53 protein-coding genes and 1 pseudogene are annotated in these 56,657 nt (G+C 73.1%); 31 read left to right on the forward strand and 23 right to left on the reverse strand.

The annotated features are described in order from the left end of the window. The first annotated feature begins 79 nt into the window (after positions 1–79). The 4 genes from KBY47_RS29475 (at position 80) to gcl (ending at position 7,748) form a co-directional block, all read left to right on the forward strand. Positions 80–2,284 (forward strand): glycoside hydrolase family 3 N-terminal domain-containing protein, encoded by a 2,205-nt coding sequence (locus KBY47_RS29475; protein WP_210926355.1) that lies wholly within the window; start codon positions 80–82, stop codon positions 2,282–2,284. A gap of 39 nt (positions 2,285–2,323) precedes the next feature. Continuing rightward, positions 2,324–4,543: a glycoside hydrolase family 6 protein gene (locus tag KBY47_RS29480; protein ID WP_210926357.1), complete on the forward strand. Its 2,220-nt coding sequence runs from the start codon at positions 2,324–2,326 to the stop codon at positions 4,541–4,543. A 125-nt stretch (positions 4,544–4,668) separates the two neighbouring features. Then, entirely contained in the window at positions 4,669–5,754 is a 1,086-nt protein-coding gene (locus KBY47_RS29485; RefSeq protein ID WP_210926360.1) for a lytic polysaccharide monooxygenase, read from the forward strand. Positions 5,755–5,963: 209 nt separating this feature from the next. Continuing rightward, on the forward strand, positions 5,964–7,748 hold the full coding sequence (gene gcl, locus KBY47_RS29490; protein WP_210926362.1) for a glyoxylate carboligase: 1,785 nt from the start codon (positions 5,964–5,966) through the stop codon (positions 7,746–7,748). 61 nt (positions 7,749–7,809) lie between these two features. Here the strand turns inward: gcl and KBY47_RS29495 are convergent, their stop codons facing one another. The 4 genes from KBY47_RS29495 to KBY47_RS29510 form a co-directional block, all read right to left on the reverse strand. Next, positions 7,810–8,415, reverse strand: a complete 606-nt coding sequence (locus KBY47_RS29495) for a TIGR04222 domain-containing membrane protein (RefSeq protein ID WP_210926364.1) — start codon at positions 8,413–8,415, stop codon at positions 7,810–7,812. A gap of 161 nt (positions 8,416–8,576) precedes the next feature. Further along, positions 8,577–8,813: a hypothetical protein gene (locus KBY47_RS29500; protein WP_210926365.1), complete on the reverse strand. Its 237-nt coding sequence runs from the start codon at positions 8,811–8,813 to the stop codon at positions 8,577–8,579. Between the two features lie 291 nt (positions 8,814–9,104). Further along, positions 9,105–9,998 (reverse strand): 2-hydroxy-3-oxopropionate reductase, encoded by an 894-nt coding sequence (locus tag KBY47_RS29505; protein WP_210926372.1) that lies wholly within the window; start codon positions 9,996–9,998, stop codon positions 9,105–9,107. 24 nt (positions 9,999–10,022) lie between these two features. Beyond that, positions 10,023–10,844, reverse strand: a complete 822-nt coding sequence (locus KBY47_RS29510) for a TIM barrel protein (protein ID WP_210926374.1) — start codon at positions 10,842–10,844, stop codon at positions 10,023–10,025. Positions 10,845–10,978: 134 nt separating this feature from the next. On the opposite strand from KBY47_RS29510, the gene KBY47_RS29515 reads away from it, so the two are divergent. The 7 genes from KBY47_RS29515 (at position 10,979) to KBY47_RS29545 (ending at position 16,655) form a co-directional block, all read left to right on the forward strand. Continuing rightward, positions 10,979–11,230, forward strand: coding sequence for a hypothetical protein (locus tag KBY47_RS29515; protein ID WP_210926376.1), 252 nt, complete (start codon positions 10,979–10,981; stop codon positions 11,228–11,230). Between the two features lie 47 nt (positions 11,231–11,277). Further along, on the forward strand, positions 11,278–11,589 hold the full coding sequence (locus KBY47_RS29520; RefSeq protein WP_210926473.1) for a helix-turn-helix domain-containing protein: 312 nt from the start codon (positions 11,278–11,280) through the stop codon (positions 11,587–11,589). A 120-nt stretch (positions 11,590–11,709) separates the two neighbouring features. Beyond that, entirely contained in the window at positions 11,710–12,228 is a 519-nt protein-coding gene (gene uraD, locus KBY47_RS29525) for a 2-oxo-4-hydroxy-4-carboxy-5-ureidoimidazoline decarboxylase (RefSeq protein WP_210926378.1), read from the forward strand. Between the two features lie 7 nt (positions 12,229–12,235). Then, positions 12,236–12,640, forward strand: a complete 405-nt coding sequence (gene uraH / locus KBY47_RS29530) for a hydroxyisourate hydrolase (RefSeq protein ID WP_210926380.1) — start codon at positions 12,236–12,238, stop codon at positions 12,638–12,640. 4 nt (positions 12,641–12,644) lie between these two features. Beyond that, positions 12,645–13,553, forward strand: coding sequence for a factor-independent urate hydroxylase (gene pucL / locus KBY47_RS29535; protein ID WP_210926382.1), 909 nt, complete (start codon positions 12,645–12,647; stop codon positions 13,551–13,553). Positions 13,554–13,673: 120 nt separating this feature from the next. After that, on the forward strand, positions 13,674–15,053 hold the full coding sequence (locus tag KBY47_RS29540) for an 8-oxoguanine deaminase (RefSeq protein ID WP_210926384.1): 1,380 nt from the start codon (positions 13,674–13,676) through the stop codon (positions 15,051–15,053). Positions 15,054–15,266: 213 nt separating this feature from the next. Beyond that, a complete protein-coding gene (locus tag KBY47_RS29545; RefSeq protein WP_210926386.1) occupies positions 15,267–16,655 on the forward strand; it encodes a nucleobase:cation symporter-2 family protein in 1,389 nt (462 codons plus the stop codon). 18 nt (positions 16,656–16,673) lie between these two features. Here KBY47_RS29545 and KBY47_RS29550 read toward each other — a convergent pair whose 3' ends face one another. The 5 genes from KBY47_RS29550 to KBY47_RS29570 form a co-directional block, all read right to left on the reverse strand. Then, the gene (locus tag KBY47_RS29550) at positions 16,674–16,895 is read right to left on the reverse strand and encodes a hypothetical protein (protein ID WP_210926388.1); all 222 of its coding nucleotides are present in this window, start codon (positions 16,893–16,895) and stop codon (positions 16,674–16,676) included. 173 nt (positions 16,896–17,068) lie between these two features. Continuing rightward, positions 17,069–17,491 (reverse strand): thioesterase family protein, encoded by a 423-nt coding sequence (locus KBY47_RS29555; RefSeq protein WP_210926390.1) that lies wholly within the window; start codon positions 17,489–17,491, stop codon positions 17,069–17,071. A gap of 59 nt (positions 17,492–17,550) precedes the next feature. Further along, positions 17,551–18,177, reverse strand: a complete 627-nt coding sequence (locus tag KBY47_RS29560) for a hypothetical protein (RefSeq protein ID WP_210926392.1) — start codon at positions 18,175–18,177, stop codon at positions 17,551–17,553. Between the two features lie 44 nt (positions 18,178–18,221). Next, positions 18,222–18,821: a histidine phosphatase family protein gene (locus KBY47_RS29565; RefSeq protein ID WP_210926394.1), complete on the reverse strand. Its 600-nt coding sequence runs from the start codon at positions 18,819–18,821 to the stop codon at positions 18,222–18,224. 21 nt (positions 18,822–18,842) lie between these two features. Continuing rightward, the gene (locus tag KBY47_RS29570; protein ID WP_210926396.1) at positions 18,843–20,051 is read right to left on the reverse strand and encodes a pyridoxal phosphate-dependent aminotransferase; all 1,209 of its coding nucleotides are present in this window, start codon (positions 20,049–20,051) and stop codon (positions 18,843–18,845) included. Between the two features lie 87 nt (positions 20,052–20,138). On the opposite strand from KBY47_RS29570, the gene KBY47_RS29575 reads away from it, so the two are divergent. Next, positions 20,139–20,771 carry a helix-turn-helix domain-containing protein gene (locus KBY47_RS29575; protein ID WP_210926398.1) on the forward strand — a complete coding sequence of 211 codons (633 nt, stop codon included), beginning with the start codon at positions 20,139–20,141 and terminating at the stop codon, positions 20,769–20,771. A gap of 42 nt (positions 20,772–20,813) precedes the next feature. Here KBY47_RS29575 and KBY47_RS29580 read toward each other — a convergent pair whose 3' ends face one another. The 3 genes from KBY47_RS29580 to KBY47_RS29590 are packed head-to-tail and all read right to left on the reverse strand — an operon-like array spanning position 20,814 to position 24,434. Beyond that, positions 20,814–21,614 carry a hypothetical protein gene (locus KBY47_RS29580; RefSeq protein WP_210926400.1) on the reverse strand — a complete coding sequence of 267 codons (801 nt, stop codon included), beginning with the start codon at positions 21,612–21,614 and terminating at the stop codon, positions 20,814–20,816. Beyond that, the gene (locus KBY47_RS29585; RefSeq protein ID WP_210926403.1) at positions 21,614–22,876 is read right to left on the reverse strand and encodes a VWA domain-containing protein; all 1,263 of its coding nucleotides are present in this window, start codon (positions 22,874–22,876) and stop codon (positions 21,614–21,616) included. Before KBY47_RS29585 ends, KBY47_RS29580 begins: the two co-directional genes overlap by 1 nt. Positions 22,877–22,925: 49 nt before the next feature. Further along, positions 22,926–24,434 (reverse strand): IucA/IucC family siderophore biosynthesis protein, encoded by a 1,509-nt coding sequence (locus KBY47_RS29590; protein ID WP_210926406.1) that lies wholly within the window; start codon positions 24,432–24,434, stop codon positions 22,926–22,928. Positions 24,435–24,537: 103 nt separating this feature from the next. On the opposite strand from KBY47_RS29590, the gene KBY47_RS29595 reads away from it, so the two are divergent. Next, the gene (locus KBY47_RS29595) at positions 24,538–26,085 is read left to right on the forward strand and encodes an IucA/IucC family siderophore biosynthesis protein (protein ID WP_374103127.1); all 1,548 of its coding nucleotides are present in this window, start codon (positions 24,538–24,540) and stop codon (positions 26,083–26,085) included. Here the strand turns inward: KBY47_RS29595 and KBY47_RS29600 are convergent. From KBY47_RS29600 to KBY47_RS29620, 5 genes are read right to left on the reverse strand one after another with little or no spacing between them, the layout of a single operon-like run. Next, complete coding sequence (locus tag KBY47_RS29600; protein WP_210926408.1) at positions 26,082–27,326, reverse strand: extracellular solute-binding protein; 1,245 nt, start codon at positions 27,324–27,326, stop codon at positions 26,082–26,084. The two genes, KBY47_RS29595 and KBY47_RS29600, sit on opposite strands and share 4 nt — an antisense overlap. Beyond that, positions 27,323–28,327 carry a hypothetical protein gene (locus tag KBY47_RS29605; RefSeq protein ID WP_308405334.1) on the reverse strand — a complete coding sequence of 335 codons (1,005 nt, stop codon included), beginning with the start codon at positions 28,325–28,327 and terminating at the stop codon, positions 27,323–27,325. The genes KBY47_RS29600 and KBY47_RS29605 overlap by 4 nt, the downstream gene beginning before the upstream one ends. After that, positions 28,324–29,733: a hypothetical protein gene (locus tag KBY47_RS29610; RefSeq protein WP_210926410.1), complete on the reverse strand. Its 1,410-nt coding sequence runs from the start codon at positions 29,731–29,733 to the stop codon at positions 28,324–28,326. The genes KBY47_RS29605 and KBY47_RS29610 overlap by 4 nt, the downstream gene beginning before the upstream one ends. Before the next feature lie 46 nt (positions 29,734–29,779). Then, positions 29,780–32,116, reverse strand: a complete 2,337-nt coding sequence (locus KBY47_RS29615; RefSeq protein ID WP_247695421.1) for a tetratricopeptide repeat protein — start codon at positions 32,114–32,116, stop codon at positions 29,780–29,782. Then, positions 32,113–33,441 (reverse strand): serine protease, encoded by a 1,329-nt coding sequence (locus tag KBY47_RS29620; protein ID WP_210926412.1) that lies wholly within the window; start codon positions 33,439–33,441, stop codon positions 32,113–32,115. The genes KBY47_RS29615 and KBY47_RS29620 overlap by 4 nt, the downstream gene beginning before the upstream one ends. Before the next feature lie 91 nt (positions 33,442–33,532). Here KBY47_RS29620 and KBY47_RS29625 point away from each other — a divergent pair, with 91 nt between their 5' ends. The 4 genes from KBY47_RS29625 to KBY47_RS29640 are packed head-to-tail and all read left to right on the forward strand — an operon-like array spanning position 33,533 to position 35,639. Next, a complete protein-coding gene (locus tag KBY47_RS29625; protein ID WP_210926414.1) occupies positions 33,533–33,835 on the forward strand; it encodes a trypco2 family protein in 303 nt (100 codons plus the stop codon). Between the two features lie 11 nt (positions 33,836–33,846). After that, entirely contained in the window at positions 33,847–34,389 is a 543-nt protein-coding gene (locus KBY47_RS29630; RefSeq protein ID WP_210926417.1) for a hypothetical protein, read from the forward strand. A 42-nt stretch (positions 34,390–34,431) separates the two neighbouring features. After that, on the forward strand, positions 34,432–35,346 hold the full coding sequence (locus KBY47_RS29635) for a HipA family kinase (protein WP_210926419.1): 915 nt from the start codon (positions 34,432–34,434) through the stop codon (positions 35,344–35,346). Beyond that, entirely contained in the window at positions 35,343–35,639 is a 297-nt protein-coding gene (locus tag KBY47_RS29640; protein ID WP_210926421.1) for a SelT/SelW/SelH family protein, read from the forward strand. The genes KBY47_RS29635 and KBY47_RS29640 overlap by 4 nt, the downstream gene beginning before the upstream one ends. 49 nt (positions 35,640–35,688) lie before the next feature. Here KBY47_RS29640 and aceB read toward each other — a convergent pair whose 3' ends face one another. Further along, entirely contained in the window at positions 35,689–37,311 is a 1,623-nt protein-coding gene (gene aceB / locus KBY47_RS29645) for a malate synthase A (protein ID WP_210926423.1), read from the reverse strand. Positions 37,312–37,499: 188 nt separating this feature from the next. Beyond that, on the reverse strand, positions 37,500–38,141 hold the full coding sequence (locus KBY47_RS29650) for an NTP transferase domain-containing protein (protein WP_374103128.1): 642 nt from the start codon (positions 38,139–38,141) through the stop codon (positions 37,500–37,502). A gap of 180 nt (positions 38,142–38,321) precedes the next feature. Here KBY47_RS29650 and KBY47_RS29655 point away from each other — a divergent pair, with 180 nt between their 5' ends. Beyond that, complete coding sequence (locus KBY47_RS29655; protein ID WP_210926425.1) at positions 38,322–38,636, forward strand: DUF5955 family protein; 315 nt, start codon at positions 38,322–38,324, stop codon at positions 38,634–38,636. Positions 38,637–38,650: 14 nt separating this feature from the next. Here KBY47_RS29655 and KBY47_RS29660 read toward each other — a convergent pair whose 3' ends face one another. After that, entirely contained in the window at positions 38,651–39,451 is an 801-nt protein-coding gene (locus KBY47_RS29660; RefSeq protein WP_210926427.1) for an IclR family transcriptional regulator, read from the reverse strand. Positions 39,452–39,649: 198 nt separating this feature from the next. Between KBY47_RS29660 and allB the strand changes: the two genes are divergently transcribed. Both allB and alc read left to right on the forward strand, forming a co-directional pair. Further along, positions 39,650–40,990: an allantoinase AllB gene (allB, locus tag KBY47_RS29665; protein ID WP_210926429.1), complete on the forward strand. Its 1,341-nt coding sequence runs from the start codon at positions 39,650–39,652 to the stop codon at positions 40,988–40,990. Positions 40,991–41,045: 55 nt separating this feature from the next. Continuing rightward, the gene (gene alc, locus KBY47_RS29670) at positions 41,046–42,167 is read left to right on the forward strand and encodes an allantoicase (RefSeq protein ID WP_210926437.1); all 1,122 of its coding nucleotides are present in this window, start codon (positions 41,046–41,048) and stop codon (positions 42,165–42,167) included. 381 nt (positions 42,168–42,548) lie between these two features. Here alc and KBY47_RS29675 read toward each other — a convergent pair whose 3' ends face one another. Next, positions 42,549–43,292 carry an SDR family oxidoreductase gene (locus KBY47_RS29675; protein WP_210926439.1) on the reverse strand — a complete coding sequence of 248 codons (744 nt, stop codon included), beginning with the start codon at positions 43,290–43,292 and terminating at the stop codon, positions 42,549–42,551. Positions 43,293–43,490: 198 nt separating this feature from the next. On the opposite strand from KBY47_RS29675, the gene KBY47_RS29680 reads away from it, so the two are divergent. Next, the gene (locus KBY47_RS29680; RefSeq protein WP_210926442.1) at positions 43,491–44,117 is read left to right on the forward strand and encodes a dihydrofolate reductase family protein; all 627 of its coding nucleotides are present in this window, start codon (positions 43,491–43,493) and stop codon (positions 44,115–44,117) included. A 29-nt stretch (positions 44,118–44,146) separates the two neighbouring features. Here KBY47_RS29680 and KBY47_RS29685 read toward each other — a convergent pair whose 3' ends face one another. Continuing rightward, complete coding sequence (locus KBY47_RS29685) at positions 44,147–44,347, reverse strand: hypothetical protein (RefSeq protein ID WP_210926444.1); 201 nt, start codon at positions 44,345–44,347, stop codon at positions 44,147–44,149. A 147-nt stretch (positions 44,348–44,494) separates the two neighbouring features. Here KBY47_RS29685 and KBY47_RS29690 point away from each other — a divergent pair, with 147 nt between their 5' ends. Both KBY47_RS29690 and KBY47_RS29695 read left to right on the forward strand, forming a co-directional pair. Next, entirely contained in the window at positions 44,495–45,784 is a 1,290-nt protein-coding gene (locus KBY47_RS29690) for a histidine kinase (protein ID WP_210926446.1), read from the forward strand. A gap of 70 nt (positions 45,785–45,854) precedes the next feature. After that, positions 45,855–46,544, forward strand: coding sequence for a response regulator transcription factor (locus KBY47_RS29695; RefSeq protein ID WP_210926448.1), 690 nt, complete (start codon positions 45,855–45,857; stop codon positions 46,542–46,544). Between the two features lie 48 nt (positions 46,545–46,592). Here KBY47_RS29695 and KBY47_RS29700 read toward each other — a convergent pair whose 3' ends face one another. Continuing rightward, positions 46,593–47,615, reverse strand: a complete 1,023-nt coding sequence (locus KBY47_RS29700; RefSeq protein WP_210926450.1) for a Gfo/Idh/MocA family oxidoreductase — start codon at positions 47,613–47,615, stop codon at positions 46,593–46,595. 129 nt (positions 47,616–47,744) lie between these two features. Between KBY47_RS29700 and KBY47_RS29705 the strand changes: the two genes are divergently transcribed. The 8 genes and pseudogenes from KBY47_RS29705 to KBY47_RS29740 form a co-directional block, all read left to right on the forward strand. Beyond that, the gene (locus tag KBY47_RS29705; RefSeq protein ID WP_210926483.1) at positions 47,745–48,482 is read left to right on the forward strand and encodes a GntR family transcriptional regulator; all 738 of its coding nucleotides are present in this window, start codon (positions 47,745–47,747) and stop codon (positions 48,480–48,482) included. Positions 48,483–48,646: 164 nt separating this feature from the next. Further along, the gene (locus KBY47_RS29710) at positions 48,647–49,654 is read left to right on the forward strand and encodes a sugar ABC transporter substrate-binding protein (RefSeq protein ID WP_210926453.1); all 1,008 of its coding nucleotides are present in this window, start codon (positions 48,647–48,649) and stop codon (positions 49,652–49,654) included. Continuing rightward, entirely contained in the window at positions 49,651–50,682 is a 1,032-nt protein-coding gene (locus KBY47_RS29715; RefSeq protein ID WP_210926455.1) for an ABC transporter permease, read from the forward strand. Before KBY47_RS29710 ends, KBY47_RS29715 begins: the two co-directional genes overlap by 4 nt. After that, positions 50,679–51,449, forward strand: a complete 771-nt coding sequence (locus tag KBY47_RS29720) for an ATP-binding cassette domain-containing protein (protein ID WP_210926457.1) — start codon at positions 50,679–50,681, stop codon at positions 51,447–51,449. Before KBY47_RS29715 ends, KBY47_RS29720 begins: the two co-directional genes overlap by 4 nt. Before the next feature lie 130 nt (positions 51,450–51,579). Beyond that, positions 51,580–52,728, forward strand: coding sequence for an ROK family glucokinase (locus KBY47_RS29725; RefSeq protein ID WP_210926466.1), 1,149 nt, complete (start codon positions 51,580–51,582; stop codon positions 52,726–52,728). Then, a complete protein-coding gene (locus KBY47_RS29730; protein WP_210926469.1) occupies positions 52,725–53,318 on the forward strand; it encodes a sugar kinase in 594 nt (197 codons plus the stop codon). The genes KBY47_RS29725 and KBY47_RS29730 overlap by 4 nt, the downstream gene beginning before the upstream one ends. A 94-nt stretch (positions 53,319–53,412) precedes the next feature. Beyond that, positions 53,413–56,253, forward strand: a complete 2,841-nt coding sequence (locus tag KBY47_RS29735) for a DEAD/DEAH box helicase (RefSeq protein ID WP_210926471.1) — start codon at positions 53,413–53,415, stop codon at positions 56,251–56,253. Then, positions 56,250–56,657 (forward strand): annotated as a pseudogene (locus tag KBY47_RS29740) (hypothetical protein); the annotation flags it as partial. The gene KBY47_RS29735 and the pseudogene KBY47_RS29740, both read left to right, overlap by 4 nt.

Here is a 56,657-nt window from a genome sequence, read left to right on the forward strand (position 1 = left end):
CCCCCCAACGCACCCCCCCCACGCAGCCCTCGCACCGCACTCGCCCGCCTCCGGCCCGCACCCGGAAAGGCCCCCGCCCATGCGTCCGAGCCCCTTGCCGTCCCGCCGCCCGGCACTCGTCGCCGCGCTCTGCGCCGCCGCCCTCGCCGTCACCGGCCTGACCGGCGCGGCCCCGCCCCCCGAACCCGCCGTGGCCACCGCCGCGCTGCCCTACCAGGACCCGTCGCTCCCGGTGCCGCAGCGGGTCGACGACCTGCTGGCCCGGATGACGCTGGACGACAAGCTCGGCCAGATGACGCAGATCGAGAAGGAGGCCCTGGTCCCGCAGTCGGACCTGGCCACGTACCGCATCGGCTCGGTGCTCTCCGGCGGGGACTCCACGGTCAGCCCCAACAACGCCCAGACCTGGGCCGACACCTACGACTCCCTCCAGCGCACCGCGCTGACCACCCCGCTCGGCATCCCGGTGATCTACGGCATCGACGCGGTGCACGGCCACAACGCGGTACGCGGCGCCACGCTCTTCCCGCACAACATCGGCCTGGGCGCCACCCGCGACCCCGAACTGGTGGAGCGCGTCGGGCGGGCGGTGGCCGAGGAGGTGGCGGGCACCGGCATCGACTGGTCGTTCGCCCCGTGCCTGTGCGTGGTGCGCAACGACCGGTGGGGGCGCACCTACGAGTCCTTCGGTGAGAAGCCCGAACTGCCCACCGCCATGACCTCGTTCATCACCGGGATGCAGGGGCCGACGCTGGGCGCCGACCCGGCCTCCGTGCTCACCACCGCCAAGCACTACCTCGGCGACGGCGGCACCACCGGGGGAGTGGACCAGGGCAACACCGAACTGTCCGAGGCGGAGCTGCGGGCGGTGCACCTGCCGCCGTTCACCGAGGCGGTACGGCGGGGCGTCGGCTCGGTGATGCTGTCGTACAGCAGCTGGAACGGGGTGCGGTCGCACGCCCACCGGTACCTGGTCACCGATGTCCTCAAGGGCGAGCTGGGCTTCACCGGGTTCGTCGTCTCCGACTGGGCCGCCGTCGACCAGCTCGACGGGCAGAGCGGCTTCACCGGCGCGGAGATCGCCACCGCCGTCAACGCGGGCGTCGACATGGTGATGGTCCCGCACGACTACACCCGCTTTCTCAGCCTCCTGCGGGGTGAGGTGAACGCCGGGCGTGTCCCCATGGCCCGGGTCGACGACGCCAACCGGCGCATCCTCACCAAGAAGTTCGAACTGGGCCTTTTCGAAAGGCCGTTGACCGACCGCTCGTACACCTCCACCGTCGGCTCCGCCGCCCACCGCTCCCTCGCCCGGCAGGCGGTGCGCGAGTCGCAGGTGCTGCTGAAGAACGACGGCGGGCTGCTGCCGCTGCCGAAGTCGGCGAAGGTGTTCGTAGCCGGGAAGAACGCCGACGACATCGGCAACCAGAGCGGCGGCTGGACCGTCGGCTGGCAGGGCCGCAGCGGACCCGTCACCGAGGGCACCACGATCCTCCAGGGCATCCGCGCCGCCGTCACCGACCCGTCCCGGGTGACGTACGACCGGTACGGCAACGGCATCGACGGCAGCTACACGGCCGCCGTCGCCGTCGTCGGCGAGACCCCCTACGCCGAGGGGCGCGGCGACCGGCCCGGCGCGATGGGCCTCGACCAGGAGGACCTCGCGACACTGGCCCGGCTGAAGGCGAGCGGCGTGCCCGTCGCCGTGGTCCTGGTCTCCGGGCGCCCGCTCGACATCGCCGCCCAACTGCCGGACTGGCGGGCCCTGCTGGCGGCCTGGCTGCCCGGCACCGAGGGCGCGGGCGTCGCCGACGTGCTCTTCGGCGACCACGCGCCGACCGGCAAGCTCCCGGTGAGCTGGATGCGCAGCGCCTCCCAGCAGCCCGTCAACGACGGCGACGGCAAGAGCCCGCTGTTCCCCTACGGGCACGGGCTGACGTACGACGGCACGGACCCCGGTCCCGGCCCCGACCCCGATCCCGACCCGGTGGGCGGCTGCACCGCCGACTTCCGGCTCGTCAACTCCTGGCCCGGCGGCCACCAGGCCGAGATCACCGTCAAGAACACCGGGACCGCCCCCACGTCCGGCTGGACCGTCGACTGGGCGCTGGACGGGGCGAGCATCACCAGCCTCTGGAACGGCACCCTCACCGTCGCCGACGGCCGGGCCACCGTACGCAACACCTCGTCCAACGGCGCGCTGTCGCCGGGGGCGACCACCTCGTTCGGCTACACCGCGAACGGCAGCGCGGGCAGTCCCGTCCCGCGCTGTGTCACCGGCTGAACCACCCCGCACGGAACACCCGTACCCCAAGGAGGGCACATGACAGACCGGAGCAGACGCACGGGCCCCGGCCCGCGCCGCCCGCGCCGGAAGCGGTCGGCCGCCATGGCCGCCGTGCTCAGCACCCTGCTGCCGGCGACCGCGGCCCAGTTGTCCGGGCCGTCGTCGGCGGCGGCGGCCGAGGCTCATGTCGACAACCCGTTCGCCGGGGCCACCTTCTACGTCAACCCCGACTACGCCGAACTCGTCGACACCTCCATCGCCCGCACCAGTGACGCCACCCTCAAGGCGAAGATGGAGCAGGTCAAGAACAACCCGACGGCCGTCTGGCTGGACCGCATCGCCGCCATCCACGGCGGCGAGGCGAACGCGGGCCGCAAGAGCCTCGCCGACCACCTCGATCTCGCCCTCGCCCAGAAGAAGCCGGGACAGCCGATCACCGCGACCTTCGTGGTGTACGACCTGCCGGGCCGGGACTGCGCCGCCCTCGCCTCCAACGGCGAACTGCCGCTCACCGCGGCCGGGCTGGCCCGCTACAAGAGCGAGTACATCGACGTCATCGCGAACGTCTTCAAGAACCCGAAGTACCAGGACATCCGGATCACCACCGTCATCGAGCCCGACGGCCTGCCGAACCTGGTCACCAACACCTCCGACCCCGAGTGCGCCCAGGCCAAGAGCAGCGGCATCTACGCCGACGCCGTGCGCTACGCCCTGGACCAGCTGCACGCCATCCCCAACGTCTACACCTACCTCGACTTCGCGCACTCCGGCTGGCTCGGCTGGGACAACAACCTGAGCGGGAACGTTCAGCTGTACACCGAGGTAGCCCGGGGCACCCGCGCCGGGCTGAGCAGCGTCGACGGGCTCGTCACCAACGTCTCCAACTACACGCCGCTCGCCGAGCCGTTCCTGCCCGACCCGACCAAGCAGGTCGGCGGCAACCAGATCAGGTCGGGCAAGTACTACGAGTGGAACTCGAACTTCGACGAGTCGGACTTCACCGCCAACCTGCACCGCGCGCTGGTCAGCGCGGGCTGGCCCGCCTCCACCGGCATGATCGTGGACACCTCCCGCAACGGCTGGGGCGGCCCGGGCCGGCCCACCGCCGAGAGCACCAGCACCACCCTCGACACCTACGTCAGCGAGTCCAAGATCGACCGCAGGACCCACCGCGGCCTGTGGTGCAACGTCAACGGTGCCGGACTCGGCCAGCCCCCGCAGGCCGCGCCCTCCGGGTACCCCGACTCCCGGCTCGACGCGTTCCTGTGGGTGAAGCCGCCGGGGGAGTCGGACGGGTCCAGCACCGAGATCCCCAACGACGAGGGCAAGCACCTCGACCCCATGTGCGACCCGACGTACACGGCACCCAACGCGGGCGGCAACAAGACCGGCGCGATGGAGGGCGCCCCGCTCGCCGGACACTGGTTCCACGAGCAGTTCGCCATGCTGGTGCGCAACGCCCACCCGGCCGTGGGCGACGACGGCGGCAGCGGCGGTGACACCACCGCCCCGACCGCGCCGACCGGGCTGCGCTCCACCGCGCAGACCGCCGGCAGCGTCTCGCTGGCCTGGACGGCGTCGACCGACGACACCGGCGTCACCGGCTACGACGTGTACCGCGACGGCACCCGGGTCACCTCGGCGCCGGTCACCACCACCTCGTTCACGGACACCGGCCTGACCGCCGCCACCGCCTACGCCTACACCGTCCGCGCCCGGGACGCCGCCGGGAACGTCTCCGCGCCCTCCGCCGCGCTGACGGTCACCACCGGCACGGGTGACGGGGGCGGTCCCGACCCGGTCGGTGGCGTCAAGGTCCTCTACAAGAACAACGACGCCTCGGTGGCGGACAACGCGATCCGGCCCGGCCTGCGCATCGTCAACACCGGCACCGGCCCGCTGGACCTCAGCGGGGTGACGGCCCGGTACTACTTCACCCGGGACGGCGGTTCATCCACGGTCAGCGCCTGGTGCGACTACGCCGCCGTCGGCTGCTCGAACGTCAGCCTGCGGGTGGTGCCGCTGAGCACGCCGGTACCGGGCGCGGACGCCTACCTGGAGGTCTCCTTCAGAAGCGGCACGGTCGCCGCGGGCGGGAACACCGGCGACATCCAGCTGCGGATGGCCAAGTCGGACTGGTCCGCCTTCGACGAGTCCGACGACCACAGCCGCGCCACCGTCACCTCCTACACCGACGCCCCGAAGATCCCCGTCTACCTCGGCACCGAGCTGGCCTGGGGCACCCCGCCCAGCTGACCGGCTCTCCCCACGATCCCCTCGCCCGTCCGGCGCGACCACTCCCCGGACGGGCGGGGGCTCCAGACGCCCCGCGAGGGCGCGGCACGACCCGCACACCTCCCCACACAGGCACAGGAGGCACCATGGCACGACCCAAACGCATCGTCTCCTTGATGGCGGTGCTCGCGACCCTGCTCAGCGGGCTGGGCCTGGCCCTGCTTGCACAGGGCAACGCCAAGGCGCACGGCGTGGCGATGATGCCCGGATCGCGGACCTACCTCTGCTATCTGGACGGCCAGAGCAGTACGGGCGCCCTCAACCCGACCAACCCCGCGTGCCGGGCCGCGCTCAACCAGAGCGGGGCGACCCCGCTGTACAACTGGTTCGCGGTGCTGGACTCCAACGCGGCCGGACGGGGCGCCGGCTATGTCCCGGACGGCACGCTGTGCAGCGCCGGCAACCGGTCCCCGTACGACTTCTCCGCCTACAACGCCGCCCGCTCCGACTGGCCCCGCACGCACCTCACCTCGGGCAAGACGATGCGGGTGAAGTACAGCAACTGGGCGGCGCACCCGGGTGACTTCCGGGTGTACCTCTCCAAGCCCGGCTACTCGCCGACCTCCCCGCTGGGCTGGGGTGACCTGGAGCTGATCCAGACGGTGACCAACCCGCCGCAGTCCGGTTCGGTGGGCAGCGAGTCCGGTCACTACTACTGGGACCTGAACCTGCCCTCGGGCCGGTCGGGCAACGCGGTCCTGTTCATCCAGTGGGTGCGTTCGGACAGCAACGAGAACTTCTTCTCCTGCTCCGACATCGTCTTCGACGGTGGCAACGGCGAGGTGACCGGCATCAACAACCCGGGCGGCGGCGACCCGACCCCGGACCCGACCGACCCGACGCCGGACCCGACCGACCCGCACACCGGCTGCATGGCCGTCTACGAGGTGACCAACGCCTGGGGCGGCGGCTTCCAGGGTTCCGTCCAGGTGATGAACCACGGCACCACGGCGAAGAACGGCTGGGCCGTGCAGTGGAAGCCGGGTGACGGCACCCGGATCAGCAGTGTGTGGAACGGCGTGCTCAGTACGGGCAGCGACGGCACGGTCAAGGTCAGCAACGCCGACCACAACCGGACCATCGCCGCCGACGGCAGTGTCACGTTCGGCTTCACCGCCACCTCGACCGGCAACAACTTCCCGGTCGGCTCGATCGGCTGCGTCAACCCGTAGCCGAAGCACGGTCCGCTCCACCGGCGCCGGTTCCCCTCGGGGGACCGGCGCCGTCCCGTGTCCGGCCGCGCGTCTTGACGGTGTCCGCGCACCGACCTACATTACTTCCAGATCGTAGAAAAGAAATTTCGCTATACGGAATTGCTACGGAAGTGCTCACCGCGGGGCGCGACGGGAGTGCGAACCGACAGCCGAAGCAGGAGTACTCAATGGCTCGTATGACCGCTGCCCGCGCGGCAGTCGAGATCCTCAAGCGCGAGGGCGTCAGCGACGCGTTCGGGGTGCCGGGCGCGGCGATCAACCCGTTCTACGCGGCGCTGAAGGCCTCCGGCGGGATCACCCATACCCTCGCCCGCCATGTCGAGGGCGCCTCGCACATGGCCGAGGGCTACACCCGCACCCGCCCCGGCAACATCGGCGTCTGTGTCGGCACCTCGGGACCGGCCGGGACCGACATGATCACGGGCCTCTACTCGGCCATCGGCGACTCCATCCCGATCCTGTGCATCACCGGCCAGGCCCCCACCTCCGCGATCCACAAGGAGGACTTCCAGGCCGTCGACATCGCCTCCATCGCGGCCCCGGTGACCAAGATGGCGGTCACCGTCCTGGAGGCCGCCCAGGTACCCGGGGTCTTCCAGCAGGCCTTCCACCTGATGCGCTCCGGGCGCCCCGGTCCGGTCCTGATCGACCTGCCGGTCGACGTCCAGCTCACCGAGATCGAGTTCGACCCGGAGACCTACGCGCCGCTGCCGGTCTACAAGCCCGCCGCGACCCGCGCCCAGATCGACAAGGCGCTCGGCATGCTGAACGCCGCCGAGCGCCCGCTGATCGTCGCGGGCGGCGGTGTCATCAACGCCGACGCCGCCGACCTGCTGGTCGAGTTCGCCGAACTGACCGGCACCCCGGTCGTGCCGACCCTGATGGGCTGGGGCGTCCTGCCCGACGACCACGAGCTGAACGCGGGCATGGTCGGCCTCCAGACCTCCCACCGGCACGGCAACGCGACCTTCCTGGAGTCCGACTTCGTCCTCGGCATCGGCAACCGCTGGGCCAACCGCCACACTGGCAGGCTCGACGTCTACACCGCCGGGCGGACGTTCGTGCACGTCGACATCGAACCCACCCAGATCGGCAGGATCTTCGCCCCCGACTACGGCATCGCCTCCGACGCCGGGGCCGCCCTGCGACTCTTCGTCGAGGCCGCCCGCGAACTCAAGGCGTCCGGCGCGCTCCCCGACCGCTCCGCCTGGGCCGCCGCCGCCCAGGACAGGCGGGCCCGCCTCCAGCGCCGTACCCACTTCGACGACATCCCGATCAAACCGCAGCGCGTCTACGAGGAGATGAACAAGGCCTTCGGCCCGGAGACCCGGTACGTCTCCACGATCGGCCTCTCCCAGATCGCGGGCGCCCAGATGCTGCACGTCTACAAGCCGCGGCACTGGATCAACTGCGGCCAGGCGGGCCCCCTCGGCTGGACCCTCCCCGCCGCCCTCGGCGTCGCCAAGGCCGACCCGGACGCCCTGGTCGTCGCCCTCTCCGGGGACTACGACTTCCAGTTCCTGATCGAGGAACTGGCCGTCGGCGCCCAGCACCGCATCCCCTACGTCCACGTCCTGGTGAACAACTCCTACCTGGGCCTGATCCGGCAGGCACAGCGGGCGTTCGACATCGACTTCCAGGTCAACCTGGAGTTTGAGAACGTCAACTCGCCCGAGCTGGGCGGCTACGGCGTCGACCACGTCAAGGTCGCCGAGGGCCTGGGCTGCAAGGCGATCCGGGTGACCGACCCCGCCGAGCTGGGCGCCGCCTTCGAACAGGCCAGGAAGCTCGCCGCCGAGTACCGGGTGCCGGTCGTCGTGGAGGCGATCCTGGAGCGCGTCACCAACATCTCCATGTCGACCACCAACGACATCGGCAACGTCGTGGAGTTCGAGGAGATCGCGACCGAACCCGGCCACGCGCCGACGGCGATCAGGCCCCTGAGGGTCTGACCCGGCCGGCGCCAGGGGCGGCCCCACCACGGGGCCGCCCCTTCGGCGTGCGCTCCACCGGTCAGTCCCCGCCGCCGTCCCCGAAGCCGGCGAAGCCGTTCCGCGAGGAGTGCCGCAGCAGCCCGCCGTCCGCCACCTCGGCCCGGGCGGCCAGACCCGCCCGCAGCGCGAAGCGCGGCGCCACCACCCGCAGGGCCGCCTCGCCGTGCAGGGCGACGGCGAGCAGCCTGGCGTCGTCGGTGAGGCCGCGCCGGGTCTCGGGCAGCGGATGCCGTCGGCGCAGCGCCCGCACCCCGCGCCGGGTGGCGCGGGTGGGGCCGAGCAGCGGATAGCGCAGCAGCCCTGCCTCCGCGAGCGGGATCCGCATCCGGGCCACCGCCAGCCGTACGCCGGGGTCCCGCGCCAGTTCGCGCGGTCCGCTGGTCCCGTCCAGGGCCTTGCACACGGCGAACTCCAGCGGGCTGCCCGTGGTGTCCGCGTCCAGCGGACCGGCGCCCGGCGCTCCCGGCCGGCCGGGCAGCACCGCGCCGCGCAGATGCAGCGCCAGCACCGCCACGGTGACGGCCGCGCGGGGACCACCCCGCAGCAGCGCGATCTCCTGTGGATCCAGCCGCTCCAGACGGACCGGCCGGCTCGCGTTGTCCCCGTCGCCTCCGTACACCACCATCACCTCGCCCCCGTGCACGGGGCCCGCCGCCCCCGTGCCGGCGGGCCCCGTGTGACGGCAGAATGCCCGCTCCCCGGGGCTGTTGAAGCCCTTTGGGCGCGGGTTCAGAGGTTGATTTGAGGGTGCCGTAGCCGGTGTACGCCCCGTGCCGTAGACGGGGTTCACGCGTCGTGGTGCTCCGACAGCCCCGGCCAGTCGTCCGGGCCGCCGCCCTGCCACTCGATGAGGTCCGTCCCCTCGACATCGGTCACGTACAGATCGGCCAGCCGCAGGATCTCGCTCACGTCGTCGATGTGCGTGGCGATGCCCAGCGTCTCGTCGCCCTCCGTGACCCGACGGGAGCCGTCCAGGGCCGGGGAGTGGACCACGATGTGCGGATGCTGTGTCGGGTGTGCCATGCCTTCAGACTCCTGCGCCCGGGGCGCTTTCGCACCCCGGGCGAGGGAGGAGGCCGGGAACGTGCCGGGACCGCGGCGGAGGCGACGGCGCCGAAGCGCCCTTCCCTCAGGTCGAGAAGGGGGCCCGGTTCCTTCACCACCGCACTGGCTCGCACACCGCCGCGGTCGTCACCCTTCCCGCGTGCGGACCGCCAGGCGGGCGGGACGCGGGAAGGGAGTCGGGTTCCGGGCGGCGTCCGTCCGCCTGGGCGCGACAGGACAGTGTCGGCGAACGGGCGCCGCCCGGAGGTCTCAGAGCCGGGCGCCGGACAGGCGCTCGACCGCGCGCAGCAGCGCGGAGTGGTCCAGTCCGCCGTCGCCCTGCGCGCGCAGGGAGGCGACCAGCTGGGCGACCACGGCGCCGACGGGCAGGGCCGCGCCGACGGTGCGGGCGGCGTCGGTGACGATGCCCATGTCCTTGTGGTGCAGGTCGATGCGGAAGCCCGGCCGGAAGTCCCGGTTCAGGAAGTTGTCCTTCTTGCGGGTGAGGACGGTCGAGCCCGCGAGGCCGCCGTTCAGCACGTCCAGCGCGGCCCCCAGGTCCACGCCCGACTTCTCCAGGAAGACCACGGCCTCAGCGCAGGCCTGGATGTTGACGGCGACGATCAGCTGGTTGGCCGCCTTCACCGTCTGGCCCGAGCCGTGCGGACCGCACAGCACGATGGTCCTGCCCAGCGCCTCGAAGACCGGGCGGGCCTCGTCGAAGTCGGCCTGCTCGCCGCCGACCATGATGGACAGCACGGCCTCCACGGCACCGGCCTCACCGCCGGACACCGGGGCGTCCAGCACCCGTACGCCCTTGTCCCGCGCCGCCCTCGCCAGGTCGACGGAGGTCTGCGGGGTGATCGAGGACATGTCGATCAGCAGGGCGCCGGAGCGGGCGTTGTCCAGGATGCCGTCGGGGCCGTAGGCGATCGCCTCGACCTGCGGGGAGGCGGGCACCATCGTGATGATGACGTCGGCCCCGCGCACGGCCTCGGCGACGGAGGCGGCGGCGGTGCCCCCCGCGGCGGTGAGCCGGTCCAGCTTCTCCCGCTCCAGGGTGTACCCGGTGACGTCGTAGCCCGCCTTGATCAGGTTCTCCGACATGGGGGAGCCCATGATGCCGAGGCCTATCCAGGCGATCTTGGGCAGTGTGTTGCTCATGAGGGTGCCTCTCGGGTGACGGGGTCAGCGGGACAGCCAGTCGAAGGTCTCGGCGCTCGGCCGGTCACCCGGCTTGTACTCCAGGCCGACCCAGCCGTCGTAACCGGCCTTCGCCAGCTGGTCGAGCAGCTCCTCCAGCGGGAGCGAACCCGTGCCGGGGGCGCCGCGGCCCGGGCTGTCGGCGATCTGGACGTGCCCGGTCTTCTCCGCGTAGTCGGCGATCACCTGCGGCAGGTCCTCGCCGTTCTTGGCCAGGTGGTACAGGTCCATCAGGAAGCGGGCGTTGCCCAGGCCGGTGGCCTCGTTGACCTTGTCGACGATCCCCACGGCGGCCGGGGCCGACACCAGCGGGTAGCGCGGCGACTCGGGCGCGTTCAGCGCCTCGATCAGCAAGACCGCGCCGATCCGGTCGGCGGCCCGCGCGGCCAGGACGAGGTTCTCCAGTGCCAGCGCGTCCTGCTCGGCCGGGTCGACGCCCTCGACGCGGTTGCCGTAGAGCGCGTTGAGCGCCGTACAGCCGAGCGACCCGGCGAACTCGGCGGCGACGTCGATGTTGGCGCGGAACCGCTCCGACTCCTCGCCCGGGACCGACAGGGCGCCCCGGTCCGGGCCCGGCAGCTGTCCGGCGTAGAAGTTCAGACCGTTGAGCCGGACCCCGGCCTCCTCGATCGCCCGCTTCAGCGCGTCGAGTTCGGCCTGCTCGGGGGTGGGGGAGTCGACCCAGGGCCACCACAGCTCGACCGCGGTGAAACCGGCCGCGGCGGCTGCCGCGGGGCGCTGAAGGAGCGGGAGTTCCGTGAAGAGGATCGACAGGTTGACGTTGAAGCGCTGCTCTGCGAATCCCATGTCGCGGCGCTCCCTTCCTGTATGTACTTCCGCAATATGGAAGTTGCTTTCTGCTTACTGGAAGACTGCCGCCGAGCTGCGGACCTTGTCAAGAGGGCTCGGCGGAACGCCTCACCGCGCGTTAGGTTGAGCGCGTGCGACTGAGAGTGGAATTCACGACCGAGCCCTTCGACCTCGACGAGGCCCCCGCGCACGCGCTGGTCGCCCGTGAGGTCGTCGAGGCCGCCGAGCTGGACGCGGTGGACGTCGGGCCGTTCGGCAACACCGCGGAGGGGCGGGCGGACGCGGTGCTCGCCGCGCTGGACGCGCTGCTGCGCAGGACGCTGGAGGCGGGCGCCACCCGGGTCTCGCTCCAGGTCAACGTGGTCGAGGAGGGCGACCGGTGACCGGTGACGAGCCCTTCATCACGGCCGTGAAGCCGCTGGTCGACGCCATGGGCGGGGAGATGCTCCCGCCCGACGAGGCCGGTCCCGACGATGTCGTCCTCGCCTGGGAGGGCGCCGACGTCGTCGCGGTGCGGCTGCCGCAGCTCGCGGACTCCCTGGACCACATCCTGGCCGCCATGGAGCGCAAGAAGGGCAAGCCGCTCGCCGAGCTGGACCGCAAGGCGAAGCAGGAGGTCGTACGGGTGCTGGAGGCGCGCGGCGCCTTCTCCGTGCGGCACGGTGTGGAGACCGTGGCCGGTGCGCTGGGGGTCAGCCGCTTCACGGTCTACAACTACCTCAACCGGGAGAAGGGGGCTTGAGGGGGTCCGGGGGGAGCCGTCGGGTTCCGTAACCCGAAATTTTCAACAAAGTGTTGACGGCGTTCGGCGGAGCGCGTTAGCTGTCCGCAGCCCGTTCGACACAAGGCCACGGAGGCTCCCGTGACGTCCACTCCCACGCCGCCGGGCCTGGCCCGCTTCAACGCCGACGAGGAACACACCGCCCTCGCCGCACTTCTCGACGCGTGCGCCTCCGGCGCCTGGGCGCGGCGGCTGGTGGCCGCCCGCCCGTACCCCACCCCCGAGGACCTGTACGCCGCCAGCGACGCCGCCATGGCCGGGCTCACCCCCGCCGACCTCGACGAGGCCACGGCCGGACACCCCCCGATCGGCCGCCCCGAGCCCGGCGACCCCACCTCCGCCCGAGAACAGCGCGGCATGGCGGACGCCTCCGACGCGCTGAAGGCCGAGATGCTGGAGCTGAACCTGGCGTACCAGGAGAAGTTCGGCCATGTCTTCCTGATCTGTGCCACCGGCCGCTCCGGCGAGGAGATGCGCGACGCGCTCCGGGAGCGGATCGGCAACCCGCCGGAGGTGGAGCGGGAGATCGTCCGCACCGAACTGGGGAAGATCAACCGCATCCGTCTGGCCCGGCTCGTCGAACCCGTCGCAGAGGACTGACCACCCCATGAGCACCAGCACCACCGCCTCCGTCTCCACCCACATCCTGGACACCAGTGTCGGCCGCCCCGCCGAGGGCGTCGCCGTGCACCTCGCGGCCCGCGCCGGACGTGACGCCGGCTGGCGGGCGCTCGGCGGCTCCGCGACCGACGCGGACGGCCGGTGCAAGGACCTCCCGGCGCTGCCGGAGGGCACCACCCACGTACGGCTCGACTTCGCCGTGGAGCCGTACTTCGAGCACATGCAGAAGAAGCAAGCCGATGCGCAGCAGGACGCCCCCGCGAATCGGGACAGCGGTCCCGCGGTGTTCTTCCCGGAGGTGGCGATCACCTTCGCCGTCGTGCCCGGCGAGCACTACCACGTACCGCTGCTGCTCAACCCGTTCGGCTACTCCGTTTACCGAGGGAGCTAGCTCTATGCCCACGATTCTCGGCCAGAACCAGTACGGCAAGGCGGAGAACCGCGTCGTGAAGATCACGCGGGACGGCGCCACCCACCACATCAAGGACCTGAACGTGTCGGTGTCGCTGAGCGGCGACATGGACGACGTCCACTACTCCGGCTCCAACACCAACGTCCTGCCGACCGACACCACCAAGAACACGGTGTACGCGTTCGCCAGGGAGCACGGCGTCGACTCCGCCGAGCAGTTCGGCATCCACCTCGCCCGGCACTTCGTCACCAGCCAGGAACCCATCCACCGCGCCCGCATCCGGATCGAGGAGTACGCCTGGGAGCGGATCGAGGCCCCCGGCTCCGAGGGCGAGCACTCCTTCGTCCGCAAGGGCCAGGAGACCCGGCTGACGCAGATCACCTACGACGGGTCGTCCTGGGAGGTGGTGTCCGGGCTGAAGGACCTGGTCGTCATGAACTCCACCGACTCCGAGTTCTGGGGCTACGTCAAGGACGAGTACACGACCCTGAAGGAGGCGTACGACCGCATCCTGGCCACCGAGGTCTCCGCCCGCTGGCGGTACAACTGGACCGGCGACGCCCAGGACATGCCGGACTGGGACACCTCCTACGAGCAGACCAAGCGGCACCTGCTGCACGCCTTCGCCGAGACGTACTCGCTCTCCCTCCAGCAGACGCTGTACCAGATGGGCACCCGGATCATCGACCACCGCGAGGAGATCGACGAGGTCCGCTTCTCCCTCCCGAACAAGCACCACTTCCTCGTGGACCTGGAGCCGTTCGGGCTGAAGAACGACACCGCCGACGGTGCTGTGTACTACGCCGCCGACCGGCCCTACGGCCTGATCGAGGGCACCGTCCTGCGGGACGGCTGCGAGGCGCGCATACCGGCGGACCTCACCAACCTCTGACCCACCCGCCCCGCACCTCCCTTTCGGCACCCGTGGCCGGGGAACCCGCCCCCCGGCCACGGCACTCAAACCTCCCAGGGTCCTGCCGTGCCCCCTCCATCCCAGCGCAAAGGACGAACCATGGCAGCAGACCGGCGCACCGTCATCGAGAACTGCGCGATCGCGACCGTCGACGCGGACGACACCGAGTACACCGACGGGTACCTGGTCGTCGCGGGCAACCGCATCGAGGCGGTCGGCGCGGGCCGGGCCCCCGAGGGCCTGGCGGACGTCGGACGCCGTATCGACGCCACCGGCCACCTCGTGACCCCCGGCCTGGTCAACACCCACCACCACTTCTACCAGTGGATCACCCGGGGCCTGGCCACCGACCACAACCTCTTCGACTGGCTCGTCGCCCTCTACCCGACCTGGGCGCGCATCGACGAGCCGATGGTGTACGCCGCGGCGCGCGGCTCCCTCGCCATGATGGCCCGCGGCGGTGTCACCACCGCCATGGACCACCACTACGTCTACCCGCGCGGCTCAGGCGACCTGTCCGGCGCCGTCATCCGCGCCGCCCGCGAGACGGGCGTACGCTTCACCCTCGCCCGCGGTTCCATGGACCGCGGCGAGAAGGACGGCGGCCTGCCCCCGGACTTCGCCGTCGAGACCCTGGAAGGCGCCCTCGCCGCCACCGAGGAGACCGTCAACCGGCACCACGACTTCTCCTTCGGCGCCATGACCCGGATCGCCGTGGCGCCCTGCTCCCCGTTCTCCGTCTCCACCGAACTCATGCGCGAGGGCGCCGCGCTGGCCCGCCGTCTCGGCGTACGACTGCACACCCACGGCAGTGAGACCGTCGAGGAGGAGAAGTTCTGCCACGAGCTGTTCGGCATGGGCCCGACCGACTACTTCGAGTCCACCGGCTGGCTCGGCGAGGACGTGTGGATGGCGCACTGCGTCCATATGAACGACTCCGACATCGCCGCCTTCGCCCGCACGAAGACCGGTGTCGCCCACTGTCCGTCGTCCAACGCCCGGCTCGCGGCGGGCATCGCCCGCGTCCCCGACATGCTGGCGGCCGGTGTCCCCGTCGGCCTCGGCGTCGACGGCACCGCGTCCAACGAGTCCGGCGAACTCCACACCGAACTGCGCAACGCCCTGCTCATCAACCGCCTGGGCGCCCACCGCGAGGCCGCCCTGAACGCCCGTCAGGCGCTGCGCCTGGGCACCTACGGCGGTGCCCAGGTCCTCGGCCGGGCCGCCGAGACCGGCTCGCTGGAACCCGGCAAGCTGGCCGACCTGGTGCTGTGGAAGCTGGACACCCTCGCCCACGCCTCCATCGCCGACCCGGTCACCGCGCTGGTCTTCGGCGCCGCCGCCCCGGTCACCGCCTCCTTCGTGAACGGTGAGCAGATCGTCCAGGACGGACGGCTGCTCACCGTCGACGAGGACGAGATCGCCCGCTCCACGCGGGCCGAGGCGCGGCGGCTGGCGCGGATCGCCGCACAGGGCTGACCAGTCGAAGATCTCCGGCCGGGAGGGACGGCTCCCGGCCGGTGGCCGTGGACCCGAGCGGGGTCCATGGCGGCCGTCTCCGGGGCGTGCATGGACATGTGCGCCCCGGAACGGCCACCCCGTCCCCTCTCCACGGTCCCGCACGACCGCGCACCACCTCCTTGAAACCCACGTCAGAGCCGACGTGCCGTCAACCGACCGGAGGAGCCGCCCGTGTCCGCCCACCCCGTCGACGAGAAACTCCCCGCCCTCAAGATGGCGACCACCGGCCTGCAACACGTCGCCGCCATGTACGCCGGAGTCGTCGCCCCGCCCCTGATCGTCGGCGCGGCCATCGGTCTGACCGCCACCGATCTGACCTTCCTCACCGGCGCCTGCCTGTTCACCGCGGGCCTCGCCACCTTCCTCCAGACCCTCGGCATCTGGAACATCGGCGCCCGGCTGCCCTTCGTCAACGGCGTCACCTTCGCCGGGGTCGCGCCCATGCTCGCCATCGTCGCCGCCACCGGCGACAAGGACGACGCGCTGCCCGTCATCTTCGGCGCGGTCATCGTCGCGGGCCTGCTGGGCTTCGTCGCCGCCCCCTTCTTCAGCAAGGCGATCCGCTTCTTCCCGCCCGTCGTCACCGGTACGGTCATCACCCTCATCGGCATCTCCCTGCTGCCGGTCGCCTTCGGCTGGGCCCAGGGCGCGAGCCCCACGGCGGACGACTACGGCTCGGCGACCAACCTGGGCCTCGCGGGCGCCACCCTCGTGATCGTCCTGCTGTTGCGCCGCTTCACCCGCGGCTTCGTCAAGCAGATCGCCGTCCTGCTGGGCCTGGTCGTCGGCACGGTCATCGCCGTCCCGCTCGGCGTCACCGACTTCTCCCCGGTGGCGGACGCGGACGTCGTCGGCTTCCCGACGCCCTTCCACTTCGGCGCCCCGCAGTTCCAGACCGCGGCGATCATCTCGATGTGCGTGGTGATGGTCGTCTCGATGACCGAGTCCACCGCCGACATGCTGGCGTTGGGCGAGATCGTCGACCGCCCGGCGGACGAGAAGACCATCGCCGCGGGCCTGCGCGCCGACACCCTCGGCTCGGCCGTCAGCCCGCTGTTCAACGGCTTCATGTGCAGCGCCTTCGCCCAGAACATCGGCCTGGTCGCGATGACGAGGATCCGCAGCCGGTACGTCGTCGCCGTGGGCGGCGGCTTCCTGGTCCTGATGGGCCTGTGCCCGGTGGCCGCCTCGCTCATCGCCGTCGTACCCCGTCCGGTGCTCGGCGGCGCGGGCGTCGTCCTGTTCGGGTCGGTCGCTGCCAGCGGCATCCAGACCCTGGTCCGGGCGGGCCTCGACAAGGACAACAACGTCCTGATCGTCGCCGTGTCGCTGGCCGTCGGCATCATCCCGATCACCGCGCCGGAGTTCTACCACGCCTTCCCGGAGACCGCGAGGATCGTCCTGGACTCCGGCATCTCCACCGGCTGCGTCGCCGCGGTCCTGCTCAACCTGGTCTTCAACCACCTGGGCCGCGACCGGGACGCCCGCGATGCCCGCGACGTCACCCACCCGATGGAGGCGGGCGAGGAGATCAGCGGTGCGACCCCGGCCAGGCCCTGACAGACCGACTCCGCGCGCTCAGGCCGGACCGCGTCGGCTGCGGGCGTTGACCAGGGCCACCTCGGACGACAGACGTTCCGCGAGGGTGGCCGGGCGCAGGGGGCCGTGGGCGTCCCACTCCCGGCCGCCGCCGGGCGGCCTGAGCTGCCAGTAGGGGCCGACGCGGTCGACGACACGGCCCACCCTGTGGGTCGCCTCGTCGAACACGAGGTCGTCGATCTCCGGCGTGTAGTCGCCCATGCGAGCCCCCGTTGGATCGCCGCACCGCTCACCAGGGAGTCTCGACCGGCGCCGTGACATCCAGGGGGCCCGGGGCTTGCCGGTCTGTGACGATGAACTCAGCTCCGGCTGAGGCAAGTTGAGAGGCTGCCCGCGAGGGCCGTCCGGTGCCGGGCGGCTCGCGCGGCAGGCGGTCAGAGTCCGAACACGGCCGGGTCCGTCGCCAGTTCCTTGAAGTAGTCCTGCGGATTCGCCACCAGCTTGCGGGCCTTGAGGTCCAGCAGTCCGCCCACGGCGCTCACCTCGGCCGCCACCGTGCCGTCCGCCTTGACGATGGTCTGCCCGATGCGGAACGTCTTGCCGCCACCCCACTCGAACACGCAGGTCACCGACACCTCGTCACCGGCGAGCAGTTCCCGCTTGTAGCGGATGGTGGTCTCCAGGGCGACCGGTCCCACGCCCCTGCCGATCAGGCCGGTCTGGCTGATCCCGGCGGCCTGGAGCAGCGCCCAGCGGGCGTGTTCGGCGTAGTTGAGGTACACGGCCTGGTTGAGGTGGCCCTGGACGTCGGTCTCGTACCCGCGGACGGTGACCGGTACGGAAAACGGCTCGCTCACGACTTCCCCTTCGTGCGTTCTCGCCCTCGATGGTCTCTGCACCGATCCTGGCACGCCCCTCACGCCCTGCGCGGCGAGGCCAGCACATAGTGGGCGCGGGTACGGGGCTCGGTGTGCTCGCCGGTCTGCCAGCCAGCCTTCTCCAGGGTGGCCGCGCAGCCGCGCAGCGCCTCGGCGTCCGGCGCGTACACGGCGACGGCCTCGGGCTGTGGGGTCGCCCGCACCCGGTAGCCGTCGCCGTCCGGCCCGGCCGGGTGGTGTCCGGCGGCCTCCAGGGCGAGCGCGGCGGCCCGCACCAGATGGCCGCGCTCCCAGCCGCAGGGCCGGTCCGTCGCCCCGTCCGGGTTGGTCATCCGGCGCAGCTCGACGAGGCCCTGCCAGGCGCTGTGCACCTGGCGCACCCGGGCCGGCGACGCCTCCGGCGGCTGCTCCTCACCGCCGACCCGCGCGGCGAACACCCCGGTGTCGTCGGGGGCGGCGGGCTCCGCGGGCGCGGTGACCGCCTCCCGCGTCCGGTGCCCGGCCGGGGTCAGGAAGTGGTCGTGCGGCGGCCGGGGGTGCCGGAAGGCGAGCCCGCGCTTGACCAGCGCCGCGAGCTGCGCCTCCGTACCGACCCGCAGGCGCCCGGTGACGGGGTCGGCGCTCTCGATCACACGCCGCTGGGCGGCGGTCGGCGGTCGGGTCACGGCGCGCTCCCTCCGGGCGTGGTGGTCCTCCACTGACTCGAAGGCTACGACCCGGGTCTGACATTCCAGGCGGCGATCACCGGCCGCCCGTGCTCGGTGCTCAGTCGGCACACCGTCCCGGTCGCCAGCTGGAACAGCGCCCCGTCGGCGGGCGGCAGGCCCAGCCGCCGGGCGGTGAGCACCCGCAGGAAGTGTCCGTGCGCCACCAGCACCACGCACCCCTCGGTGTTGGCGAGCGCCGCGTCGACCTTGGCGAGCACCCGGTCGGCCCGTTCCCCGACCTCCTTGGGGCTCTCCCCGGGGTGGTCCGGCGGACCGGCCTCGACGCCGTCCGTGAACAGGAACCAGCCCGGCCGCTCACGGTGGATCTCGACGGTGGTGACGCCCTCGTAGGCGCCGTAGTCCCACTCGTGCAGGTCCGCGTCGACGCGCACGTCGGTCAGTCCGATCAGCTCGGCGGTCTCCCGGGCCCGCTGCGAGGGGCTCACGAAGGCGGCGCCGATCCGGTGCGAGCGGATCATCGGCACCAGCCGCCGCGCCTCCTGGCGGCCCTGCTCGGTCAGGGGTACGTCCGTCAGCCCGGTGTGCCGCCCGGAACGGGACCACTCGGTCTCACCGTGCCGGACCAGAAAGAGATCAGCCATGAGGCACAGGCTAAGCCTCGGTCACTGGCGGTACCCGCTCAGGAACCTGCCGATCCTGCCGATCGCCGCCTCCAGGTCGTCGGCGTGCGGGAGGGTGAGGATGCGGAAGTGGTCGGGGGTGGGCCAGTTGAAGCCGGTGCCCTGGACGACCTGGATCTTCTCGCGGAGCAGCAGGTCGAGGACGAACCTCTCGTCGTCGTGGATCCGGTGGACCTTGGGGTCGAGGCGCGGGAAGGCGTACAGGGCGCCCTTGGGTTTCACGCAGGAGACGCCGGGGATCTCGTTGAGCTTCTCGAAGGCCACGTCGCGCTGCTCGCGCAGCCGTCCGCCGGGCGCGGTCAGTTCCCGGATGGACTGACGGCCGCCGAGCGCGGCCTGGATGGCGTACTGGGCGGGCGCGTTGGCGCACAGGCGCATGGAGGCCAGCATGGTCAGGCCCTCCAGGTAGTTCCGCGCGTGCTGCCGGGGGCCGGTCACCACCAGCCAGCCGGAGCGGAAGCCCGCCACCCGGTAGGTCTTGGACAGGCCGCAGAAGGTGAGGACGACCAGGTCGGGGGCGAGGGCGGCGGCGCAGTGGTGGACCGCGTCGTCGTAGAGGATCTGGTCGTAGATCTCGTCGGCGAAGACCATCAGGCCGTGCCTGCGGGCCAGGTCGAGGATGCCCTCGACGATCTCCTTGGGGTAGACCGCGCCCGTGGGGTTGTTGGGGTTGATGATGACCACGGCCTTGGTGCGGTCGGTGATCTTCGATTCCATGTCGGCCAGGTCCGGGTACCACTCGGCCTGTTCGTCGCAGAGGTAGTGCACCGCCCTGCCGCCCGCGAGGGTGGTCACCGCCGTCCAGAGGGGGAAGTCGGGGGCGGGGATCAGGATCTCGTCGCCGTCCTCGAGCAGCGCCTGTACGGCCATCGACACCAGCTCCGAGACGCCGTTGCCGAGGAACACGTCGTCGACGTCCACCTCGAGGCCGAGGGTCTGGTAGCGCTGGGCGACGGCGCGGCGGGCGGAGAGGACGCCGCGGGAGTCGGTGTAGCCGTGTGCCCGGGGGAGCATCCGGATCATGTCCTGGAGGATCTCCTCCGGCGCCTCGAAGCCGAACAGGGCCGGGTTGCCGGTGTTCAGGCGGAGCACGCTGTGGCCCGCCTCCTCCAGCGCGTTGGCGTGCTCGATCACCGGGCCGCGGATCTCGTAGCAGACCTCGCTCAGCTTGCTCGACTGCCGGAACTCCATGCGCGCTCGCCCCTCCGGTTCGTGGTGTTGCTTGGTTTTACCAAGTGCCAGCTTGGAAAGTCCAACGACATGTCTAGACTGCGTCGCATGTCACCTCGTCGAAGCTACGACCAGTACTGCTCCACCGCCCGCGCGCTCGACGCCGTGGGAGACCGCTGGACCCTGCTGATCGTCCGTGAACTCCTCGCCGGGCCGCGCCGCTACACCGATCTGCACGCGGACCTGCCGGGCGTCAGCACCGACGTCCTGGCGTCCCGGCTGAAGGACATGGAGCGCGACGGGCTGGCCGAACGCCGACGGCTGCCGCCGCCCGCGGCGGCCTACGTCTACGAACTCACCCCGCGCGGCCGGGACCTGCTGCCCGTCCTGCAAGCGCTGGGGGAGTGGGGGGAGCCCGAACTGGGGGAGCGGCGGCCCACGGACGCCGTGCGCGCACACTGGTTCGCGCTGCCGCTGCTGCGCGGCCTGGAGGGCGACGGGCTCGTCGAAGTACGGCTGGAGGAAGGCGTCTTCCACCTGCACACGGGCGCCCCGGACGACGGGCGGCCCCTCTACGGCGACGGGCCCGCCCCCGCCGAACCCGACGCCCGGCTGGTGCTGGACACCGGCACATGCACGGCGGTCGCGCGCGGCGAGCTGACCGTGGGGGAGGGGGTGCGGGACGGCCGTATCGGCGTCCAGGGCGACGGGACCCTCGCCAAGGCGCTGCGGGAGGGCTGAAACGGCAGGGGGCCCGCACCCGGCGGGCCCCCTGAGGTCATGTCACACGCCCGGTGGCACCCGGGACGGCCGCCCCGGACCCCGCGTCAGGCGGTATCCGGCGACACCCGCGAGCGCCGCCAGCGCGCCGCCCACCCCGGTCCACACCCAGCGGTCGGACCACCAGCCGGAGGCCCAGCCGTCGTCCGGGTCGATGGCCGACAGCACGGCCGCCGGGGAGTCGTCCTCGTCCTCCCGCGCCGAGGTCACCGCGATGCCCGGCACCAGCGGCTCGCCCAGCGAACCGTCCACCGCCGCCGAGCCGCCGACGTCCTTGGACTCGACCCGGATCTCGGCGCCCACGGGCAGCCCGAGGTCGCCGGTCCTCAGGCCGGTCGCGGTGAGCCGGACGTAGTACGTGCCGGGCAGCGGGTCGTTCGCCCACGGCTCCGCCCAGGCCCGCACCGTACGCAGGGTGCAGGCCAGGTCGACGGAGGCCGCGTCCGCCGCGGCGGTGCGCCTCTGCGCCCCGTACTGGCACGACTGGCGGCGCCGCAGACCGTCGTACACGTCCAGCTGCCAGGTCTCGGCGGCGTGCGTCTCGGGCAGCTTCACCGTGGCGCGCACGGTGGGGCGCTGGCCGGTGTCGGCCGGGAAGGACCAGTACAGGTAGTCGCCCGCGGAGCCGTTCGCCGTGGCCGTCTGGTCCTGGTCGATCTCCGTCGCCGTACGGAACGAGGTGCCCGCCTCGGTGGGGGCGCCGTCGTCGTCCGAGGGGCTCGGCGAGGCGGAGTCGGCGGCGGCCGGTCCGGCGGCCAGTCCGAGGGCCAGCAGGGCCGCGCCCAGCATCCTTGTGATACGCATCAGTTGGTCCTCCACACCGCGACCCGCCAGCGGGACACCCAGCCCCACAGCAGACCGGCCACGAAACCGGTAAGGATCAGCGCGCCCAGCAGCCACCAGCCGCGCCCGAGGCCGAAGGAGGCCACGTCGCTGGAGCCACCCGGGCCGTCCACCACGTCGACGGTCAGCTCGACGGGCAGACCCGGCGTGGTCTTGACCCCGTCGGCGCCCGAGTAGGAGTGGGTGACCTGGAGGCACACCGTCTCCGCCGCCGACTCCTCGTCGTCGCTCTCCCGCTTGGGGTAGCGCAGGCCCGTGGAGATCACGTCGGTGCGGCCGTCGCCCGCCGCCTCGCCGCGCACGATCTCCCGGCCGTGCACCGTGACCGCCCGCAGCAGCACGCCGTACGACGGGTTCACCGCACGGTCGGCGGACACGCTCACCGCGGCCCGCAGCTCCTGGCCCGGCTCCACGTCCACCCGGTACCAGCGCTGCTGCCCGAACTCGGCCCGGTCCGTCCACAGACCGGACTGAAGCGTCGGCGCCTGCGCGCACGCGTCGGCGCCCTCGGCGGGCTGCGGCACCACGACGGGGTCGGCGGCGCGGTCCACCAACTGGCCCACGCGGTCCGAGAGTTCGTCGGCGTGCTCGACCGAGGTGTAGGTGCCGCCGGTCGCCTCGGCGATACAGCTGAGCTGCCGGCGCATCTTGGTGTTGGGCACCAGGCCGAGGGTGTCGATGGTCAGGCCGATGCCCTTGGCGGCTATCTCCCGCGCCACCTCACAGGGGTCGAGCGGGGCGCAGGTGTCCTCACCGTCGCTGATCAGCACGATCCGCTTGGAACCGGTGCCGCCGTCGAGGTCGTCGGCGGCGGCCAGCAGCGCCGGGCCGATCGGCGTCCAGCCGGTCGGTGCCAGCGTGGCCACCGCCGCCTTCGCCTCGGTGCGGTCCAGCGGGCCGACCGGGTAGAGCTGCGCGGTGTCCTCGCATCCCTTCTTGCGGTCGTCGCCGGGATAGTCGGCGCCCAGCGTGCGGATGCCGAGCTGCACCTCCTCGGGCGTGGCGTCCAGCACCTCGTTGAACGCCTGCTTCGCCGCCGCCATCCGTGACTGCCCGTCGATGTCCCGCGCCCGCATCGAACCGCTCACGTCCAGGAGCAGGTTGACCTTGGGCGCGGCGGCCGTGGTCTCGTCGGCGAGCGCCGTGGACGGGAGCGCGAGCCCGGCCGTCAGCGCGGCGAACAGGACACAGGCTCCCGCCGCCAGCCGTTTTCTTGTGATCATCGCCGGATCCTATTGATCCGGGGGGCCCGGCATCAAAACGAGGGGCGGTTCAGGCGAGCGGATTGGGCAGGGTCGTCCACTGGTCCCCCGGAATGCCCGGGGAGAGACGCATCAGCGTCAACGCCTTGGCCGGCAGCGGCTCCTGACACAGCGCCGCCAGATCGGGGCCCGGCGGCAGCCGCCGTACGGCCGCGGCCAGGGCGTCGCGCAGCGCCGCCGCCGAACCCGCCGTCCCGGCCAGCGCGCCCGCCACCAGCGAACCGAACAGCTTGCGGCGCAGCGCGGTCACGTCGTCGGTGCGGATCCGGCCGGGCAGACCGGAGGCGTCGACGCCGTGCCGGGCCGCGCGGGCGGGGCTGACGCGGATGTCGGCGAGGTCGCGGTAGACCAGCCGCACCGGCGCGTCTTCCGCGTCCAGCACCACCAGCAGGTTCTGGCCGTGTGCCTCCAGCGCCACGCCCAGCTCCAGCAGCCGCAGCCCGGCCGTCAGGGCGAGCCGGGCGAACTCCGCCAGCCACGCGGGCGAGGACGGCAGTTCCGTGGTCGGCAGCGCGGCCACCGGCACCACCCGCTCCCCGGCCCGCGCGAACCCGCGCGGCGACTCCCGCAGCAGGGCCGCGAGTTCGGATGAGCCGTCGGTGACCGCGCCCAGGGTCTGGGTGATGCGCAGCAGGCCCTCCATGCGCTCCGCCACCCGCTGCCCGAACGCCGACAGCACCCCGGCCCCGGTGACCGACGGAACGGAGATGTCCCGCACCGAGGACGTCAGCCGGGCGCTCAACGCGGTCTTCACATGCGGGCCGCCGGGCACGGCGAGGGTGCGCAGCGACATCAGCGGACGCGCCGGGAGCACGCCCGCGAGGCCGCCCTCGCCGGGAGGCTTCAGCACATGCGCCGCCTGCCAGGGGTGCACCGGGACCAGCAGCCGGTCCCCGTCGCGCAGCTCGTCCGGCCAGTCGCCCCCGACCAGGCACTCCTCCGCCCGCACCGGCAGGAGCCCCAGCTCCACCAGCGGCCCGTGCTCGGGCGCGTAGGCGAGCTGCTCGGCCACCGAGAAGCCCAGCCGGGAACGGCAGTTCGGATGGAACGGGTGCCCGTCGACGACACGCCGCTCCCACTCCCACTCCCGGTCCCCGTCCGGCCACTTGGGCGCGGACGGCTCCTGGTTGGCCCTCGACAGGGCCAACGAGGCGGCACTGTGGGCGAGTTCCCGCGCGAACGCCGCCCCGTGCGGCACCCTGAGCGCCGCCATCAGCCCCGCCGGATCGTCGTGCGCCACACCGTCCAGGTCCACCGCGGTGACGTACCCGCCGGTCGCGTACGGGTCCGGCACCGGCCCGCGCAGCCACCGGCCGTCGGCGAGCCGCAGCGCCGCGCGGTCCGGCCCGCGCCGCTCCACCCAGGGCAGTGGCTCGTACGTCAGCGCCCGCCACAGTCGGGTGAGGACGGCCGCCCGGGCGCCGGGCAGCTCGGCCGTGAAGCGCGGCACGAGAGCGGGCCGCGACGCGGCCAGCTCCTCGGCGACCTCGGCCTCGGCGGGGGTGCGGGGACGGTGCACGAGCGGTCTCCTCAGCTGGGAGTGACACGAATACGGTGGTCACGGCGGCGGGTGACGCCGAGTGATACTGAGCGTCTCCGCCCGAACGGACCGCAGGGAACGAGTGGAACGCGTGGACCTCATGCCCCCGACCGCCGACGACGACGCCGTGGCGCACGATGATGCCCCAGCCCACGGTGCCGCTCTCGCCGACGCCTACGCCTGCGCGCCCCTGCTCAACTGTCTGCTGCGCGAGGTGGCCCACCCACTGCCCGGCCACGGGCCGCGCCGGGTCTTCCGGCTGCCCGGCGGACGGCTGCTGCGGGTGCGCGGCACCCGGCGCCCCGCCGCACCCGAGGTGCACACGGACGGACGCTGGCACCGCCTCGGCCATAACGATCTGGTCAAACTCGTCGCCGAGGAACTCGACCGGCACACCGGACTGTCCAACCCCGACCTGCCCGCCGAGATGCTGGACAGCCGCGACGCGGTCGCCGCGCTGCTCGCCGCCCGCGTCCGGGCGACGGCGCCCCGGGACCCGTATCTCCGCTCCGAACAGGCCCTGATCACCGGCCACCCGTACCACCCCGCCCCCAAGGCGCGCGGCGGCGGCCCCCCCGGCGCCTGGCTGCCGTACGCTCCGGAGGCGCACGCCCGCTTTCCGCTGGTGCTCCTCGGGGTGCGCGAGGACAGCGTCGCCGAGGAGGGCGACACCTCCGCCCTCGACGCCCTCGCCCCCGCCCCGCCCGGCTACCGCCTGCTGCCCGCCCACCCCTGGCAGCTGGACCTGACCGCCCCCACCCTCGCCCCCGCCTTCGCGGACGGCCGCCTGGTCCGGCTCGGCGACACCGGCTTCGACACCTGGCCGACGGCGGCGATCCGCACCGTCCACGCCCCCACCCACGACCTGTTCCTGAAGTTCAGCCTCGATGTGCGCATCACCAACGACATCCGGCGGCTGTGGCGGCACGACCTGGAGAAGCTGCGGCGCACCGACACCGCCGTGACCCGCGCCTTCGCCGCGTCCGGCGGACCGGCCGCCTGGCTGGCCGACCGCGGCTACCGCACCGCCTCCTTCGCCTTCGAGGAACTCGCCGTCCTGGTCCGCGACGGGATGCGGGGCCATCTTCGGCCCGGTGGCACCCCGTTGCTGGCCGCCGCGCTCGTGGAGGGCTTCGACGGCAACCCGCTGGACGGCCCCCTGGACCCGGCGCGCTGGTGGGAGGCGTACCTCGCCCAGGTCGTACCGCCCGCCCTCGCCGCGTTCGCCGACCACGGCGTCGTCCTGGAGGCCCATCTCCAGAACACCCTGATCGCCGTGGACGCCGACGGCACGCCCGTGCAGGCGCTCTACCGGGACGCCGAGGGCGTGAAGCTGCTGACCGACACCGGCCGGGCGGCCGGGTGGGAGCGGCTGGTGTACTGCCTGGTCGTCAACAACCTGCTCGAGGTCGCCGGGGCGCTCACCGAACGGCACCCCGGCCTCGACCCCTGGCCCGCCGCCCGCCGCGCGCTCACCCGGCCCGGCCTGCCCGAGGCCACCGCCCTGCGCACCGCGCCCACCCTGCCCGCCAAGACCAACCTGCTGCTGCGCTGGACCGGCGCGGACGGCGCCGCCGCCCGCTACCGGCCGCTGCCCAACCCGCTGGCCGACGCGCCGGACGGGCGTTAGCCGCACACCCTCTTCAGGCCCGCCCGGGTGGGGGACTGCGCGTCCTGCACCCGCTGCAAGTCCCGCAGCAGGTCCGGGATGTCCAGGTCCACCCCGTCCGCGGCCCGGGCCGCGGTCAGCAAGGTGGCCTCGTAGAAGGCGTCCCGGACGGCGGGGGCCATGACGTCGGAGGCGTCCAGACAGCGGGGTTTGCCTTCCTCGCCGGTGAGCCGCTTGGCGATCGCCCTGCCGACGTCCCCGGCCTTCGCCGGTACCGCGTTGTTCGCCGAGAAGACGTTCGCGTGCGTGGCCCACGCGCGCTGGCCGTCCCGGGAGGCGAGCTTCCCGATCAGCTCACGGGCCCGCGGGCGGTCGCTGAACAGCGCGGCGAAGTCACCGGTCACCTCATGGGCCCGCACCTCGTAGGGGCCGCCGGGCAGCAGCGCGGCCGAGTCGGTCAGACCCGCCTCCTGCTCCCCGTAGAAGGCGCGCGCGAAGGAACCCTGGTGCTCCAGGGTGCAGCCGTCCTGCCAGCCCGCGAAGAGCAGCCCGTTGCGGTCCGGGTCGCCTCGGTGATCGGTGAGCACTGCCCGCTCGGCGGCCCCCGGGTTCTCCTCAAGCAACTCCCCCCACGCCTTCCAGGCGGTCAGCACCGGCTCGTCCGTCCACTCGTCACGGCCCAGCACCCAGTCGCTGTAGGCCTTCGGCCCCGACCCTTGCAGCACCAGGTCCTCGATCCAGTCGCTGCCGGGCCAGCCCGAGGCGCCGTCGTCGCCCATCCCGATGCACCAGCTCTCCAGCGGCGCCGGTCCGCCGGTGGGCTCGTTGCCCTTTCGGTACCAGACGATGCTCTTCAGGTCCGCCTTCACCGGAACCCAGTACACGTGTTCCGAGGTACGGCCCGAACTCCACGGCGCGCCGTACTGCGTCTCGTCGTAGAGGCCGTTCAGCGGCTCCAGGCGGCGCTGGTCGGCGTACTCGGCGAGTTCGCCGACACCCGGCATGATCGCGATGTCCGGGGGTTCGCCCGACTGCACCTGGGAGAGCAGCACCTCACGCTGGGCGGCCGTGCCCTGGTAGTCGAAGGGGACGCCGAGGCCGCGCAGCACCTCCTCGAACTGGGTCTCCTGGGTGTCCGTCCAGGGGCCGAGGATCGTCACCGGCCTCTCGTCGTCCCGCTGCGACCAGAGCGCCACCAGGCCGCCGCCCGCGACCAGCGCCAGCACCACCAGCAGCGCCACCAGCTTGAACCGTCCCGTCACCGGCGCCTCCAGTAGTCGTTGCCGAGCCGCAGCCAGAGCCCCACCGCGGGCAGTACGACGATCAACAGGCCCCCGATCACGGCCCCCTGGTACACCCGCCCGGTCCGTGCCGCGACCGCCAGATCCCCCCGGACCTCCTCGGACTTCCCGGTCAGGCCCTCCTGCCGGCGGACCAGCTTGGAGCCGAAGCCCGACACGCGGGAGGCCTCGGTGATCTCCCGCAGATCGGCACGGACGGCGTCCAGCCGGTGCTGTGTGGTGAACACCGCCCACAGCGGGACCACCGCGAACAGCACGGTGAGCACGAGGGCGACCAGCAGATACGGGTTCCAGTCCCGGCCGCAGCGGTCGCGCAGCACGAACAGCGCGGACAGCAGCGTCAACGCGAGTGCCAGCAGCGCGGCCTCGGCGAGCCACCAGCCGCCGCGCTGCGCCCAGCCCATGGTCGCGGTGGCCGAGGCGCGGTCCAGCTCCTGCCGCTGCAACTGGTCGAGGCGCGGCACCAGTCCGACGCGCGCCCGCAGCAGCAGCGAGCGCGCCTCCTCCTGCTTGTGTTCGCGCATCACCGGCTGGTCGTGGTACAGGGTCATGGCGCTGGTGATGGAGTTGTCGTAGGAGGCGAGCAGCCCGTTCACCGTGCCGAGGTCCTGGTCCGTGCGCTCCCCGATCCGGGACAGGCCCTGGTCGGCCGCGGACAGATGGGCGCGGTACGTCTCGCCCGCACCGGCCACGTCCACGAGCCCGAGGTCGACCAGGTTCTGCACCTCCCAGTGGGCGCGCAGCACCGCGAGCCGGGTCGCGGCGAGCCCTTGCACGGCGGGCGCCTGACGGTCGGCGAGGGTCTCGGCGGCCCGCTGGGTGTGCCGGTAGGACACCAGCAGGGTGCTCACCGCGACCACCGAGCACACCAGGACGACCACCAGATGCGCCTCCAGCAGCCGACGCGTACGCACCGCGCCCAGCCGCGCCCGCCAGAAGGCCGTGGGCGACCGCCCGCTCACAGCAGCTTCTCCCCACAGGCGACGCAGTACCGGGCCTCGCTCCCGGCCGGGGTACGGCAGTGGCGGCAGCGCGGCCCCGGCGGCTGGCCGGCGACATCGACGAGGGGGCCGCCCGGCCGGGAACCGGCCCGCAGGATCATCGGGCCGAGCGTGTGGGCGTCGACGGTGGTGCGCACCCGGACCCGGCCCTCGGACGCGTCCTCGATGTCGGCCACGGCGCGGATCTCGTGCAGCACCCACTCCGCGCCGTACCGGGTGGCGAGTTGCGCCGCCCGCCCCAGCAGGCGTTCCGCCTCCTCCCGCCGCTGCTCCTTGATCGCGACCAGGCCCTGGCGCAGCGCGGCCCGCATCGCGGTCGTGGCATTCATCGAAAGCACGGAGCGCACGGAGCGCGCGCTCGTGCCGCCCGCAGGACCGGGCGAGGACTGCGCGGGCCGGTGCCAGCGGGCGGTGACCGGCAGGTGGGTGTCGCCGACGGAGACCATGGCGAACAGCAGGTCGGTGGCGAGCGGATCGGTGTCGGCGTCGGCGACGAGGGTGAGGAGGTAGTCGTAGCCGCCCGGCTGCCACTGGTAGGCGGGGAAGCGCCAGCGGTACGGCCGCCCGGGCACCGGCAGCCCGCCGAGCCGGTGCGGGCGGGGTGCCTTCTCGACGAGGGAGACCTGCCGGACGGTCGGCCGCGCGGTCACCTCGATGGGCAGCTGGGGGGTGTGCGCCCGGCGCAGCCGCTGGACGGCCGCGGTGATCGCCGAGGTGAGGCCCCCCTCCACGAACTCGGCGGTGCCGTGCAGCCGTTCGGCGAGGGCGAGCAGCGGGTCGGGGGCCCAGTCGTTGCCGACGGCGAACACATCGCAGGTGAACTGCCCCGCGCAGGCGTCCAGTTCCTCCTGGAGCGAGGTATCGTCGGGGGCGCTGCTGCCGTCGGTGATCAGCACCAGATGGCGTACGGCCAGCGGACGGGCGGCGAGCAGGGCACGCGCCCGGGCCACCCAGGCGGCGTACCCGGCGGGCCGTGGACCGTCCCGGTGCAGCGGTACGGCACCCATGGCGAAGGCGGCCCGGCGCTTCTCCCGGGCGTCGGCGACGGCCCACTCCGCCTCGCCCAGGGGGTAGCAGCGGACCGGTGCGGGGCCGCCGCCCCCGAGCACGGTGAAGGAGATGTCGTCGGGCAGGGCGCGCAGCGCGGCGGGCAGCGCGCGCCGCACGGCCGACCGGCGCGGTTCGGCGACGTCCACCGCGATGATCACCGCCAGTTCCACGGCCGGGAGTCCCGCGGCGGCGCCGTCGGCGGTCACCTCCACCCGCAGGTGCGCCTCCAGGGTGGCGTTGCGGCGCGGGGTCAGGTCCCGGTCGTGGTCGACATGGAGCCGCACACCGAGGTGCGGCGGCCGGACGAGGCTGCTCATGCGGTACGTCACCACTCCTTCGCTGGCCGGTCGGGGGCGGGTGCGCTCACACCGCGGTCTGCGGCCGCACCGCGTGTGAGAGGTCCACGAGATGGTCGTGGGCGTCGGCCGACTCCCGGTGCTGGGTGGCCAGTCGCCGGTAGTGGTCCTCCATCTGCGCGCGCACCTCGTGCTCCTCGACGCTCAGGCGCCGCAGCTGCCGGGCGCTTCCCCGGCCGGGCCGGTCGGCGCGGTGGTACAGCGCGTCCAGCTTCCACTCGTGCAGCTCGGTGCTCAGGCGCAGCGCCTCGTCCTCGGAGAGGCGGGGCTCGCCGACGCCCGGGTTACGGCGCTTGAGGCGGTGCAGTTCGGCCAGCGCCGCGTCCGCCTCGGTCGGTGTCGGCAGCGGATCCGGTCCGCCGGGCAGCCGGGCCGCGCGGATGCGCAAGGCGGCGATCCGGGCCACGTTGTGGTCCAGGGAGCCCGCCCGGACCCGGCCCAGCACCTCCAGGGCCGCCTCCCGGTCGCCGTCCCGCAGCGCGAGCCGGGCGAGGCCCAGGGCGGCGCCGCCGTGCGCGGGGTTGCGGGCGAACACGGCCTCGTACAGCTCCTTCGCGGTGGGGCCGCCGGTGTCGTCGCCGAGGGACTCCGCGCAGTAGGCGAGGGCAAGTTTGGGCGCGTACTCGCCGGGCAGGTCCAGGCGGACCCGGCTGAAGTGGGTCCGGGCCGCGGCCAGCTGACGCGGGTCGGCGTCGAGGTCGGCGCGGCGCAGCGCCACCAGGGCGCGGTGCCACTGGAGCCGCCACTGCCGCACGGCGCGCGGGCCCGGGATGGAGTCGGCGGTGTCCAGTTCCTCCTGGGCGCGCTCCAGGTCCTCCCGCCCGTCACGGCCGAGCAGGACCCGCACGTTGTGCAGACAGACCTCCACCGAGGTGGGCCGCTCCCCGTCCTGGCCGAGCAGCTGGTCCGGGTCGTAGCCGCTGCTCACCTCGAACCGCGCGGTCTGCGGGTCCTGCGGATAGCGCCTGGGCACCGGCAGACAGCGGGCGATCTCCGTGGGCGTGGGCGCGCCGAGGTCCAGGGCGGGGGCGACGGGAGGGTCGTAGCGGTGCCGGAGCGGGCGGCCGCGCCAGTGCGTGATGCCCGGGACCGTGCCGAGCCGGGCGCCGAGCAGCCGGGGCGACGGCCGGAAGTACTGGGACGGCTCGGGCGGGTCGCTCTTGCCGCGCAGCGCGCGGATCTCCCGCAGCGCGCCCCGCAACTGCCCCGCCATGTCGTGCGCGCTCGCGAACCGCAGGCCGGGGTCGGTGCGCGTGGCCCGCTCCACGACCCACCAGAACGACGCGGCACCGAGGCCTGGCACCTCGTCCACCGCCCACACGGCGAGGTCGCGCAGGGTGGCGCCGACGGTGTGCAGGTCATGGGCGACCGTCAGCAGCCCGGTCGACTCCGTCTCGGGCGCCATGTACGGCGGGGTGACGTGGGCGGGCGGCTCGGTCTGGCCCTCCTCGCGCATGCCGCCGAGGTCGATGACCTTGACGCCGTCGCGGTGGTGCACGACGTTCGACGGCTTCATGTCGCCGTACAGGAAGACCCGTTCGCCGCCCGCGTGCAGATGGCCGAGCGCCTCCAGGATCTGGCAGCCGTACGCGGCGACGTGCTCGATGTCGAGGACGAACTCGCCGCGCCGGGTCTCCTCGACGACCTTCTCCAGGGTGCCGTCGCCGACGTCGTCCATGACGACGTAACCGCCGGTCACCTCGCCGCTGTCGGACTGCCGGGCGACGAAGTCGCGGATCTGGACGATGCGGGGGTGGCGAATGGCGACGAGGTTGCGGCGTTCGACGTCCGCGAGCCGGGCGCCGTCGCGTTCGTAGCGGTTGAGCAGGCCCTTGACGGCGACCACGTCACCGAGGTGGGTGTCCTCGGCGAGATAGACCCAGCCCTGGCCGCCGTGCGCGATCGGCCCGAGGATGCGGTACTGGTCGCGCAGCACGTCGCCGGCGGCGAGGTCGGGCCGGTACGAGTAGGGCTCGCCGCACGCCGGGCAGTACCCCTGGACCGGCACCGGGCCCGCGGTGTGGGGCGGGGCGAAGGTGATGCCGCACTCGGGCGACGAGCAGCCCATGCGGATGCGCAGCGGCCCCTCGGCGCGGACGAGGCGGGCCCGCGCGGGACGCGGCTCGCGCTCGGGCAGCGCGAGGAGTTCCCGGGGGCCCCGCTCCCGGGGGGCGCCGGGCAGCGGCGGCAGCCCGGGGTCCTTCTCGTGGCGGCCGCACTCGGCACAGTGCCCGGTGGGCAGGACGGGGCCGCCGCAGGGGCCTCCGGTGAAGCGCCGGTGCGGGCAGGTCGGCATCGCGGGGTGGACCTCCTTCCCGGAGTCCTGGACCGGGCGGTGCGTCATCCCCGGCCGCCGTGTCGCCGCAGATCGGCACGGAGTACGGCGATCAGCTCCCGCACCCGGGTGAGCTGGGTCTGTGCGTCCATGAGGCCGTCCAGGGCGCGGCGTTCGGCGCGGCGCCGGTCGGACGTCTCGGTCGCGGTGTCCAGCGAGCCGCTGCCGACCACGCCGAGGCGGACCGCGCGGCTGAACTCGGCGCGCTCCAGCCGGGCCAGCAGGGCGTCCGCGTGCGCGAGGAGCGCGGGCCGCAGCAGGGTGTCGCGGGCCGCGGTCCAGCCGGTGCCGCCCTCGTGCCGGAAGACCAGCAGCAGCCGCACACCGCACTCCCGCAGCCGGGCGAGCAGGTCGATCAGCGGGCCCGGCTCCGGCTCCTCGTCGAGCCCGTCGACGACGACGGCCGGCGGCGGGCCGGGTGCGGGGGCGGCGGCCCGCGCGGGGCGGCGCCGGGTGCCGAGCAGCCAGTCCCAGTACGCCAGGTACTGGCCGGGCGGGAAGGCGATGTGCTCCAGGGCGTGGTCGGCGAGGTCCGGTCTGCTGGAGCGGCCGCCGCGGTACACGGCGGCGGCGCGGTGCAGCAGATGCCGCAGCGAGCGGTCCTTGCCGCTGCCCGGCGGCACCACGGTGATCTTCACCGGGTCGTCGTCCGGGTCCCCGAACCACCGGTCGAGCCGCTCCTCGAACCCACGGTCCCAGGCGTCCGGCCCGCTCAACTCCTTCACCACGGGCGACAGTTCCGCGATCCGCTCCACCGGGATCAGATACGAGAACGCCAGCCGGTTGGTCTCCGGCAGCAGTTCGCCCATGTCCCCGCGCCAGCTGACGACCAGACCGACCACCCGCGCGGGACGCCCCTGCGACGGCCGGGTGCACACGGCGGCCCCGCTGAAGCCCGCCCGGACCACCTCCGCCCTGGTGGCGGCGTCCAGTTGCACCCGCTCCCCGCTGGCCCCGCTGATGCGGCCCCACAGGGTCATGCCGTCGTCGAAGCCCTCCGCGTAACCCGTCGCGAAGACCTCCATGCCGCCCCACAGCCGGGGCTCCAGCACCGCGGGACGCGCCTGGGGACGGGGACTGTCCAGCCGTAACACGGCGACGTCCTCACCGCCCGACACCTCCGGCAGCCAGCCACCGGGCGCGACCCGCGCGGCCACCGGCGTCAGCTCGCGGTTCTCCGCGAACTCCACCCACATCACGGCGTCCGGGCTCCGTACGACATGCGCACACGTCAGCACCGTGCGCCGGTCGACGAGCACCCCCGCGCCGCACAGCGGACCGTGCGCGTCGCCCCGCCGTAACCTCAACCTCCAGTCGGCACGCAGCTCCCCCATACCGCCTCACCCTACGCGCGGGGTACGTCACCTCCCTAGACTCGTGACGAGGCTCGGTCAGCCAATCGTGGGAAGACGGGGGTGAGTTGACGTGGCGGATCCGGAACCGGTCGGGCTCGCGGAGGCGATCGGCACGGTGCGCGCGGAGCTGGCGCGGGCACAGGCCGAGGGCGCGGCGAGCGACTGGCGGTTCAGTGTGGAGCAGGTCAGCCTGGAGTTCTCGGTGCAGTTCCACCGCGCCGGGGACGGCGGGGCGGGGCTGCGGCTGGGCGTCGTGGAGGCCCGCCTCGGCGGCTCGGTGAGCCACGACACGACCCACCGCGTCCAGGTCGACCTGAGACCCCTGCCCCGACCCGACGGCCGCCACCACGAGGTGTCCCGGGAGGGCCGGTAGGGTCAGCGGCCATGCGCTCACCCCGTACGGCACCCGGCCGTCGCACCCGCGTCCTGCTGGCGGTCGTGTGCGCGGCGGGAGTCCTCACCGGTTGTCAGACCCTCGCGGACGCCGCCCTCGACGCGGGCTGCGAGGGCACGGAGAGCAGGGTGGCCAAGCTGGGGTCGTACCGGGTCCTCGACTCCAGGCCCCGGGGGACCGTCGTGCCCCGGGGCTTCGAGGACCTCGATTCCGGCTGCTGGGCGGACAGCGGTGAGGCATGGCTGTACGCCGAGCGGACCTATGTCTTCCCCGGCGGAAGGGCCGAGGTGGTCCGGCACTACCGGCGCGCGGCGGAGCGCGACGGCTGGACGCCGTCCGGTGCCGCCGCCGAGCGGCTGTGCTTCACCCCGGCCGGGGGCGACGACACGACGACGCTGGAGGTCTACTTCCTGACCGAGGGCGTCCTGGACGCGGAGGGCAGCACGGCCGGGCCCGGGTTCGGCTCGGGGGAGGGCTACCGGGTCGCCGTCACCGCCACGGCCGACGGCTCCGCGGCCGGCTGCGCCGACTGACGGAAAGCGGGCCGCTCACCAGCGCTCACTATGCTGGGCGGCATGCTGAGAGACGTGTCCGCGGTGCGCTATGTCGAGCCCCTGCGCTCGGGCGGCTCCGTGCCCGCTGTCGTCGAGGCCGACGACCTCGGGACCTACGTCGTGAAGTTCACCGCCTCGGCGCAGGGCCACAAGGCGCTGGTCGCCGAGGTGATCGTGGGGGAGCTGGCGCGGGCGCTGGGGCTGCGGTTCCCGGAGCTGGTGCTGGTGCACTTCGATCCGGCGATCGCGGGGGACGAGCCGCACCAGGAGGTGCGGGACCTGCACAGTGCCAGCGCCGGGGTCAACCTCGGGATGGACTGGCTGCCGGGCGCACGTGACTTCACGCCCGAGGTCGCCAAGGAGTTCCGGGTCGATCCGGTGGAGGCGGGCCGGATCGTCTGGCTGGACGCCCTGACGGTGAACGTCGACCGCACGGTGCACAGCTCGAACCTGATGATCTGGCCCACCGCCGGGTTCGCCCCGCCCCGCCTCTGGCTCATCGACCACGGCGCGGCGCTCGTCTTCCACCACCGCTGGGACCTGTCGGCGCCGGAGAAGGCGTACGACTTCCGCCACCACGCCCTCGGGCACTACGCCCCTGACGTCCGCGCCGCCGACGCCGAGCTGGCGCCGAAGGTGACCGAGGGGCTGCTGCGCGAGGTGGTGGCCGAGGTGCCGGACGCCTGGCTGGCCGAGGAGCGGGACTTCGCGACCCCGGCCGCCGTCCGTGAGGCGTACGTGGGCTACCTCCACGCGCGCGTGCGGGCCTCCGCCGCCTGGCTGCCCATGGACTTCCCCACCCGGGAGGAGCTGGCCGCCGAGGAGGCGCTGCGCGCGGCGAGGACCCAGCGGGGACGGCCGGACTGGCTCAAGCGGGTCCCGGACCTGCACGGCAAGCCGGCCGCGGAACAGGATTGGTCGGTGCACCTGAAATGACGGCGGAGACGACGGCCCACCGCGTCGAGATCGAGTACTGCACCCAGTGCCGCTGGCTGCCGCGCGCCGCCTGGCTGGCCCAGGAACTGCTCACCACCTTCGAGTCCGAGCTGACGGAGCTGGCGCTGAGGCCCGGCACCGGTGGCGTCTTCGTCGTCCGCGTCGGCGACGAGGTGGTCTGGGACCGCAGGGAGCAGGGCTTCCCGGAGCCGACAGCCGTGAAGAAGGCCGTACGCGACCGAGTGGCCCCGGGCAGGTCCCTGGGCCACTCGGACCGTACGGCTCGCTCGTGAGCTGCTCGTCCAGCCCTTGAGCTGCTCGTCCAGCCCTTGAGCTGCTTGTCTAGCCCTTGAGCTGCTCGTACGCCGGGAGCGTCAGGAAGTCGGCGTAGTCCTCGTCCAGCGCCACCTTCAGCAGCAGGTCATGCGCCTGCTGCCAGTTCCCCGCGGCGAAGGCCTCGTCGCCGAGGTCGGCGCGGATGCTCGCCAGTTCCTCCGCCGCCACCCTGCGGGCCAGGTCGGCGGTGACGGTCTCGCCGTTGTCGAGGACGACCCCGGCGTTGATCCACTGCCAGATCTGGGAGCGGGAGATCTCGGCGGTGGCGGCGTCCTCCATCAGGTTGAAGATGGCGACCGCGCCGAGACCGCGCAGCCACGCCTCGATGTAGCGGATGCCGACCTGCACGGCGTTGACCAGGCCCGCGTACGTCGGCTTGGCGTCGAGGGAGTCGACCGCGAGCAGGTCGGCCGCCTTGACGTCGACGTCCTCGCGGAGCCGGTCCTTCTGGTTCGGCCGGTCGCCGAGGACCCGGTCGAAGGACTCCATGGCGATCGGCACCAGGTCGGGGTGGGCGACCCAGGAGCCGTCGAAGCCGTCGTGCGCCTCGCGGTCCTTGTCGGCGCGGACCTTCTCGAAGGCGACCTTGTTGACCTCCGGGTCCCGGCGCGAGGGGATGAACGCCGCCATGCCGCCGATCGCGTGCGCGCCGCGCTTGTGGCAGGTACGCACCAGGAGTTCGGTGTACGCCCGCATGAAGGGCGCCGTCATCGTCACCGCGTTGCGGTCCGGCAGGACGAACCGCGGGCCGCCGTCGCGGAAGTTCTTCACGATGGAGAAGAGGTAGTCCCAGCGGCCCGCGTTCAGGCCGGAGGCGTGGTCGCGCAGCTCGTAGAGGATCTCCTCCATCTCGTACGCCGCCGTGATCGTCTCGATCAGGACCGTGGCACGGATGGTGCCCTGCGGGATGCCGACGTAGTCCTGCGCGAAGACGAACACGTCGTTCCAGAGCCGCGCCTCCAGGTGCGACTCCGTCTTCGGGAGGTAGAAGTAAGGGCCCTTGCCCATGTCCAGCAGGCGCTGGGCGTTGTGGAAGAAGTACAGGCCGAAGTCGACCAGGGCGCCGGGCACGGGGGCGCCGTCCAGCTGGAGGTGGCGCTCGTCGAGGTGCCAGCCGCGCGGGCGCATCACCACGGTGGCGAGTTCGGCGTCCGGCCGCAGGGCGTACGACTTGCCGGTCCGCTCGTCGGTGAAGTCGACGCGGCGGGTGTAGGCGTCGATGAGGTTGAGCTGGCCGAGGACGACGTTCTCCCAGGTGGGGGCGGAGGCGTCCTCGAAGTCCGCGAGCCAGACCTTCGCGCCCGAGTTGAGGGCGTTGATGGTCATCTTGCGGTCGGTGGGGCCGGTGATCTCGACCCGGCGGTCGTCGAGGGCCGGGGGCGCGGGAGCGACCCGCCAGGAGTCGTCCGCGCGGAGCGCGGCGGTCTCGGGGAGGAAGTCCAGGGTGGAGGTGCGGGCGATCTCGGCGCGGCGCTCGGCGCGGCGGGCGAGGAGTTCGTCACGCCGGGGCGTGAACCGCCGGTGCAGCTCCGCCACGAAGGCGAGCGCCGCGTCGGTCAGGACCTCCTGCTGCCGGGGCAAGGGCTCGGCATCGACGACGGCCAGCGAGGACGGCGCTGGTGCGGACATGAGCTGTCACTTCCTTCAGCAGGCGTGGCACCGGGTGCCAAGCGGCACGAAAGGGGGCGTTGCGCACCCGGTGTGCGGACGGGTGCCTCTGATCAGTGGATAGTAGTTTCCTCATCGTGGAACTTCAATGGTTTGTTGATGTCGAGATTCTCCGAGTCGAGGCAAGGTGGCGCTCGGTGCCACCCCGCTCACTCAAGGTGGCCCAGGTCGGCCTCGGTGTCGATGTCGTACGGCTGTGCCACGTCCCCGCACTCGACGAGCCGGACAGCGCTTTCCCGTTCCCCCAGATAGCCGCGTGCCCCGCGGTCGCCGCTCGCGGTCCCGGCGATCCCCGCCCAGTGCGCCGCGCCGAGCAGCACGGGATGGCCGCGTACGCCGTCGTACGCGGCGGACGCCAGCGAGGTCTCGTCCCGGTACGCGCCCCGCACCCGTGCCACCGCCTCCGGCCCGATCCCGGGCTGGTCCACCAGCAGCACCAGCGCCGCCCGCGCCCCCGTGCCGGCCAGCGAGTCGAGCCCGGCCAGCAGCGACCCGCCCATGCCCTGCTCCCAGCGCGGGTTCTCCACCAGGACGCAGTCCGGCAGTTCGGCCTGGTCGCGTACGGCGTCGGCGTGCGCCCCCAGTACCACGTGGACCCGGGTGCACCCGGCGGCCCGCAGCACCCCCACCGCGTGTTCCACCAGCGGTCGGCCGCGGTGGGTCAGCAGCGCCTTCGGCCGCCCGCCCAGGCGCCGCCCGCCGCCCGCGGCCAGCAGCAGCCCGGCGACCTCGCCCGCGGCCGAGTCGTTCGCGGTGTCCGTCCGGTCGTTCTCGTCGTTCATTTCGGTCATGTGTCCTACATACCTGACGGCATGTCGACTTCCTGGCGTTCAAGGGCTGAATTTCGGTCCGCGCGGTGGCGCTTCCACCCCGGAAGGCGTTTACTGGCCCGCGTCCCTGAGCGGGTGCGCTCGGGGGAGCGTCCGGGGGACGACACAACCGCGCACACCGGCGTGCGAGGGGGGAGAGCTGTGTTGCGGAGCTTGGGGCAGAGGCGAGTGGCCGGCAGCGACGAGGACCCGAGGGTGGCCGAACTGCGGACCGCCGTCTCCCGGCTGCGCCGTGAACTCGCCGCGCACCCCGTCGAGTTCCCCGACCGGGGCATAGCCGAGGACGAACTCGCCGCGCTGGCCGCGATGACCTCCGGCGGCGCCCCCGAGATCCCCCGGCTGCGCCGCTCCCTGTTACTGATCGCGGGCGCGATCGGCTCGGTCAGCGCCCTGTCCAGAGGGCTGACACAGGTGCGCGAAGCGGTGGACCTGTTCGGCGAGGCGCCGCGCGGCTGACGCCCCGTGGGGGATCAGACGGCCGGGCCGCCCGAGGTGGTCAGGGCGTCCGACAGTTCCGCCGCCACCTGCTGGAGCACCGGCACGATCCGCTCCGTCGCCGTCTCCGTGACCCGCCCCGCCGGACCGGAGATGGAGATCGCCGCGGCGGTGGGGGAGTCGGGCACCGGTACGGCGAGACAGCGGACGCCGATCTCCTGTTCGTTGTCGTCGACCGCGTACCCGAGGCGGCGGACCTCCTCCAGCGCCGCGAGGAAACCCTCCGGCGTGGTGATCGTCTTCTCGGTCGCGGCGGGCATGCCGGTACGGGCGAGCAGCGCGCGCACCTCCTGTGGCGGGAGGTCGGCCAGCAGGGCCTTGCCGACGCCGGTGGAGTGCGGCAGGACGCGACGGCCGACCTCGGTGAACATCCGCATCGAGTGCTTGGACGGCACCTGGGCGACGTAGACGATCTCGTCGCCGTCGAGCAGCGCCATGTTCGCCGTCTCGCCGGTCGCCTCGACCAGCCGGGCGAGATAGGGGCGGGCCCAGGTGCCCAGCAGCCGGGAGGCGGATTCGCCGAGGCGGATCAGACGGGGGCCGAGCGCGTACCGCCGGTTGGGCTGCTGGCGTACGTAGCCGCAGGCGACCAGGGTGCGCATCAGCCGGTGGATGGTGGGCAGCGGCAGTCCGCTGCTCGCGGACAGTTCGCTCAGGCCGACCTCGCCGCCCGCGTCCGCCATCCGCTCCAGCAGGTCGAAGGCGCGCTCCAGGGACTGCACGCCACCGCTGGCGGGCTTGGCGGAGTCGGTGGTGCTGGCGCTGGACGTCGGCACGGCGCGTTCCTTTCGGCGCTGGCGGTTTTCGGCTTCCCGGAAGAGTAATTCCACTTTGCGGAAAAGTCCAGAGTGTGGCTCGGGGTGCACTGTGGAGAGTGTGCCCCTTGACGGCGGAGGAGCGGGGGGCGAAACTCCTTCAACAGAAAGTTGAATTCCGTTACGTGGAAGTAAAATCCCGTCTGAGGAGAGGGTCCGGTGTCCGACGCTCACCTGGTACTGCGCTCGACGCGCGTCATCACGCCCGAGGGGACGCGCCCCGCGTCGGTCGCGGTGACCGGCGGCACCATCACGGCCGTACTGCCCCACGACGCCCAAGTGCCCTCCGGCGCCCGGCTGGAGGACGTCGGCGACGACGTGCTGCTGCCCGGCTTGGTCGACACCCATGTGCACGTCAACGACCCCGGCCGCACCGAGTGGGAGGGCTTCTGGACCGCCACCCGCGCCGCCGCGGCCGGTGGCATCACCACCCTCGTCGACATGCCGCTCAACTCCCTGCCGCCGACCACGACGGTGGCCCACCTCCGCACCAAGCGGGCGGTCGCCGCCGCCAAGGCCCATGTCGACGTCGGCTTCTGGGGCGGCGCCCTGCCGGACAACGTCAAGGACCTGCGCGCCCTGCACGAGGCCGGGGTCTTCGGCTTCAAGGCGTTCCTGTCGCCGTCGGGCGTGGACGAGTTCCCGCACCTCGACCAGGACCAGCTCGCCCGCTCCCTGGCCGAGATCGCCGGCTTCGGCGGCCTGCTGATCGTGCACGCCGAGGACCCCGACCACCTCGCCGCCGCCCCGCCGCACGGCGGCCCCAGATACGCCGACTTCCTCGCCAGCCGCCCGCGCGACGCCGAGGACACCGCCGTCGCCACGCTGATCGCCCAGGCGAAGCGACTCCACGCGCGCGTGCACGTCCTGCACCTCTCCTCGTCGGACGCGCTGCCGCTGATCCGCGCGGCACGCGCCGAGGGGGTCCGGGTCACCGTCGAGACCTGCCCCCACTACCTCACCCTGACCGCCGAGGAAGTGCCGGACGGGGCCAGCGAGTTCAAGTGCTGCCCGCCCATCCGGGAGTCCGCCAACCAGGACCTGCTCTGGCAGGCGCTGGCGGACGGCACCATCGACTGCGTGGTCACGGACCACTCCCCGTCGACGGCCGACCTCAAGACGGACGACTTCGCCACCGCCTGGGGCGGCATCTCCGGCCTCCAGCTCAGCCTGCCCGCCGTATGGACCGAGGCGCGTCGGCGCGGCCACGGCCTGGAGGACGTCGTCCGCTGGATGTCCACGCGCACGGCCGAACTCGTCGGCCTCGACCACCGCAAGGGCGCCATCGCGGTGGGCCGGGACGCCGACTTCGCCGTCCTCGCGCCCGACGAGACGTTCACCGTGGACCCCGCGGCCCTCCAGCACCGCAACCGCGTCACCGCGTATGCGGGCCGCACGCTCAGCGGCGTCGTCAGGTCCACCTGGCTGCGCGGCCAACGCATCGCCGCGGGCGGCGAGTTCACCGAACCGAAGGGACAGCTCCTCAGCCGGACCCCCTGACCCCCGCCACCGCACCGGAGGCGGCCCACCCGACCGAAAGGAAGTCCTGATCACCGTGACGGCGACACCCAGTTTCACCGGCGACGCGAACCCCTACGGAGGCGGCGACTCGTACGCGGACTACCGCACCGCCGACTTCCCCTTCACCCAGCACGCCAACCTCGCCGACCGGCGGCTCGGCGCCGGTGTCATCGCCGCGGGCGACGAGTTCTTCGCGGAGCGGGAGAACCTGCTGGTGCCGGAGCGGGCCGAGTTCGACCCCGAGCGCTTCGGGCACAAGGGCAAGATCATGGACGGCTGGGAGACCCGGCGCCGCCGCGGCGCCTCCGCCGAGCACCCCTGGCCCGCCGCCGACGACCACGACTGGGCGCTGGTCCGGCTCGGCGCGCCCGGGGTGATCCACGGGATCGTCGTCGACACCGCCCACTTCCGCGGCAACTACCCGCAGGCGGTGTCGGTCGAGGGCACGTCGGTCCCGGGCTCCCCCTCACCCGGGGAACTCCTCGGCGCCGACGTGAAGTGGACGACGCTGGTGCCGCGCACCCCGGTGGGCGGCCACGCGGCCAACGGCTTCACGGTGTCCGCGGCCCAGCGCTTCACCCACCTGCGGGTCAACCAGCACCCCGACGGCGGCATCGCGCGCCTGAGGGTGTACGGCGAGGTGGTCCCCGACCCGGCCTGGCTGGCGGTGCTCGGCACCTTCGACGTGGTGGCCCTGGAGAACGGCGGCCGGGTGGAGGACGCCTCCGACCTCTTCTACTCGCCCGCCGCCCACACCATCCAGCCCGGCCGCTCCCGCAGGATGGACGACGGCTGGGAGACCCGGCGCCGCCGCGACCGGGGCAACGACTGGATCCGCTACCGGCTGGTCGCCCGCTCCGAGATCCGCGCTATCGAGATCGACACGGCGTACCTCAAGGGCAACAGCGCGGGCTGGGCGTCGGTGTCCGTCCGCGACGGCGACGGTGACGACGGCGACTGGCGGGAGGCCCTGCCCCGCACCCGCCTCCAGCCCGACACCAACCACCGCTTCGTCCTGCCGGTCCCCGCCGTCGGCACCCACGCGCGCGTGGACATCTTCCCGGACGGCGGCATCTCCCGCCTCCGCCTGTTCGGCACCCTGACACCCGACGGCACGGAGCGCCTGACGGCGCGGTACCGGGAGCTGGGCGGGTGACGTGCGGGGCGCCCCAGGAGCCGTTGACGGCGGGGGCGCCCCCAGGGCGCTGACGGGCGGGGGCCCCTGGCCCGCCGACGGCGGGGGCGCCCCGGGAACTGCTGACGGCGGGGCGCGCCGGAGCCGCCGGCTCGGGCGCCCCCGGACGGGGCGTAGCCCGGCCGGGCTTCCCGCCCCCGGCCGGCGCGGTCGCGCCCGCGGCTGACGGCGCGGCGCGCCGGAGCCGCTGGTGGCGAGGGCGCGCCCTCTGGGGGCCGCTGACGGCGAGTGTGGCCCCGAGCCGCTGACGGCGAGCGCGCCCCCCGGGGCTACCGACGGCGAGCGCGCCCTCAAGGCCGCCGACGGCGGGGCGCCCCCGGGGTCGAAGGGGCGCCCCGCCGCTCACGCCGCGTGGCCGCCGTCCACGGCGAACTCCGCCCCGGTGATGTACGTGGCGCCCGCCAGATGGGCGACCGTGGCGGCGACCTCGTCGGCGGTGCCGAAGCGGCCGAGGGCGGTCAGCGCGGACTGGCCCGCGGCGAAGGGCCCCTCGGCCGGGTTCATGTCGGTGTCGATGGGACCCGGGTGGACGATGTTCGCCGTGATGCCGCGCGGCCCGAGTTCCCGGGCCAGGGCCTTCGTCAGCCCCGTCAGGGCCGACTTGCTCATGGCGTAGAGGGTCCCGCCGGGTCCCGGCACCCGCTGGGTCATACAGGTGCCGATGGTGATGATCCGGCCGCCCTCGGTCATCCGCGCGGCCGCGGCCTGGGAGGCGAGGAAGACGCCCCGCACGTTCACCGCGAGGACCCGGTCCACCTCGGCGAGCGGCAGCTCCGACAGCGGCCCGAGCACCCCGACGCCCACGTTGTTCACCAGGACGTCGAGCCCGCCGAGCGCCTCCGCCGCCCGCGCGACGGCGTCCGCCGCCTCCACCGGGTCCGCGGAGTCCGCCCGAAGGGCCACCGCCCGCCGCCCGAGCGCCTCCACCGCCCGTACGACGTCCGCCGCGGCCTCCTTGCCGCTCACATAGGTGACGGCGACATCCGCCCCCGCACCGGCCAGCCGTACGGCGGTGGCCGCGCCGATGCCCCGGCTGCCCCCGGTGACCAGGGCCTTCTTGTTCTGAAGCGTGGCATGAGAAGTCATGAGAGTGGTTCGAGAAGTCATGCGTCCATTCCAGCGGCGCCCGCACGGCGACGCTGGCGGCGAACGGACAAGGACGTCACCCCCGGTCCGGTCCGCGCGAACCGATGAGTTGCGGCCGCCCGCGGGGTCTGCCCTGATGACAGACAGACGGCGCACCCGACGGTCACCGACCGCGCACCGGAAAGGCAGGCACCCGCCATGGGCAAGCTCGTCCTCACCACCTTCGTCACCCTCGACGGCGTCTACCAGGCCCCCGGCGGCCCCACCGAGGACCCCAGCGGCGGCTTCGACCAGGGCGGTTGGAGCGTGCCGTACGGCGACGAGGACTTCGGCCGCTTCATGACCGAGGTCTTCGACCACGTCGGCGCCTTCCTGCTCGGCCGCCGCACCTACGACATCTTCGCCGCCCACTGGCCGAGGGTGACCGACCCCGCCGACCCGATCGCCGCCAAGCTGAACGGCCTGCCGAAGTACGTCGCCTCCAGCACCCTCACCGACCCCGGCTGGGCGGGCACCACGGTGATCTCCGGCGACCTCGGCAAGGAGGTCACCGCCCTGAAGGAGCGCACCGACGGCGAACTCCAGGTGCACGGCAGCGGCGCCCTGGCCCACTCCCTGCTCGCCCAGGACCTCGTCGACACCGTGCACCTGCTGACCTTCCCGGTCGTCCTCGGCGCCGGGCGCAGGCTGTTCGCCGAGGGCGCCGTCCCGACCGCCTTCCGGCACACCGGCGGACGGATCACCGGGGCGGGCGTGTCCATCCAGTCGTACGACCTGGTGGGCCGCCCCGCCTACGGCTCCTACGAACTCCCCGAGACCGCGTAGGCGGGGCGGCTCCCCGAGAGCGACGGGCCTCAGCGGGACTTCAGGCTCTCCGCGGCGGCGAACAGCGCCCCCGCCAGCACCACCAGGATGACGCTGGCGAAGATCTCGTAGCCGTCGAGGACACCGATCCGCTGTACGAGACCCGCGTCCCAGTCGGTGAACTCGTGCACCAGGCCCAGCACGCCCTGCACCAGGGCGAGGAATCCGAGTAGCTCAAGCAACTGCCTCATGGTCAGGACCCTCACCCAGCGCATCCCTCACGCACATCGGCCCGGTGGCGAGACACGTGCGACGAAAGTCGACGATGCGCCGACTTTCGTCGACGGTCACCCGCGCGCTGCGGTCCCGGGGGTCACCGCTGCGTAGATTTGTCGACCGTGAGGGACAACAAGAGGACGCGGACGGCATCCGCGTCCGCACCACCGGCGGAGTCGGCCGCGGCGGCGTTCGCGGGGCGTCGATGGCTGTACCCGTCCGCCCTCGTGCACCAGCTCGACTCCGGCCCCGACGGCGGACCGGCCGGACGGCGGCCCCGCCGCACCGCCCGGGACTGGGTCGTCGACTTCGCCTGCTTCCTCGCGGCCGTCGCCATCGGCATCGCGAGCGCCGACGTCGTCGCCGACGACCCCGCCACCCCGTACGCCCTCGCCGTGCTCGACCAGTGCCTGGGCGCCCTCGCCTGCGCCGCCGTCTGGCTGCGGCGCCGCTGGCCCGTCGGACTGGCCGTCGCGCTGACCGTCCTCGCGCCCCTCTCGCTGACCTCCGCCGGTGCCGCGCTCGTCGTCCTGTTCACGCTCGCCGTGCACCGGCCCTTCCGGTACCTGGCCTGGATCGGCGGCGCCAACCTCGCGCTGACTCCGCTGATCTACTGGCTGCGCCCGGACCCGACGATGACGTATCCGACGGCCGTCGTGCTCACCGTCCTGCTGATCGCCACCGTCGGCGGCTGGGGCATGTTCGTGCGGTCCCAGCGGCAGCTCATGCTGACCCTGCGCGACCGTGCCCGGCGGGCCGAGCGGGAGGCCCGGCTGCGGGCCGAGCAGGCGCAGCGGCTGGCCCGCGAGGCCATCGCGCGCGAGATGCACGACGTCCTCGCCCACCGGCTGACGCTGCTCAGCGTGCACGCGGGTGCCCTGGAGTTCCGGCCGGACGCGCCCCGCGAGGAGATCGGACGGGCCGCCGGGGTCATCCGGGAGAGCGCGCACGAGGCGCTCCAGGACCTGCGGGAGATCATCGGCGTGCTGCGCGCCGCCGAACCCGACGACGCGGGCCGCCCGCAGCCGACCCTCGGCGCGCTGGACGCGCTGGTCGCCGAGTCCCGCGAGGCCGGGATGAAGGTCACCCTCGACAACCGAGTCACCGACCCCGGACGCGTCCCCGCCTCCGTCGGCCGCACCGCCTACCGGATCGCCCAGGAGGGCCTCACCAACGCCCGCAAGCACGCCCCCGGCACCGAGGTCACCGTCTCCGTCCGGGGCGGACCCGGCGAAGGGCTCGTGGTCGGCGTACGCAACCCGGCCCCGGAGGGTGACGTGCCGCCCGTGCCCGGCTCGGGGCAGGGGCTGATCGGGCTGACCGAGCGGGCGACGCTGGCCGGGGGACGGCTGGAGCACGGGCCGCGGCCGGACGGCGGGTTCGCGGTGCGGGCGTGGCTGCCGTGGGGATGACCGGCGCGGGGTCGCGGGGCGGGTGCACGGGCGGGCACTACGCGCGCGTGGAGCGTGATTACGTAACCCCATGACTGCGACCGCGATCAGACTGCTGCTCGTCGACGACGACCCTCTGGTGCGGGCGGGGCTGTCCCTCATGCTGGGCGGCGCCGCCGACATCGAGATCGTCGGCGAGGCGGGCGACGGCGGCGAGGCGGAGGCGCTGGCCGCGCGCACCCGGCCCGACGTCGTGCTGATGGACATCCGCATGCCCGCCGTGGACGGTCTCACCGCCACCGAGCGGCTGCGAGCCCGCCCGGACGCCCCGCAGGTCGTCGTCCTGACCACCTTCCACGCCGACGAGCAGGTGCTGCGCGCCCTGCGCGCGGGCGCCGCCGGGTTCGTCCTCAAGGACACGCCGCCCGCCGAGATCCTGGACGCGGTGCGCCGGGTCGCCGCCGGTGACCCGGTGCTGTCGCCCACCGTCACCCGGCAGTTGATGGCCCACGCGGCCGGAACCCCCGCCGACACCCGGCGCTCCCGCGCGCGCGAGCGCGTCACCGCCCTCAACGAACGGGAGCGCGAGGTCGCCGTCGCGGTCGGCCGGGGCCTCGCCAACGCCGACATCGCCGCGGCGCTCTACATGAGCGTCGCCACCGTCAAGACCCATGTCTCGCGCATCCTGGCCAAGCTCGACCTCAACAACCGGGTCCAGATCGCGCTGCTCGCCCACGACGCCGGACTGCTGGAGGGGACGGAGGGCGGTGACGGGCCCTAGCCGTACTGTCCCAGGGGCACGGCCGGGGGAGCCGGGGGACGGCCGCCGTCAGCCCATCACCGGCTCGATCCACCCCGGGATCTCCGACAGGCGCACCGGGCGGTGCTCCCGGCGGGACAGGTCGCAGGCCTCGGCGACGCGCAGCGCCTGCAGGGCCTCGCGGCCGTCGCAGGGGTTGGCGCGCTCCCCCCGGACCACCTCGACGAAGGCGTGCAGTTCGGCCTCGTAGGCGGGTCCGAAGCGTTCCAGGAAGCCGGTCCACGGCTTGGACGCGGCGGGCGGGCCGGTCGGCTCGGTGGAGGCGATCGGGGTGCGGTCGTCGAGCCCGACGACGATCTGGTCCAGCTCCCCGGCCAGCTCCATGCGCACGTCGTAGCCCGCCCCGTTCAGCCGGGTCGCGGTGGCTGTGGCGAGGGTGCCGTCGTCGAGGGTGAGCACCGCCGCTGCGGTGTCGATGTCCCCGGCCTCACGGAACACCGCGGGCCCGGCGTCGGACCCGGTGGCGTACACGTCGACGACCTCGTGCCCGGTCAGCCAGCGCAGTACGTCGAAGTCGTGGATCAGCGTGTCCCGGTACAGGCCGCCGGAGAGCGGCAGATAGGCGGCCTCGGGCGGCGCCTGGTCGGAGGTGACGGCCCGGATGGTGTGCAGCCGTCCGAGGCGCCCGGCGCGCACCGCGTCCCGCGCGCCCGCGTAGCCGGTGTCGAAGCGGCGCTGGAAGCCCATGTGCAGGACCGTGCCCGCCGTCTCGACCTCCGCGATGGCGTTCAGCGTGCCGGTCAGGTCCAGGGCGATCGGCTTCTCGCAGAACACCGGCAGCCCGGAGCGGGCGGCTCGGCCGATCAGCTCGGCGTGCGCGGAGGTCGCCGTGGTGATCACCACCGCGTCCACGCCCCACTTGAAGATCTCGTCCACGCCCGGGGCCGCCGTCTCCCCGAGCTGGTTCGCCAGCTCCTGTGCCCGTAAGGGGTCGGCGTCCGTGAGGATCAAGGACCCCACGTCCCGGTGCCTGCTGAGCGTTCTTGCATGGAACGTGCCGATGCGGCCCGTACCGATGACCCCGATGCGCATGGAATCAAGGTGGGGTCCGACCCACCGCCCTGTCAATCCGTATGTCCGGACAATCGGACTACACAACTTCCCGTCAACAGTTCACGGAGCTACGCTCGGCGCGTGCCGAAACCTGAAGTGGACCCGACCGTGTCGCTCGCCCTCAGTGTGGACCGGAGTTCTCCGGTGCCGCTGTACTTCCAGCTGTCGCAGCAGCTGGAGGCCGCGATCGAGCACGGGACGCTCACCCCCGGCAGCCTGCTGGGCAATGAGATCGAACTGGCCGCCCGGCTCGGCCTGTCCCGGCCCACCGTCCGCCAGGCCATCCAGTCGCTGGTCGACAAGGGCCTGCTGGTGCGCCGCCGCGGCGTCGGCACCCAGGTCGTGCACAGCCAGGTCAAGCGGCCACTGGAGCTGAGCAGTCTCTACGACGACCTGGAGGCGGCCGGTCAGCGCCCGGCGACGAAGGTCCTGGTCAACACGGTCGTCGCGGCCTCCGCCGAGGTGGCGGCCGCGCTCGGCGTCCCCGAGGGCGGCGACGTCCACCGGGTCGAACGGCTGCGGCTGGCACACGGCGAGCCGATGGCGTACCTGTGCAACTTCCTGCCGCCGGGGCTGCTCGACCTGGACACCGCGCAGCTGGAGGCCACCGGCCTGTACCGGCTGATGCGGTCCGCCGGGATCACCCTGCACAGCGCCCGCCAGTCCATCGGCGCCCGCGCCGCCACCGTCGACGAGGCCGAACGGCTCGGCGAGCCCGAGGGCGCCCCCCTGCTCACCATGCAGCGCACCACCTTCGACGACACCGGCCGCGCGGTCGAGTACGGCACCCACACCTACCGCCCGTCCCGCTACGCCTTCGAGTTCCAGCTGCTCGTACGCCCGTAGGCACGGCGTTCCGGGCCGTCGTGTTGTCCGGACAAGTCGGCAGGATCACAGCCCCCGGCCGCGCTGCCCCACGCCCATGTGTTCGATACTGGGGCGTTTGGGGCTGGTGGGACCACCAGCCCCCGCGCACGCACGACAGAACACGGCAAGAAGGGCACGGCCTCGTGGCACGGTTTCGGACCTGGACAGGCATAGCGGTGGCGGGGGCGCTGTGCGCGTCGCTCGCGGCGTGCAGCAGTACCGGCGGCAAGCGCGCCGAGGACGCCCGCGCGGCCGCGGCGGCAGCCCAGGGCAAGTCGGTGGTGAGCACCCCCCGCTGGACCTTCGCCATGATCACCCACTCGGGTGACGGCGACACCTTCTGGGACATCGTCCAGAGCGGCGCCAAGGAGGCCGCCGCCAAGGACAACATCAACTTCCTGTACTCCCACGACGACGAGGCCCAGCAGCAGGCGCAGCTGGTGGACGCGGCCGTGGACAAGAAGGTCGACGGGATCATCGTCACCCTCGCCAAGCCGGACGCGATGAAGGCCGCAGTCGCCCGGGCCGTCGCGGCGGGCATCCCCGTGATCACCGTGAACTCCGGCTCCGCGCAGTCCAAGGAGTTCGGCGCGCTCACCCACATCGGCCAGGACGAGACCATCGCCGGGCAGGCCGTCGGTGAGGAGCTGAACGCACGCGGGAAGAAGCGGGCCCTGTGCGTCCTGCACGAGCAGGGCAACGTCGGCCACGAGCAGCGCTGCGACGGCGTCGAGGAGTCCTTCGACGGCACCGTGGAGCGCCTGCACGTCAACGGCACCAGCATGCCGGACGTGCAGTCCGCGCTCGAGGCCAAGCTCCAGGCCGACGACTTGGTCGACGCCGTGGTCACGCTCGGCGCCCCCTACGCCGACACCGCCGTCAAGGCCAAGCGGGGCGCGGGCAGCGACGCCGAGATCGACACCTTCGACCTCAACGCCAAGGTGGCCGCCGGTCTGAAGGACGGCACGCTCGGCTTCGCCGTCGACCAGCAGCCCTACCTCCAGGGCTACCAGGCGGTCGACCTGCTCTGGCTGTACCGCTACAACGCCGACACCCTCGGCGGCGGCCGGCCGGTCCTCACCGGCCCGCAGATCGTCACCGAGGAGCAGGCCGCCGCGCTGGAGGAGTACACGAAGCGGGGCACCCGATGAGCACACTCACTGACGAAACGTTTCTCCAGAGAGGGCCCTCGCTCCGCGGACTGCTCGGACGCCCCGAACTCGGCTCGGTCGTCGGCGCCCTCGCCGTCTTCGGCTTCTTCGCCCTGACCGCCGACAGCTTCCTGCGCGCCGCCAGCCTCAGCACCGTCCTGTACGCCTCCTCGACCATCGGCATCATGGCCGTCCCGGTCGCGCTGCTGATGATCGGCGGCGAGTTCGACCTCTCCGCGGGCGTGCTGGTGACGTCCTCCGCACTGGTCTCGTCGATGTTCAGCTACCAGATGACGGCCAACGTCTGGGTCGGCGTCGGCGTGTCCCTGCTCGTCACCCTCGCCATCGGCGCCTTCAACGGCTTCATGCTCACCCGCACCAGACTGCCCAGCTTCATCATCACGCTCGGCACCTTCCTGATGCTCACCGGCATGAACCTCGGCTTCACCAAGCTCATCGACGGCACCGTCTCCACCAAGACCATCGCCGACATGGAGGGCTTCCCCGCCGCCCAGGACGTCTTCGCCTCCACCCTCACCATCGGCGGCGTCGACTTCCGTATCACCATCGTGTGGTGGCTCGCCCTGGTCGCCCTCGCCTCCTGGATCCTGCTGCGCACCCGCGCGGGCAACTGGATCTTCGCCGTCGGCGGCAACAAGGACGCCGCCCGCGCGGTCGGCGTCCCCGTCGCCAGGACCAAGATCGGCCTCTACATGGGCGTCGCCCTCGGCGCCTGGATCTCGGGCCAGCACCTGCTCTTCTCCTACGACGTCGTCCAGTCCGGCGAGGGCGTCGGCAACGAGCTGATCTACATCATCGCCGCCGTCATCGGCGGCTGCCTGATCACCGGCGGCTACGGCAGCGCCATCGGCTCGGCCGTCGGCGCCCTGATCTTCGGCATGACCAGCAAGGGCATTGTCTTCGCCGAGTGGAACCCCGACTGGTTCAAGTTCTTCCTCGGAGCGATGCTGCTCCTCGCGACCCTGCTCAACGCCTGGGTCCGCAAGCGCGCGGAGGCCACCAAGTGACGCTCGTCCAGCTGACCGACGTCAGCAAGAACTACGGCACCGTCCGCGCCCTCGAGGGTGTCTCCCTGAAGGTCAGCCCCGGGGAGATCACCTGCGTCCTGGGCGACAACGGCGCGGGCAAGTCGACCCTGATCAAGATCATCGCCGGACTGCACGAACACGACGGCGGCACCCTGCTCATCGACGGCGAGGAGACCCGCCTCTCCTCCCCGCGCGAGGCACTGGACCGCGGCATCGCCACCGTCTACCAGGACCTGGCCGTCGTCCCGCTGATGCCGGTCTGGCGCAACTTCTTCCTCGGCTCCGAGCCCCGCAAGGGCGTCGGCCCCTTCAAGCGCCTGGACGTCGACCACATGCGCCGCACCACCCACGCCGAACTCCTGCGCATGGGCATCGACCTGCGCGACGTCGACCAGCCCATCGGCACCCTCTCCGGCGGCGAGCGCCAGTGCGTGGCCATCGCGCGCGCGGTGTACTTCGGCGCGAAGGTCCTCATCCTGGACGAGCCCACGGCGGCCCTCGGCGTCAAGCAGTCCGGCGTGGTCCTGAAGTATGTGGCGGCGGCACGGGACCAGGGTCTGGGTGTCGTGCTGATCACCCACAACCCCCACCACGCGTACCTGGTCGGCGACCGCTTCGTCCTCCTGCGGCGCGGCACCATGGTGGGCGCGTACACGCGGGACGACATCACCCTGGACGACCTGACGGCCCAGATGGCAGGCGGATCGGACCTGGACGATCTGCGCCATGAACTACAGCGCACCTAGGGGGCACGGGGCTGTGTCGATGTGCGGCTCCGCCGCGCGGGCGCGACGGCCCCGACTCCACCGCCCCCGGCAACGCACGGCAACCCGCCTGTTCGGCACCCCGCACCCCCGTGAGGCACAATCGGCGACGATGAGCACCTACGGCACCTTCACCGCCCCCATCGGCTCCCGCAGAGCCCCCGCCCTGCGCACCATCGGCACCCGGGAGCGACGGTCCCACCTGACCGCGCCCCGCGTGCCCACGGTCGGCATCGACATCGGCGGCACCAAGGTGATGGCGGGCGTCGTCGACGCCGACGGCAACATCCTGGAGAAGCTCCGCACGGAGACCCCGGACAAGTCCAAGAGCCCGAAGGTCGTCGAGGACACCATCGTCGAACTCGTCCTGGACCTGTCCGACCGGCACGACGTGCACGCCGTCGGCATCGGCGCGGCGGGCTGGGTCGACGCCGACCGCAACCGCGTCCTGTTCGCACCCCATCTGTCCTGGCGCAACGAACCGCTGCGTGACCGCATCGCCGGGCGCCTCGCCGTCCCCGTCCTCGTCGACAACGACGCCAACACCGCCGCCTGGGCGGAGTGGCGGTTCGGCGCCGGACGCGGTGAGGACCACCTCGTCATGATCACGCTCGGCACCGGCATCGGCGGCGCCATCCTGGAGGACGGCCAGGTCAAGCGGGGCAAGTACGGCGTCGCGGGCGAGTTCGGCCATATGCAGGTCGTGCCCGGCGGCCACCGCTGCCCCTGCGGCAACCGCGGCTGCTGGGAGCAGTACAGCTCCGGCAACGCGCTGGTGCGCGAGGCCCGCGAACTGGCCGCCGCCGACTCCCCGGTCGCCTACGGCATCATCGAGCACGTCAAGGGCAGCATCGCCGACATCAGCGGCCCGATGATCACCGAGCTGGCCCGCGACGGCGACGCCATGTGCATCGAACTGCTCCAGGACATCGGCCAGTGGCTCGGCGTCGGCATCGCCAACCTCGCCGCCGCCCTCGACCCGTCCTGCTTCGTGATCGGCGGCGGGGTCAGCGCGGCCGACGACCTGCTGATCGGACCCGCGCGGGACGCCTTCAAGCGGCACCTCACCGGCCGCGGCTACCGCCCCGAGGCCCGGATCGTGCGCGCCCAGCTCGGCCCCGAGGCGGGCATGGTCGGCGCCGCCGACCTCGCCCGGCTGGTCGCCCGCCGCTTCCGGCGCGCCAAGCGCCGCCGCGTGGAGCGCTACGAACGCTACGAACGGTTCGCCGCCCAGGCCCGTGGCATGCGGGAGTCGATGTGACCGCCTCCGTGCCCCCGCAGACCGCCGTCTCCCCGGAGGACCCCGGGCCCCCCGAGGACCGCCGCCGGGTGGTCCGCCGCCGGGCGCTCACCCTCCTCATCATCGTGCTGCTCATCGGCGTCCCCGCCGGATACCTGGTCATCTCCGCCGCGCAGAGCCGCGCCAGCGGCAAGGACAAGGAACAGAAGTACTCCGCACGCGGCCTCACCATCGACTGGCCCGCGAAGGTGCAGCGCCGCGTCTACGACGTGCCGATCCCGCACCCGTCGAACCAGGTCGCCTACTACGAGACCAACAACTGGCGGACCAGCCGTCTCTACGTCCAGTTCCAGACCACGCACGACGGCCTGGACACGTTCCTCAGGGACATCGGCGTCAGCCGGGACCAGCTGAAGAAGGACGACATCACCATCAGCGACCGGGACCGGAACATCGTCGGCTGGAAGTTCTCCGGCCCCGGCGCCCGGCTGGGCGGCTACTGGGGCCTGTCCAACAAGGAGAAGAACCCCAAGCCGTCGCAGGACATCGTCGTGAACACGCAGAACCCCAGGTACCCGATGGTCTACGTGGTCTCCCGCACGGTTCCCTGACCCGCTCCCGCCCGCGCCGGGACCGATTGTCAGACCCCGCCCGTAGAGTCGAAGACAACTGATCCGACACGACGGGCGGGAGGTGACACAACGTATGAGCGGCATGCCGTCGGCCGACCGGACGGCCGCGCCCGGTGCCCTGCTGCGCCACGCGGCCGTCTTCCTGCCCGACCCCCTGCCCCGCCGGGGCCGCATCGCCTTCTGGGACCCGTCCGACGCCCCCACCGACCCCCTCCCCGACAGCACCGAACTGACGGTCGTACGACGCCATGGCGCCGGAGTGCGCCGCAGGCCGACCCCGGCGCTGACGCTGCCGCTCGCCACCGCGCTCCCCCTCCTCGTCCGCGCCCGGCACGACCCGGCCGCCCACCCCGCCACCGCCTGCTGGGGCGCCGCCGCCCTGCACGCGCTGCGGCTCACCGCCCGCGGCCGACTGCTGCCCGGCCTGACCCCCGCCGAGCACGACGCCTGGCGGGCGGGCCCCCTCGACCCCGACGACATCGCGCACCTGCGGGCGATCGCCGCCGCCCTGCCGCCCGAGGGCCACGCCGTCCCGCTGCCCGGCCCCGGACCGCTGCGGCTGCCGGAACCGGAGGCGCTGCTGCGCGCCTTCCTCGACGCCGTCGCCGACACCCTGCCCCGCACCCCCGCCGCGCCGCACGCCTGCGGGGAGCCCTTCGCCGACCTCCGGCCGCGGCGGCTGCCCGGCGCCCACGACTGGGCCGCCGAGGTCGCCGCCGGGATGGACGCGGGCGTGCGCGTCTCGCTCCGCCTCGACCTGTCGGCGTACGACCTGTTCGACGCGGGCGACGACGGCGGCGCCGGTGCGCGCCGGGCGGGCGCCGCCGTCGTGCAGGTGCACAGCCTCGCCGACCCCACCCTGATCGCCGACGCCGCCGCGCTGTGGGCGGGCGAGGCGGAGGCCGCCTTCGGGCCGCGCGCCCGCGTGGACGCCGCCCTCGCCGTCCGCCGCGCCGCCCGGGTCTGGCCGCCGCTCGACCGGCTCGCCGAACAGGACGTGCCCGACGTACTGGCCCTCTCTGAGGACGAGCTGAGCGACCTGCTGGGTGTCGCCGCCACCCGGCTCGCCGCGGCCGGGGTGGCCGTGCACTGGCCCCGCGACCTCGCCCAGGACCTCACCGCGAACGCGGTGGTGCACCCCGCGCCCGGCTCGGCCACCGACGGCACCGGCTTCTTCGAGAGCGAGGAACTGCTCCGCTTCCGCTGGCAGCTGGCGCTCGGCGGCGAACCCCTCACCGAGGCCGAGATGGACACCCTCGCCGAGGCCCACCGCCCGGTCGTACGGCTGCGCGACCAGTGGGTGCTGGTCGACCCGGCCCTCGTCCGCAAGGCCCGCAAACGCGAACTGGGCCTGCTCGACCCGGTCGACGCGCTCTCCGTCGCGCTCACCGGCAGCGCGGAGGTCGACGGCGAGACCGTCGAGGCCGTCCCGGCCGGCGCCCTGGCCGCCCTGCGCGACCGGCTCACCGCGGGCGTCCACCCCGCCGAGCCCCCGCCGGGCCTGCGGGCCACCCTGCGCGACTACCAGCTCCGCGGCCTCGCCTGGCTCGACCTGATGACCACCCTCGGCCTCGGCGGCTGCCTCGCCGACGACATGGGACTCGGCAAGACCGTCACCGTCATCGCCCTGCACCTTAAGCGGGCCCGCACCGAACCCACCCTCGTGGTCTGCCCCGCCTCCCTGCTCGGCAACTGGCAGCGGGAGATCAACCGGTTCGCCCCCGGCGTCCCCGTCCGCCGCTACCACGGCCCCGACCGCACCCTGGCCGACCTCCCCGGCGGCTTCGTCCTCACCACCTACGGCACCATGCGCTCCGCCGCCCCCGACCTGGCCGGACAGCCCTGGGGCATGGTCGTCGCCGACGAGGCCCAGCACGTGAAGAACCCCTACTCGGCGACCGCGAAGGCCCTGCGCACCATCCCCACCCCCGCCCGCGTCGCCCTCACCGGCACCCCGGTGGAGAACAACCTCTCCGAGCTGTGGGCCCTGCTGGACTGGACGACACCCGGACTGCTCGGCCCGCTGAAGTCCTTCCGCGCCCGGCACGCCCGCGCGGTGGAGACCGGCGAGGACGAGGAGGCCGTGACCCGGCTCGCCCGCCTCGTCCGGCCCTTCCTGCTGCGCCGCAGGAAGTCCGACCCCGGCATCGTCCCCGAGCTGCCGCCGAAGACCGAGACCGACCACCCGGTGCCGCTCACCCGCGAACAGGCCGCGCTGTACGAGGCGGTGGTGCGCGAGTCCCTGCTGGCCATCGAGACCACCAAGGGCATGGCCCGGCGCGGCCTGGTCCTCAAGCTCCTCACCTCGCTCAAACAGATCTGCGACCACCCGGCGCTCTACCTCAAGGAGGACCACCCGCGCCCCACCGGCGACGGCCTCGCCGCCCGGTCCGGCAAGCTCGCCCTGCTCGACGAACTCCTCGACACCCTCCTCGCCGAGGACGGCTCCGCCCTCGTCTTCACCCAGTACGTCGGCATGGCCCGCCTGATCACCTCCCACCTCGGCGCCCGCGCCGTCCCGGTCGACCTGCTGCACGGCGGCACACCGGTGCCCGAGCGGGAACGCATGGTGGACCGCTTCCAGAGCGGCGAGACCCCGGTCCTGGTGCTCTCCCTCAAGGCGGCGGGCACCGGACTCAACCTCACCCGCGCGGGCCATGTCATCCACGTCGACCGCTGGTGGAACCCGGCCGTCGAGGAACAGGCCACCGACCGTGCCTACCGCATCGGCCAGACCCAGCCCGTCCAGGTCCACCGCCTCATCACCGAGGGCACCGTGGAGGACCGCATCGCCGAGATGCTCCAGGCCAAGCGCGCCCTCGCCGACGCGATCCTCGGCTCCGGCGAGGCGGCCCTGACCGAGCTGACCGACCGTGAGCTGGCCGACCTGGTCTCCCTGCGGAGGACGTCATGAGCGGGCCGGGACCCGGCCGTGAGGAGCCGGGCCCGCCGGAGCGGCCCGCCGACGTGGCCCGCCGTGCCCTGCGCGCCGCGCGGGAGGCGCACGAGGTGTCCGACGACGGGGCACCGGAGCCGACCCGCGTCCAGCCGTCCACCGTGCCCCGGGAGCGTCGCCCCCGCCCGTCCGCCGAACCCCGTCCCGGTGACGCCGCCCGTGCGGCCCTCCGACGGACGGCGAGCGCCCGGTCCGACGAGGGCCCGGACGAGGGCACGCCGTCCCCGGCCCCCGCCTCCGAGCAGCCGTCGTCCTCCCCCCACCGCCCCGCCGACATCGCCCGCGAAGCCCTGCGCGCCGCCCGCCAGGAGCGCGCCGAGGCGGCGGCACGCGACACCGAGGCGACCGACGCCGCCCACACC

Source organism: Streptomyces sp. B93, from assembly GCF_018070565.1.
Lineage (GTDB): Bacteria > Actinomycetota > Actinomycetes > Streptomycetales > Streptomycetaceae > Streptomyces.

Bases quoted from the DNA above. Each gene is read 5' to 3' on its own strand.
- KBY47_RS29570 (WP_210926396.1), bottom strand. From the start codon at position 20,051: ATGGAGTTCCGGCAGTCGAGCAAGCTGAGCGAGGTCTGCTACGAGATC.
- KBY47_RS29500 (WP_210926365.1), bottom strand. From the start codon at position 8,813: ATGGCACACCCGACACAGCATCCGCACATCGTGGTCCACTCCCCGGCC.
- KBY47_RS29685 (WP_210926444.1), bottom strand. From the start codon at position 44,347: ATGAGGCAGTTGCTTGAGCTACTCGGATTCCTCGCCCTGGTGCAGGGC.
- KBY47_RS29565 (WP_210926394.1), bottom strand. From the start codon at position 18,821: ATGGCTGATCTCTTTCTGGTCCGGCACGGTGAGACCGAGTGGTCCCGT.
- KBY47_RS29735 (WP_210926471.1), top strand. From the start codon at position 53,413: ATGAGCGGCATGCCGTCGGCCGACCGGACGGCCGCGCCCGGTGCCCTG.
- KBY47_RS29485 (WP_210926360.1), top strand. From the start codon at position 4,669: ATGGCACGACCCAAACGCATCGTCTCCTTGATGGCGGTGCTCGCGACC.
- KBY47_RS29540 (WP_210926384.1), top strand. From the start codon at position 13,674: ATGGCAGCAGACCGGCGCACCGTCATCGAGAACTGCGCGATCGCGACC.
- KBY47_RS29505 (WP_210926372.1), bottom strand. From the start codon at position 9,998: ATGAGCAACACACTGCCCAAGATCGCCTGGATAGGCCTCGGCATCATG.
- KBY47_RS29480 (WP_210926357.1), top strand. From the start codon at position 2,324: ATGACAGACCGGAGCAGACGCACGGGCCCCGGCCCGCGCCGCCCGCGC.
- KBY47_RS29630 (WP_210926417.1), top strand. From the start codon at position 33,847: ATGCGCTCACCCCGTACGGCACCCGGCCGTCGCACCCGCGTCCTGCTG.
- uraH (WP_210926380.1), top strand. From the start codon at position 12,236: ATGAGCACCAGCACCACCGCCTCCGTCTCCACCCACATCCTGGACACC.
- KBY47_RS29575 (WP_210926398.1), top strand. From the start codon at position 20,139: ATGTCACCTCGTCGAAGCTACGACCAGTACTGCTCCACCGCCCGCGCG.
- KBY47_RS29585 (WP_210926403.1), bottom strand. From the start codon at position 22,876: ATGATCACAAGAAAACGGCTGGCGGCGGGAGCCTGTGTCCTGTTCGCC.
- KBY47_RS29580 (WP_210926400.1), bottom strand. From the start codon at position 21,614: ATGCGTATCACAAGGATGCTGGGCGCGGCCCTGCTGGCCCTCGGACTG.
- pucL (WP_210926382.1), top strand. From the start codon at position 12,645: ATGCCCACGATTCTCGGCCAGAACCAGTACGGCAAGGCGGAGAACCGC.
- KBY47_RS29615 (WP_247695421.1), bottom strand. From the start codon at position 32,116: ATGACGCACCGCCCGGTCCAGGACTCCGGGAAGGAGGTCCACCCCGCG.
- KBY47_RS29715 (WP_210926455.1), top strand. From the start codon at position 49,651: ATGAGCACACTCACTGACGAAACGTTTCTCCAGAGAGGGCCCTCGCTC.
- KBY47_RS29640 (WP_210926421.1), top strand. From the start codon at position 35,343: ATGACGGCGGAGACGACGGCCCACCGCGTCGAGATCGAGTACTGCACC.
- KBY47_RS29680 (WP_210926442.1), top strand. From the start codon at position 43,491: ATGGGCAAGCTCGTCCTCACCACCTTCGTCACCCTCGACGGCGTCTAC.
- KBY47_RS29610 (WP_210926410.1), bottom strand. From the start codon at position 29,733: ATGAGCAGCCTCGTCCGGCCGCCGCACCTCGGTGTGCGGCTCCATGTC.
- KBY47_RS29475 (WP_210926355.1), top strand. From the start codon at position 80: ATGCGTCCGAGCCCCTTGCCGTCCCGCCGCCCGGCACTCGTCGCCGCG.
- KBY47_RS29550 (WP_210926388.1), bottom strand. From the start codon at position 16,895: ATGGGCGACTACACGCCGGAGATCGACGACCTCGTGTTCGACGAGGCG.
- KBY47_RS29510 (WP_210926374.1), bottom strand. From the start codon at position 10,844: ATGGGATTCGCAGAGCAGCGCTTCAACGTCAACCTGTCGATCCTCTTC.
- KBY47_RS29635 (WP_210926419.1), top strand. From the start codon at position 34,432: ATGCTGAGAGACGTGTCCGCGGTGCGCTATGTCGAGCCCCTGCGCTCG.
- KBY47_RS29695 (WP_210926448.1), top strand. From the start codon at position 45,855: ATGACTGCGACCGCGATCAGACTGCTGCTCGTCGACGACGACCCTCTG.
- KBY47_RS29650 (WP_374103128.1), bottom strand. From the start codon at position 38,141: ATGACCGAAATGAACGACGAGAACGACCGGACGGACACCGCGAACGAC.
- KBY47_RS29620 (WP_210926412.1), bottom strand. From the start codon at position 33,441: ATGGGGGAGCTGCGTGCCGACTGGAGGTTGAGGTTACGGCGGGGCGAC.
- KBY47_RS29495 (WP_210926364.1), bottom strand. From the start codon at position 8,415: ATGGTGGTGTACGGAGGCGACGGGGACAACGCGAGCCGGCCGGTCCGT.
- KBY47_RS29675 (WP_210926439.1), bottom strand. From the start codon at position 43,292: ATGACTTCTCATGCCACGCTTCAGAACAAGAAGGCCCTGGTCACCGGG.
- KBY47_RS29725 (WP_210926466.1), top strand. From the start codon at position 51,580: ATGAGCACCTACGGCACCTTCACCGCCCCCATCGGCTCCCGCAGAGCC.
- aceB (WP_210926423.1), bottom strand. From the start codon at position 37,311: ATGTCCGCACCAGCGCCGTCCTCGCTGGCCGTCGTCGATGCCGAGCCC.
- KBY47_RS29520 (WP_210926473.1), top strand. From the start codon at position 11,278: ATGGGCGGGGAGATGCTCCCGCCCGACGAGGCCGGTCCCGACGATGTC.
- gcl (WP_210926362.1), top strand. From the start codon at position 5,964: ATGGCTCGTATGACCGCTGCCCGCGCGGCAGTCGAGATCCTCAAGCGC.
- KBY47_RS29700 (WP_210926450.1), bottom strand. From the start codon at position 47,615: ATGCGCATCGGGGTCATCGGTACGGGCCGCATCGGCACGTTCCATGCA.